Origin of the sequence: Bacillus sp. JUb11 (genome assembly GCF_024807925.1) — a bacterium.
GTDB lineage: Bacteria > Bacillota > Bacilli > Bacillales > Bacillaceae > Bacillus > Bacillus altitudinis.
In genome coordinates, this window is the sequence record NZ_JANUEZ010000002.1 from 1 (window position 1) to 53797 (window position 53797).

Consider the following 53797-nt stretch of genomic DNA (forward strand, 5'->3'; position numbering starts at 1 on the left):
AGGAACTATCCGGTATTAGCTCCGGTTTCCCGGAGTTATCCCAGTCTTACAGGCAGGTTACCCACGTGTTACTCACCCGTCCGCCGCTAACATCCAGGAGCAAGCTCCCTTCTGTCCGCTCGACTTGCATGTATTAGGCACGCCGCCAGCGTTCGTCCTGAGCCAGGATCAAACTCTCCGAGGTATGCAGGATGCATATCACACATGCGTTGCTACACGATGTAGCGAACTTAGCATGTGATCATTTCCTCCCTCGCCAGTTTGACTGACTACCTATGATGTATCATAGGATTTTTTTATAAAAACTCGAATTAACAGGTACGTTTTGTCTTGTTTAGTTTTCAAAGATCATTTTCGTTATCGCTCAGAAGCGACTTTATTAATATAACATTCTATCAAGATGAAGTCAACAACTTTTTTCTTGAATGTTATTTCTCAACCGCGCTGTTTCAGCGGCGAATACAAATATAACACCTTTTAAAAGAAGAAACAAGTATTTTTTCTAAATAATTTATTTTTCCTGATCTCTTCCTATATATTCGTACAAAAAGGGCTTAACTCCGTAATTCACTATTGTTGATCCTGTAGGTCTTTAGTATATTTATAATAGATTGAAATTTAATAACCGCAGGGGGAGCCTCGTGCTGAGAGTGAACAATTCGTTGTTCTGACCCTTTGAACCTGTCAGTTAATACTGAAGTAGGAATGTGGAATCACTTGCACACATGCATGTATGCAAGCCGATATGTTTTTCTATGAATCACATACTCATCCTGACATGGTCTCTCCTTGCACAATTCGTGAAAAGGGGATTTTTTTATGCAGCAATCAAATCAATTAGTACGACTGATGGAGATCGCCATCATGACTTCTCTTGCACTTGTTTTAGATTATTTATCAGGTCTCTTTTTAAGAATGCCAAACGGCGGGTCAATTGCACTGATCATGATTCCTGTCATTCTCATGTCCATTAGATGGGGCTTGTCTGCTGGATTTATCATCGGTGTGTTAATCGCAGGACTACAGCTGATGAACAATCCTATTATTGCTACACCTGTACAAGGATTTCTCGATTACTTTGTCGCATCTGTTGTGATTTGTTTAAGCGGGCTATTCTCAGGATCAATTAAAAAAGCCATTCAGGATAAAAAGCGAAAGAAACAATTCTTCTATATTATCCTAGCTGTATTTGTCGCCAGTTTCTTCAGACTTTTGACGTTCTTTATTTCAGGTGTAGTTTTCTTTTCTCATTATGCACCAAAAGGAACACCAGGATGGGTGTATTCATTAGTTTATAACAGCACATATATGATTCCTTCATTTATCATTTGTAGTATTGTTCTTTGTTTACTCATCCCTAGTGCGTCTCGTTTGGTTTTTCCTCGACAAAAATAACCCAGCTGTTTCAGCGGGTTATTTTTTATGCATAATTTGCTGCTCTATTGAATCTATTAATAGTAGAAGATTTCATGCTGGAGGTACGACAATGAATCCTTACTCCATTATGCTGTGCTGTTACATCCTCAGTATCGCCTACTTTTTGGCAAGTTTCTATGAGGCATTAAAAATAGCAGGTGTGAAAGGAAAAGTAGAGGCTTCTCCTTTTATATCTTATATTTTACTCGCCACCCTTTTTACTTTTTTCTCTCATTATTACTGGAAGCTGACGATATAATTTGTTGAACATGATCGCTTAGGACAGACAGTTCCCATCCATACCCTATTTCTTCATGGTTCTCACCAGCCAGCTCGAACTGGCTGGTGACGGCAAAACTAGGTTGAAGTTTTTGATAAAATTGCTTCGCTGAATTTTGCTCAAATACCCAGAGCAGCATATTCTGATAGCCTTTCTCTATTAAATAATCCACACCTTTTGCAATCAAAGCCATCCCCGCTCCTGATTTCTGTTTTCTCTGCAACAAATAGATGGCATAAAGCTCACCATCATATATTGAATATCTCTCATCACGCTGTTTTCCGAAGGAAGCAAAACCAAATACTCCGTCAGCATCCTCTGCGACAAACGTGCCTTCAAGCGACCTGCTTCTCCAGCTCTCTTCCCGCTCCTCTACATTTAAAGCATCTAAATACTCTTGTGAAATAATGCCGTGATAAGTCGTTTGCCAGCTCTTCACATGAATTTCGGCAATTTTAGGAATATCATTATGTACTGCATGTCTAACCTTCATCTGCACACCCCTTTTAGCCATTTCTTACTCTATGTTTCATATGATAAGTTGCTATTTTATAAAATTCAATCCTTAATGGATATTCGTTGACATTTTGTCAACACCCCTATATATTGGGTACGACTTCTTCTATTGAAGAGTTGAACTTTATGAAAAGGGGGAAGAAAGAGATGGAATTTAAAACAACTGAGCTTCGGCAGTTTTTAAAAGAACAACTGCAAATACGTTCTCTTTCATTAAGAGAACTCAGTACACAAACAGAAATTGATAAAGCCACACTGTCTAGAATCATGAACGGAAAAAGAAAACCGACTTTGAACCATTTACAGCGGCTTTCAGATGCTCTACACATTTCTTTAGATCATCTATTGGCCACGGCTGGATTTTCAATTAAAAACGAAAGAGTTCACGGTAATACGTTCATTCAAGCAGTAGAAGAGATTGAGCGAACGCTGAAAGATCATGATGTCTATGACGGGAAATTCAGCGAGAATGAACTGAAACAGAAGCTAAATGAATATGAGACCTATAGTCAATCAGACGAGGGAAAAGAAACGATCTCAGCAAAGTTTGAAAAAAAGATAGATACGATAAGTGGTGTTGGGCCATTTCTTGATCAATTGAAAAGCATGTACTGCTCGTTCATGAGCGGACGGGGGACTTCTCGAGAATTGATGTTGATGGGAGGCGCATTACTTTACTTCATTATGCCCGTTGATTTAATACCAGATTATATTTTTCCGATCGGCTATATTGATGACGCTGCAGCGGTGCAGGTCGTATTAAACCAGCTGACAAATAGGTCATAGCAGGTGACAGAGACATGAAAAAACAGAACAGCATTGACTTCGCATTATTATTCACTGTCATTTGCTTCTTTGTGATCAGCCTACTGGCTGTGTATAGCGGATCGGGACAGTATGAAACGCAAGATATGTTTTATTTCGTCAAAAGACAAGTTTTCTGGTATATCGTCGGCTTTGGCCTTATGGCGGCAGTTGCTTACTTTGATTATGAACTGCTTGAGCGGTTATCTTTTCGATTATTTGCAGCTGGTCTCTTCCTCATCATTCTCGTTCATTTTTTTGGCACGAATCAAAATGGCTCCCAAAGATGGATCAGCTTGGGGCCCATGAAAGTGCAACCATCAGAATTTATGAAAATTTTTGTCATTCTTCTGTTAGCGGCTATTTTAAATCGATACAAACATCAGCGCTTTTCGTTTAAAGAAAGCATGATTCCTACAATGAACATCATATGCTGGACCGCTGTTCCTTTTTTCCTGATTTTAATTCAGCCAGATTTGGGGACGGCACTTGTGATCTTGTCTATTGCTTTTACACTGATGCTTGTGTCAGGCATTTCAAGTAAGATGATCGCTGCATTAATCGCTTCTTTTCTCGCGCTTCTTGCATTTTTGACCTACTTGCACAATGAACATTTTGAGCACTTTACAAAAGTGATTAAACCTCATCAGCTTGATCGCATTTATGGATGGCTCTCTCCTGATAAATTTGATTCGACATATGGGTATCAACTGAAACAAGCAATGCTTGGCATTGGGTCAGGGCAATTATCAGGAAGCGGGTATACAAAAGGAAATCAAGTACAAGGGGGAAATATCCCTGAAGCCCATACAGATTTTATATTTGCAGTCATTGGCGAGGAATTTGGTTTTATCGGCGCCTCCCTATTGATCTGTTTATATCTTATGATGGTCTATCGAATGATTCATGTGGCTATGCATGCGAATACCCTTTATGGGCTTTATATATGTGCTGGGGTGGTTGGGCTGATCGTCTTTCAAGTCTTCCAAAACGTTGGGATGACAGTAGGGCTAATGCCTGTGACTGGTCTTGCCCTTCCTTTTATCAGCTATGGGGGCAGTGCGCTTTTAACCAATATGATCGCCATTGGCCTTGTGTTTAGTGTCAATCTGAGGTCCTCATCCTACATGTTTGGACGTAACTGGGATTGAAGGTGATGTCATTGATTCTTTCTCACCTAAAAAAAATCGACCACATTCTTGCTGGGACGATTGTTTGTCTTTGTTTCTTTGGATTACTGATGGTGTACAGTGCGAGTTATCCTTTAGGCGAAATAAAATATGGACAGGGTAGCTACTTCTTCATGAAACAGTGGCAATGGCTTTTGATTGGGTTCTTCTTTTTCATCGCTGCGGCCCTTGTTCCATATCAAGCTTACCGTAAATGGATTCGGTGGCTTGTGATGCTGTCATTGTTATGTCTTCTCCTTGTCCTGCTTCCTGGAATCGGTGTTGTCAAAAATAATTCACAACGATGGATTCAATTGGGCTCTCTGATCATCCAACCGTCTGAGGCTGTGAAATTAGTGGTGATCATCTATTTTGCCTATGTATATGCAAGGAAACAAGCGTACATTACATCCTTTAAAAAAGGAGTACTACCTCCACTTCTTCTTTTAAGTCTAGCTTTTTTATTGATTTTAAAACAGCCAGATTTAGGTACAGCAGTTTCTATTTTATTGAGCTGCGGTATCGTCTTATTATGTGCTGGACTTAAAACACGCCACCTCATTCTACTAGGTTCGGCGGCTGCGGCAGGGATCACTTTTTTTGCTGTGACCGCTACTTATCGTTTGAAACGGATCACTTCTTTTCGTGATCCTTTCATGTATGAAGATGGAGATGGTTATCAGCTGATCCATTCCTATCTCGCCATGGATTCAGGAGGACTGACCGGGAATGGTTTAGGCGGAAGCATACAAAAACTAGGATTTCTTCCTGAAGCCCATACAGATTTTATTATGGCCATCATTAGTGAAGAGCTGGGAATCATGGGGCTGTTGTTTGTGATGGGTGCCTACCTACTCATCATGTATCGCGCCGTTCGAATCGTTCAAGGTTTACAAGATCCATTTGGAAAGCTATTAACGATCGGGCTTACTTTTCAAATTATGATTCAAGCAGCCTTTAATCTAGGAGCTGTCTTTGGGCTTCTCCCCATTACAGGCATTCCTCTTCCCTTTATTAGCTACGGCGGATCTTCATTGGTGTTCATGATGATATCTGCAGGCATTCTTGTGAATCTCTCTTCATCTATCAAAAGACACCGGCATGTGCCCCAAGTAAAATAGACACCCTCTATCAGAAGGTGTCTTTTGATTTTTATTCTTCTATTTGACGATCAGCGATTTCTTTTTTTCTTGGCTGTTTGATTTCATTCGTCAGTTCTTGGATGCTTTGTTTCACATTGCCTTTGCCAGAGAAATTCTCAATAATTTCTTTAACATCAATTCCAGAGGAAGCTTTCAGACTTTCTTGAAGACTGGACATAAGGTTTGTCGCATAGCTGGTCACTTTGTTGGCGCCGCTGCCTTCCCCGTTACCACCTGTATCAACAACTGTAATTTTATCAATGTTAGAAAGTGGAGCAGATACTTGTTTCGCATATTCAGGTAGCATTTTCACAATCATATCAAGAATCGCCGCTTGACCATACTGTTCGAATGCTTCTGCAATTTTCTCTTTCGCTTCTGCTTCCGCAAGTCCTTTCAACCTAATGACTTCTGCTTCTGTTTCCCCTTTTGCACGATCGGCTTCCGCTTTGGCAAGCCCGTCAATCCGAACTTTCTCTGCTTCTGCTTTTGCCATTGCTTCAATGCTGTATTTCTTCGCATCTGCTTCTGCAAGACGCTTCGCTTTTTCCGCCGCAGCCGACTGCTCAACAGCATAACGGTCCGCATCTGCTTTCTTTTTCACTTCAGAATCGTATTGACGCTCACGACGCTGGATCTCTTTTTCTTCTAATTCAATTTGCTTCTGACGTTCAATGATTTTGACTTGCATTTCTTGTTCAGTTACGTGCTGACGATTACGAGCTGTTTCAAGATCGTACGCTTGGTCAGCGCTTGCTTTTGCTGTATCTTGTTCACGTCTGAATTCTGCTCTTTTCAGCTCATTGATTTTTTCTGCTTCAGCGATTTCAGTGGCACGCTCAAGCTCAGATTTCTTCGCATCTTTATCTGCTTCTGCACGTTTGATACGTGTTTCTTTATCTGCTTCTGCTGTCGCAATATCTGCATCGCGTTTCACTTGAGCAATTCTAGGTTTACCTAGTGATTCTAAATAGCCATTTTTATCACGGACATCTTTGATTGTAAACGATACAATGACAAGACCCATTTTCGCTAGATCTTGAGAAGCGACACGCTGTACTTCTTGAGAAAATTTCTCTCTGTTTTTATAAATCTCTTCAACTGTCATTGACCCTAAAATGGAGCGAAGGTGTCCTTCTAGTACTTCTCTTGCTTCATTTTCACGATCTTCTTTTGTTTTCCCTAAAAACTGCTCTGCAGCAGTGGCGATTTCTTCAATTGATCCGCCAATTTTAATGATGGCCGTTCCATCCGCCATGACCGGTACACCCTGTTCAGTATAGACTTCAGGCGTTGAAACATCTAGCTTGCTAGATAGTAAGCTGAGCGGCTCTGCTTGTTGAAAAACAGGGAGTACAAAGGTACCTCCACCTCTTACAATCTTAATCTTGTTTCCACCTTCATCCACGTGAACATTTTTACTTCCGAGGTAACTTCCTGTGACGATTAATGCTTCATCTGGACCAGCAGTCCGGTATTTCGAAACAAATACACCAATAAGTGCAATGAGAATCACAAGCACAATTCCAATAATAATTAATATGGTTGTTCCTGGCATAGCATTCCCTCCTAGATTTCTTCATTTGGTATAACAGATAACACGCCTTTGTTCACTTCGACGACCAGCACCCGGGTTCCATATGGAATCTCCTCTTCGTCGAAACTGACGGCAGGCTTTGAGATTTTTCCGCTGTTACTAATTAACAGCACTTCTCCAAACCCATCTTTTGGTACAGATACAATGATCTCCCCAGTTCTTCCTTTTAGGTCGGCCTCCGTATATGAAAGAGATTCTTCAGCAGAGGAAAGCGGGACTAAGACAAATACATGTAAACAAGTAACGAGAACCACTGCGAGGATGGCAGATAATACGGCGCCAAGTCCACTTCCTACAATTGCTGTTTTTTCAGAGATAAATCCTCCAGCCGAGAAAAAGGTAAGAAATGCGAGGATCAATGTTGGTTGAAGGAACGGGACAGGAATCGCTTCAAACAATCCATCAAATACATCGCCAAAAAAGACGAAAACAAGCGTCAGGATTCCTGATACCATCAATATGTATAAGTACAGCGTCTGAAGAGGCAGCCCAAACACATCCATCTTCCTCACCCTTTCTTTATGAAATGAGCAGCTTTTCATTCATTTAGACCATGCTCACATCCAAGTGTATTCCTTCTAACAGGTAATACGAACCACTTTTGTAAAGGTTTCATTTTTCATCACAATTCATTAAAGGGTTTCTCGGATAGCTAAAGAATGATTGTCTTGTACCAGTATGATAAAATTTGATCTTGAGGTGAGAGAAATGAGTTTATTACATGAAGCAAGACAAGAATTGTGGCAAGAGCTGCAAGGATTGAGCGAAGAACAATTAAATCAAAAATTATCTGATGATACTTGGAGTATTCAAGAAGTTGCAGATCATTTAAAGAAGATGGACCTAGTTGCAGCAAAACATCTAGCTGCCGAGGGGAAAAAAGCACCGATTAAAGAATATGAGCCAAAGCCGGTGGAAATGGCAGAGGATCGTTCAAAAAAAGCCACCGCGCCTAGTATTGTTGAGCCAGAGCGGAAGCATGTGACACCTACACATTTAAAAGATGAGCTTGATACAGCTCGTGAAAAATTAAATCAAATTTTATCAACGTTTACAGAGGAAGATTTCAAACGCGTGATTGCACATCCGGTGTTTGAAGAACTTTCATTAAAGCAATACCTTGATTTTATCGGCGCACATGAAAAGCGCCATATTCATCAAATTAAAGAAATTAAAGAACAGCTATAAGATGTAAAAAAGACTCCCTTTTGGGAGCCTTTTTTCATTGTTACACTGTTTTAGGTGTTAAATCAAAGCAGCGAGCGTAAATCCAGTTGTATGCTTTTTCGTTCAGGTCTCTTGGGTTTCCAACTGTTTGCGGATCTTTCATTGCTTCTTTAGATAAACGGTCGATCATATCTTTTGGTACACCTTGTTCTTCTAATGAAGGAACTTCTAGGTCTTCCACTAAATCATACATCCAATTCACTGCTGCTTTTGCAGCTTCCTCTGTTGTCATTCTGCTTGTATCAATCCCGAATGCTTGCGCAATTCGAGCGAATTTCTCTGGGTACCCTTTCCAGTTATATTCCATGACAGGTCCCATCATTGCCGCTACACATTGACCATGTGCGACTGGAATAATGCCCCCAAGCGTTTGGCTCATCGCATGGGCTGCGCCAGCTGATTCACTGCCATAGGAAAGTCCGGCAAGCATCGCAGCTTGTGCCATACCATATCTTGCTTCCAAATCCTCTCCATCGGCAAAGGCACGGCGAATATAATGAGCAGCATATTCAATGGCCATGAGCGCTACCGCATCTGTAATTGGCTGAGCAAACTTCATCGTATAGCATTCGATCGCGTGAGCAAGCGCATCGATACCCGTCATTGCCGTCACATGCGGCGGCATAGATACATGAAGCTCAGGATCAATCACTGTTAGGTGAGCTGCAATGAGCGGTCCACCTGTGTTGAATTTGAATTCTCTTTCTTCGTCAGTGATCACTGCCCACTGCGTGACCTCTGAACCTGTACCAGCCGTTGTCGGAATTGTGGTTAACGGAGGGATTCTATTTTCAAGCGGTTTTTTCCCCTCAGCCGCTTCGTAATCAAGAACTGATCCTTCATGAGTCGCTTCCACACCGATAGCCTTCGCTGTATCCATTGAGCTTCCGCCGCCTACTGCGACTAAACCATTACAACCTTCTTTTTCATATAACGCAGATCCTTCATTCACTAAACGGACTGGCGGGTTTGGTTCTACTTTATTAAATAGAACCACATCAACTTGCGCTTCTTTTAATGAAGCAATCACTGGATCTACAACACCTGCTTGATAAATACCAGGATCTGTCACAAGCAATACCTTTGAAACGCCGTATGTTTTCACTTCTTCCCCAACATGTTTCACTGCCCCAATGCCATGCTTGATGACAGTCGGAATTTCAAACGTATGGAATTTTTGCATGCTTTCAATTTTCATATTTAACGTCATATAGAATCTCCTCCAGATAAGTGATATTTATTTAAACCAATGAACCGCTTCTGGTTTTGAATTTCGATATAAATGTTTTAGTTCCGTATATTCTTCAAGGCCCGTACGTCCTAATTCACGCCCAAGACCTGATTGTTTATACCCACCCCACGGTGCTTGGGCAAAATAAGGGTGGAAGTCGTTGATCCATACCGTGCCTAATCTTAATTGACGAGCCACTCGTTCGGCTTTGCCGATATCAGAAGACCACACCGCTCCTGCTAAACCATAAATCGTGTCATTTGCCAGCTCGATGACTTCTTCCTCTGATCGGAAGGATTCGACAGTGAGGACTGGTCCAAACACTTCTTCCTGTACAATTCGCATCTCTGATGTACAGCCTGAGAAAATCGTCGGCAAGTAGAAGAATCCTTTTTGAAGCTCCTCTGCATCAGGTCGTTTCCCACCTGTTTCTAATGTTGCACCTTCGTCTAAACCGATGCTGACGTATTTTTCTACTTTTTCTCGATGCTCAGCTGAGATAAGCGGTCCGCTCTGGGTTCCTTCATCAAAGCCGTTGCCTAGCTTGATTTTTTTCGTACGCTTCACCAGTTCTTCTAAAAATTCATCGTGAATGGATTCTTCCACTAACAAGCGTGAACCTGCTGAACACACTTGCCCTGCATGGAAAAACACAGCATTCATTGCCTGGTCAACCGCTACGTCTAAATCAGCATCTTGAAAGACGATATTCGGGTTTTTCCCGCCGAGCTCAAGGGCGATTTTCTTCACATTCCCGCTGGCTCCCTGCATGATTTTCTTACCTGTTTCAATACCGCCTGTGAATGAAATTAAATCGACTTGGTCATTGACAGCCAGCTCATCTCCAACAGTTGCTCCAGGTCCAAGCACTAAGTTGGCAACGCCTGCTGGAACACCCGCTTCTTCCATAAGTTTGAAAACTTTGATCGTGGTTAATGGTGTAATTTCACTTGGCTTTAGTACGATTGTATTTCCAGCTGCAAGGGCAGGAGCGATTTTCCAGCTCGCTTGAAGCAATGGATAGTTCCAAGGAGTGATTTGACCGCATACACCGACAGGTTCTCGGACTAATTCGCTTTTTGAGTTTGGAATAGGCGATGCAATGATTTCCCCGCCATCCTTATCAGCAAGCCCCGCATAATATTGGAACACGTTCGCAATATCGTCCATATCTGCTTTGCTTTCTTCTAATGTTTTGCCCGTATCAAGTGATTCTAATTTGGCTAATTCATCTAGGTCTCGCCTAATCAATTCCGCAATTTTGAACACAATATTTCCTCTTTCAAGTCCAGGCATGTTTGCCCAATCACCTTGATCGAAGGTTTTTCTTGCTGCCTTAATGGCTAACTGCGCGTCATTTCTTGATCCTTCACTGACTGTCGCGATCACTTCTTGATTAAATGGATTGATGATATCTCTTGTGTCGCCACTCTTAGCGCCAACCCATTGTCCATCGATAAATAGTGTTTGACTCATAGAAGGAACCTCCTCTGATTCTCTTTGGTAAGTTTGTTAAATAAAAATTTAACGTTTTGAACATAATTAACTTAACATGTTCAAATTTTTCTGTCAAAGGGTGGATATGCTTCTTTTATTTTGACATTTTGCATTCTTTCGTTAACATATAGTCCATAAAGATTTTTTTGAACGTATTGAATTCACTTAATAGAAAGCAGGGACAAGATGAAAAAGCAGGAACAGCCACAAGCAGAGGAACGCATTTTAGCTGCTAAAGATCTCGTCATTGATTCCATCGCTGAAACAATGGATCTCTATGGCATTACTAGAAGTGCGGGTATTCTATATGGGACGATGTATTTAAATGAGGAAATGACGCTGGATGAAATGCGTGAAGAGCTGCAAATGAGTAAGCCTAGTATGAGTACGGGTGTGAAAAAACTGCAAGACATGAATATTGTCAAAAAGACCTTTCACCGTGGCCGAAGAAAACACAGCTTTGTTGCTGAGAAAGACTTTTTTAAGTTTTTCATGAACTTCTTCCCGCAAAAATGGGAACGAGAGGTTGAGGTCAATCTAGCAGCGATTGAAGAAGCGCAAGAACGCCTTCAAGATGTAGCTCGTGATGAGCAGGCGGCGGAACATGAAAGAGAGGAAGCGAAACAGCTCATTGAACAGCTTGAAAGCTCAAAAGCCTATTATGATTGGCTTAGACGATTAGCCCACTCGGTTCATTCGGGAGAAATCTTTGACTATATTCCGATTGATCAGAAAGAAAAATAGCCGGGGTGTTTGTGTTTTACAGCTTGAATTTTACAGGAGGATTGATTATAATAAGTTATGTAGTAATACTTCGGGGCATTAGCTCAGCTGGGAGAGCGCTACGCTGGCAGGGTGAACGACATAACCCGAAGCAAACAGACGTTCTCTGATAAAGACTGATTTAATAAGGTTCTATGATGAGCCTTTCTGAATAAATATTTTCATTTCTGAACAAAACTGAAAGGGTTGGTCCCCAATCCGTCCCCATAAAAAAACAGACCATGCAGGGTCTGTTTTAATTTTGCCTATACGTTTTGAGAAGTTGTGTTTCGATCGATCATCGTCGTGTTTCGATCGATTTTTTGTATTTCTATTGATGTCGTGTTTCGATCAGTTGCAATAGTGTACACTCCTGCAGCTGCAATCACAGTAAGAGCAATCATCGTAAAACCCTTCTTAAAACTCATACAAACAATCCCCTCTCTGAATTTTGAGTTGTGTTTCTAATACCTTTTGATAAGCAGCTGTTGCTTCTTCAAATTGACCTTGTTTCCCATACTCATCTGCATACACTATATAGCATGCCTCAGCGTAAGCGAAAAGCTGTTTCTGTTCTAGATACTGAAACACTTCGGCCAGCTGCTCCTCATTTATATTATTAACATAAACCGCTTCTAAGAAGGTAAATAGATTTTCATAAAGCTTATTAGGGGCATCCTCAAGTATATTAGTTCCTTGTTTTAAAGATGCTTCTCCTTCTTTAAGTCTTCCTGCTTTAAATTGCGTACAGCTAATCGCAAAATACAATTTGGTAAGAAGCTCCGAATCATCATCTGCCTTTTGAATAGCCTTCTCAAAATAATTGATAGCTTCATCCCATTGACCGTCTCTATCAAATGTATGGCCAATGTTCAAAAATGCTTTAGTTAGGATTTTTTGATCTCCAATTTTCTCTGCAATTTTAATTGCATTCTTTAGATGAGGAATTGATTTATCGTGTCGAGCCAAATCATCATAATTTCCTGCAATTACAAATAAGCATTGAATTTTTCTAATCTTGTATAACTCATACTGATCGTAAATTTCAAGCGCCTTAATGATATGATGCATGGAAACATGAGTTTGTTTCATAATATAGTAGGCTTCAGCCACCTTGAAGTGAAACTCGGCTTGCTCAATATCATCTATAACTAGCGTAAGTTGTTTCTCGGCTATTTTATAGTATTGGATGGCCTGTACATATTCTTTTATACTAAACTCATACATTCCGCGAAAAAACGCATTGTAATACTGCAGCATGCCCGACAATTTATGATTGGAGTTTTCTATTTTATCAACTAAGTCTGCAATGGATAAAGAGCGTTGATCTGAGGGTTTAATATAATCAAGCATAAGCTGATGACGAAAGCACATCAATTGATAGTAAATCAGTAAATCCTGGTCTTCTTCCATTCGTTCAATTTCTTGTTCTACCTCAGCTTTCAAAATCTCTGCATCCGGTACACTAAATTGACGAATCATTTTATACCATTCATTTATTTTCACACCAACATGTGAAGAAAGAACCTTCTCCATCCCCTTACTCCCCTTCCACAAAATTCCCTTATATTACATATATTATTACATACAGGAATTTACAAAGCACCGAAAAGAAACCGCAAATAGAACAAAAAAAGAGCTCCTGTAAAGGAGCCATGTGAGTAATACATGAGTAATAGTGGTTTGATAAAGAAGTAAGTAAATCATTGAAATATACGAATTTTTTATCCCGTTTCCGCGGGTAAACCGTATATAAATTTATTATAACTCAAACTTAGACACAGAACAAACATTCGGTTATAATTTCTTTTGAGGTGGACTAAATGTGGAATACAGAAAAGGATCAAAACCGTTGGAAGATGAAGTTTATATTGCCTGAGCATAACGAAGCACTAAGGCAACTTCATCTTGCAAAACATAAGATTGAGCGGCCAACATTAAGCCCAGAACAGATTGAAGAATTTGAATATACAATAGCGACTGCTATGAGCGAAGACTCGACTCTGAATTTCGAGCTATTTGATGATGGGTTTGTTCGAGAGGTATCGGGACAAGTTGTATACGTGGACCATATAAAGAAACTGTTTCATGTAAAAGATAGCCGTTCTGATACAAATTTAATAAAATTTGCAGATATACTTAATGTAAAAACACTTTAAACAAAAAAGCCCCCATCCATTAAGGACAGGGGCTAATTTCTTTTCCTGTAGTCATATCTATAGATTTTTATTTTAATAGTTTTTCGAGAGCGGCTTTTGTCTTCGGTCCGTATATGCCATCAGGTGTTAAGCCATTCATGAGCTGGAATCGCTTGACTGCATTCGCAGTCTTGGGTCCATAGTAGCCATCAATACCGTTGTTTTTTGCCTTTTTATCCGGGTAGTAGTAAACAGCCGCTAGGGCTTCTTGTACGGCTTTTACTGCTGATCCCTTTGTAAGAGGATTCGTGACTTTTAAAATGCCGGTAGGCAGGTTGTATGACTTTTTAGCAGGCTTGGAAACTGCTGTTTTGGATGGTACTGCTGTTGTTGGTTTAACAGTCGGCTTTTTATTTGTGTGAGCAACGGCGATCCCAGCTTTGAAGCTGTCCCAACGATTAAGCAGCTTTCGCGGACAATTTTTGCCGCTCCATCTCTTATGTGGCACAACGTTGGCCAATGGAATGCCTTGCTCGGTCATCAGCTGACGAATTAGCCATTGGGCGTTCTCAACTGCCTTTTCAAAGTCCCCATCAGCATTCTCACAAATTTCGATACCAATTGATTTCATATTGCCGGTTCCCCGACCATCTCCCGCATGCCAACCGTTTTCGTTTAGCGGCAAATGCTGATAGATACAATTTTCATCCACAGTAAAGTGCCAGCTTACCCCCGTGCTAGATCGCTTAACAAAACTAGCGTGATTAGCTGCGTCTGCTCCTTTTTTAGTATTAGCAGTATTGTGGACCGTAATATATAAAGGCTTCATGTAGTTGCCAGGACGGTTCTTGTTGCTTTTCGGAATATAATCTTTAATGATTTTTACCACGTTCATCGTCTCCTTTTTGGTCTATTAAATATAAAAAGAGCCACCTCATGGCAGCTCCTTACTTCGTTAATCCTTTTTGTTGCAGCGCTTCTTTTTGCAGCTTTCCTTTCTCAGTCACATAGTTGTTTTTGAACCATGCGACAAGGGTTGTTACTAACGTAAAGACCATTGAGAAGGCAAGGTACAATGTCTCAGCCAACGAAGTGACTTGGTCCTCACTGATTGGCAAGATTGGCTTGCCAAATACGATAAGCGCCTGGTTGATTAGTGCCATAAAAAGAAGCACTGTACGGATCACAGTGCCTTTGTCGAAGTTTTTCATAATTGTTTCCTCCTACTATTTTAAATTCCGTTCAATTTTATCGAGTTTATCGATCACCACGTCATACTTCTCACTAAACTTTGCTAAGACTTCATTTTGTGCCTCAATTTGCTCATTGAGCTTGTTTTCTCTTTCTTTTGTCGTGTTGAGAACATAAAACAGAACCCAACAAAAAAGAACCGCAAATGGTCCTTGTGTCATCAAATATTGAGCCAAATCCATTTCCACCATACTCACCTACTCCCTCACTTGATCACCCCCTTAAAGAAGGCAAAATAAAAAGCCCCTCTAGGCTTCGTACTGTTCTCCCGTTATTTCTTGATAGTCTTCTTTGTTAATCCAACCGATTTCTACATAAAAGGCAATGTCTTCAGGACCGTAACACTTCCACTCCCAAAACTGCTTTATATCTGCAACTGTTGGATATATCATGATTTTTCACCACCCTTCAACTCCTGAATCTCAGTCATGAGTTGGGCCAATTGTTTCGCCATTTGTGCTTCGCGCAGTTTGGCTGCAGCTGCTTCCTTTGACAGTTCAGTCAATTGTTTAGTTAAGACCGCATTTTGCTGCTTTAGTAACTCAATATCATACGGCGGTTGCTCTGTTTGTAAGCTATCAATGTATTCTTGGGTTGCCGACTCACTCCATGTCTTACTTGAAGGATTGTATTTTGCGATGTACAACCCTTCTTGCGGTTGAACATCTGTAAAACCCTCTGGAATTTCAGCATCATCGGGTATTTCTTTATCTCCACCAGGTATATACTTAAATTTCTCATCGTACGCGTATATTGGCTTCATATGGTTTATCCCTCCTTTGCCTTAAACATACAATTCACGACAATAAACTCAGTATTGCTGCTTGTGCTTTGTATGCAAAAACGGCCATCAGTTGCGATATATTGTCTACTATATTGAGGTCCTTTAAAACCACCGGTACTTGAAGCGACTCCAAGATTATAGAATGGAGCAACTGGTTCACATCCTTCTGGTAACGTAAAGGCAGGTACATCACCTAATGTTCCTCCGGCAATTGCTCCCTTAACAGTAACAGTTCCAAGCGCATCCTTTGCAACACGTACCCGATAATCATTATTGACCTCAGATTGATATGTTTTCCAACCGTTGCCGATTGTAGGGTACTTCCAATTGAGTTTTGCATCTGCGTCAGTAATAACACGTTTCCAACCTGTGAAATTCCCCTCTGTATGGACTGTTCCGAACCAATGTAAATTATCAAAGCTTCGACAGACATGAATGTCTTTTCTTGTTACAGCAGTATCAACATCGATATTAAACCAACCTGAATCATTGGTTGTCGGCATGTTTGTAAGATATTGACCAGCTGCATAATAACGGCCAGGAGGCAATGATAAGACATCTGTTCCGTTTAATACTTTGGGGAGCGGTTTTCGTTCACCCGAATCTTGAGTCAATTTATAGAGTTGGCCATTGTTCCATTTATCTTTTTCAACTACTGTCGGCAGCTGCGTCCAAGTGATAGATATATGGTTAGAATTATAGTAAAAGTAATACGCATTACCTGACGTGTCTACCGCAAAGCCAGTGCCAATCTTATCTTGGCCAACTGTCTGTATTCCTCTTAAATAAGCATTGCTAGGTGCAGGGGAATCTTCTACCCCTGGGGATGCAATGAAAGTACAGGTCCCCTTGTCTTTTATCGCATCATAAATATTTTTGTCAGCTGGAACAGAGATCAAGTATTTGCCGTCATCAGCTGTGATTTTATATAGCTGCGATTCATTCCATTTCTTCTTCTCTGCTGCAGATGCATGCGGCTTGGTGTCATCAATATGGCCAATGATCTGATCTAACAATCCAGAGTCATTCTCAATCAACACTTTAACCATGTCATTGAACAGATCCGCATGAGCCTTGTCACTTGTTTCAAACACTTTAGGAGATTTAATGTCCATCGATGAGCACTCCTTTCCTAGTAAATATCATCAATCTCAAAGATGAATTCAATGTCACCATCTTTTTGCTTGTCTGTCATAGTGCGGATGGCGGTGAATTTACCGTCTTCGTCGACAAGTGCTATTTCGTTGATCACTTCTCCTGCCAGTTCTCCTTCAGCGATGGTGCACGTGTATCGGATCTTCGCCGGCTCCATGAATTTATAGGAATCAATGTCCTTTTGAACAAGTTCATTTTTGAGTTCTTGTTCTGTTCCATCCAGAGAGATTGGCTTTCCGTCCTTAGTTCCACCATTCCCAAAAGCCATCTTGACCACTTTTGTGAGCTTCGTTCCCTCCGCTCTAGCCTTCGCCATTTGTTGGCGAGCATAAAGCGTTGTAACGGTTAATTGATCAGCCATAATGATCCTCCTTTATAAATCTATTTGTTTGGACGTGGCAGCTAGATATTTTGAACCGTCGAGCGGTACCGATCCATCAAGCGTCCAATATTTCTGCTTAATGATTACACTTCCGCTTTGCTCATTTGATACATGAGCAGCCATGCGGAATGTCATTTTCTTTTTTTCTTTCCTAACATGATTGAAGCGTGATCGAAGCGTAAGAGCAGCTTGTTGATCCGTTTCGTGTTTGGCTCCTACCATGACATATCTTGTACGTCCAAGAACTTTCATTTCTTTTTTGAGCTTCATGGCCAGCTTTAAAGATTGCCGGAAGCGCACTGGAATATCTGTTGAATTGCGCGATCCGCTCAAATAAAAAGTGCCATTAAGTAAAAACTCTCCATTCAGCAAGATTGGGATGTGATCAAAAAAGCCCACTCTGCTACGCAGTGTGATCCTGTTACGATAGTCTTTGATTTCATGAACATCCGTATGATGAACGCTTGTGAATTTGTAAGCCAAGTGTGCAGGCTTTAAGTTTTCAAGCGTCTCTACAATGTATCTGGTGTTCTGCAGGTCATCCAAATTAACACGAAGGGAGAAATGATAGCGGCCTGTCGTTAGACGAACCACTGCGCTAGGGTTCTTCAAGAACCGGTTCACTGCTCTTTCTAGTGATGCATACGTGATCGGTGGAATGTTTGACATGAGATTCAATACACGTGCCCTTCTCAATTCAATCGAGTCACCTGACTCACGCTGCACCTTCAGCATTCTTTCCCATCGATCCAATCCCCATGTTGCTGTGATCGGAAAAAGCTGATCAGTCATATCAAAAATAGAATCGTCTAGCCTTTCCATTTCAGGGGCTTCGGATTTCATTAATTCATCAAATTCAGTGATCTCCGTTAGATAGGAAGGTAAATAGGCCTTCATATCATCATACTTGCTCATTGACGATCACCTGCCCTAGACGCGGAATCTCAATGTCCTGAAGCGGCAAGTTTTTGGCTTCACCGTTGATCAAGACATCCGCATAATCAGAGACACTATCCGCATGATACAAAATATCATTGATCGCTGACATTCTGATCACGTTCTCCTCAAAAGCAAGTGATTTCAGGAGAGACTTGATCTTCTCTTCTATCTCTTGTTGAGCATCTTCAAGTGAATAGTCCATTTTAAGCTCCACTGATAGGGACACCTCAACATCTTTCCACTTAGCACTCTCGATGGTTGCGGTGGCTCCAATCGGTGCTTGGCCTTCCCCTTCGCCCGGAACCGGATCAATGTACTCCCGCACCTTATTGACAAGCAAATCTGTCGCAACGTCAAAATTCCCGTCAGTGATGACAACTTTTACTGTGCCTTCACCATTCCAAAGTGGAAACACCTTCGCCCTGCCAACTCCTTCTACTTCTTCAGCCCACTTTTTATAATGAGCTTTGTTGGCACTAACAGCCTCCCGCCTTGCCCTCATCAAGTACCGCTCATAAAGAGCTTCATCGTCTTCTTCCTCTTGCCCTGGTATCTTCAATTCTTCAAAGATGACAGACTCTAATCCTGGTATGTTATCGAGTGATAAGAGCGGCAGCTCTGCAAAATTCCCATTGCCTACAGCACCAGTCGTTTCACATTTCAAAGTTCCATCAGATTCAAACTGAAAATATAGACTATCAATGTAGAACCTTGATCCCGTTGGTATTCTTATACCTTCGGGCGAGACTTCAACGGACCATACAGCACTTGTGGCCGCTTTACGAGTGATTCCAACTTCAGCAGCTCGTCTATCTAAAAATTCTCCCTGCGCTGTATCCGCAAAGACAAGATCGAATACCTGATCAAGCCATATATAAGATTGAGCAAGTTCCGCAGCTGCAGGAGCCAACGCATTCCATATGACGCTGTTTTCACGTTTATCAATATCATCGGGTATACGTTCCAACATGCGTTCCATGATGGCTTCATAAGACTGTTCTTCAAACATCTTCGCCAATCACCTCCTCGATCTCCAAGGTTCCCTCATCTGTCACAACATTAAAGACCACCTTAAAAGTTGCCCCTTCTTTAGTGATCTCAAAATCTTGCACACTTTCAATTCTTTCATCAACAAGAAGTGCTTCTTCTATTAGACGCGGGATCTCCATCTCCTTGTATTCATCAGTTGCTTCTTCATCAGATACCGATTCCTGCACCTCACAACCAACATCATGGCTGTAGATAGGATGTGCATACCGCTCTGTCCTAAGTGTGATGTAAACGAATTGGCGAATGGCATCGAGACCATTAATCTTTTCATTGGTTAGACGGCCAGTTTCAAAGTCGATTCGGTAGGTAGTCGAAGGTTCAACAATATCATCTTCATCTTCCTCAAAATCTTCAATTTCCTCTTCTGGAGAGAGTGCCATCATGAACCACCTCCTACTACTTTATCTAAGATGTAAAACATCTGACCGCCTGTCATCGCAAGGACCATGACACTATCGCCTTCTTCTAGCTCATCATCTTCCCCCTCATCTAATCGGGTTGGCCAGATAAAGAGTTCTTCAGGAATGATGAGTTTGTCATTTTCGTTGAGCCTAACACTAAGAGGAGAAACAGACACCACATCACCGAGTATCAATTCCATTGGTGATTGTGCATCAACAGCATCGACAGCCAATCGCTTAATTGCCTCGCTTAGTTTCATGTCTGGTTCCCCGTTGGGATCGTATTCTTTTCAACGACATCAATCGTCATGGTGTGTTTGGTTCCTTTAAATTCATGGCTGTCTTGATCGATCCAGTACGTTTTTTTGATACCGATATCAGGAATGATGATGCGTATTGGCATGCCGCTTTGCAGTTCAGGGATTCCGAGTGCTTGGATACTTTTGAGTTCTTTTTTCACGCCCTTTTTCTGTGAGAGACGAACATCAGCCCTCTTTTGCAGCTGTGCCTGATTGATTTCCCCTGACACTCTTTCGACGTGCTGCAGGATGCCGTATTTACTTCTAGCAGCACTATCATTCGCCACAGCCAGCATCTCAATCTCTTTCTTTTGCGTAACAGTTTTCGGCTTCGTAGGTTTGGTCGTTTTCTTATCTTTTTCTTTATCTTTGTCAGTAGTCTTAGATTTCTTTTTTTCCTTCTTCAGCACCTTAATTTTTTCCACATGTGTTGCTCTCATCTTCACACGTGTGGCTGTTTCCTCAATCGAGGTGCTGTACTGATAATCAATGAGATTCACGCCTGATTCAATGACCCATACTTCGGACGGATCAGGCCATGCTCTAAGCCCCATCTTTCCTTTAGCAGAATAGATTTGATAGTTACGTCCTGTTTGCTTTTTTGTTTCCCTGAGAGCTTGCAAGATGATGTCATATAGGCTTGTATCGTTTTTGAATACAAGTGATTTAATGACATGGCCAGTGTTAGCGATCGACGTCATCGGGATCTGAAAATCTTGACCAAGCCGCTTCATTATCTGATCAGCTCTCTTATTGGAAAAGACATAGACATCCTGGTTCTTCACCAAATACTGAAGCATGTCATAAGCAGTAAAAGTGAGCTTTTCATCTTTGGGCGTTCTTGCAAAGACTGTACCTCGAAAGAGTTCTTTTCCTTTCCACTTGAAAAGAACAGTGTCACCCTCTGTGATGCTGTAATACTTTTGAGAACCCTGTTTTATCACGATCGTTGCTTGTATTGAGCGGGGGGCCTGATACCTTTGCCCCCGAAGTGTCACACTCTCTGTCACAAGCTCATACATGGTGCCGCTTCTGATGGCAAAAAGCTCAATCAATGTCAGCCCCCCTATTGTGGTATTTTTAATTTTTGACCAGGGAAAATCCAATGCCCTGGTTGTCTAATATTGCGTCTACTTCGTTTGATCATCGCGGCTTTATTCGCATTCCAAATGCGCCGCCATTTTGTGCTGTCACCATAGAAGCGACCAGAAATATCCCACAATGTATCACCCTTTTTAACGGTGTACACCTTTGGTGCGCCTTTTGAGCTGCGTTTTTTGCTGCTCTTTTTGGCTTTTCGTTTGATTTTTCTAGGTGATGCGGTTTTGTATTCCTTCAGCTGCAGCGTAAATTCACGATCGCCCACATCATAAGTACCTTCGCTATGGTTAAAACTCTCTATGCTGCATTGCATATTGATTTTGGTCCCTGTGACAATAAAGCGTACAGGCTTCTTTGAACGCATCATTCGTTCAATTTTGGCTATTGCATTCTCTGGTGATGGAATGCTTTTATATTCAGCGATCGGTGTATACTTCTTCGGAAAAAAGGCTGTAAATGAAATTTGACGAGCTCCTGGTACATCCAAGAATGTGAGCTCGCCAAATTTTGATACTTTGATAGATTCAATTTGTACGTTGTTATTGAGTTCTAATTTCTCAGGAAGAACAGGGAATCGCAGTTTGTCCTTCCCTTGCGAAATCCATAATTGATATTTTGATTTAGCCATCGATCACGACTCCCTTCGTTCCTGTGTTGATCTCGACTTCTAGTTCTTCAGCTATTGATCGTTTGATCTTTTCAACAAGTGAATCTTCATCTTGGCCGTTATGGAAGTGCTGATCACCATTAAAGTTAATGATGACCTGTTTTGATCCGCTGGAAGCAGACGGTGCATTTGCTGTGCCAGCTGTTACTGTTTGCACCTGCCCTTGTGAAAGCTCAGATGATGCAGCAGTGGCCGGATCGTATACGTCCATTCCTAAAGCCTGTGCAGCTTGAGCCAACAAGTAGCGACCACGTATGCCACGCTCTTCAGGAATAATCCATTCACGCTTGTTTCCTTCACCGACTCTGGCGATTTGCTCTTGCGTGATTAGACCACCGTTTGCATAACCCTTATATGGTCCGCCATTTCTGATACTTCTTAATCCAGGCGTATTATAGACACTTCCATATCTGCCTTTGATGTAGTTGATAGCAGCTGCAGCATTATGGATTGGGTTCCAGATGTCGTTCATGCCGTTGACTTTATTAGAGTTAAAGGTCGGATCAATGGTCTGCATCAATCCTTTAGACGGCGTTCCTCTCTTCGCATTAGAATCCCATAGGTTGATCGCTTTCGGGTTTCCACGTGACTCATTCTGCGCAATCGTCATCAAACCAGGTAGCCAGCTCATAGATGTGCCGGTTGCCATTAGAGCAGCCATGAGCCATTGTTGAACACTCAGATTAGATGCACCCATACCACTAAATGCAGCGATTAAGGAACCAGCTTGATTCTCTGCGAATTTCTTCACGTCAACTGAATCAAGACCTTTGACGACTCCGATCGATGCGAATTTTCCAAGACTCATCATGACACGTGAAGGAGAATGAATGTCTAGCTCTTCCCTAAACGCCTGTTCTACCTTCTTGGCCATGTCCTTAGCCGCTTGTGTCACTTCACTTCCTTTTGACCTCATACCGCTATTAAATGCGTCAATCATTCCTGCTCCCCAGGTAGGTGACTCTTGGCGAGCGGATAAGAAAGGTTGTCTTACATTTTGATCTAAGAATTGACCTGTGCCAGTTGGTGTCATGTTTTGACCTGCAGCAAAGCCGGTGACAGTTTGCGCTCCATACTGCGGAGTCGATGTCTGAATTTGAGTAAATGGTTGCTTGATATTGGCTTGTTTCCACTGTTCAAGCGAAACGCCTTTGCTGTTTAACCCTTTTTCAAAATCAGTGCTAAACTGTTCCCCGTATTTTGATGCGTTGCCCGCGTCTCCAATTGATACTGAGCCACTTGCAGAAGTGGAAACTGATGAAGCAGCTGCCGGTCTCATTGGAGAAGATGAGCTTGCTGGAGATGTTGGTGAAGCACCGCTCGGCACTACGGACATTCCAAGATGTGAAGCAGCCTGAGCAAGCAACATCTTCCCTCGTCCTCGGTTGTTTTCAGTCGGGATGACAAACTCTTTCCCAGCCTCGCCGATCCATGAAAGTGTTGGCTTTGTGATATAACCACCGGTGGCTCTCTGATCTGGCTTTTTCCCCTTAGTAGGGACTTTTTTCATACCTGTTTTTTCTTCACCTATTCCTTCAAAGAATTTAAATCCTTTTCCAGTAATCTCTTTTGCTTTACCAACCACTTTACCAACTAAACCGAAAAACCCATTCCATATTTCTGTGAGTTTTTCAGCATGACCCTTCAACGGTTTAAATACTTTCTCTTCAAACCATCCACTCACTGTTTTCCAAATACCCTTGATAATTCTCCAGGCATCTTGGAATTTCTCCCAAACGAAGGAGATTGCCGGCTCTGCATATTTCTTATATGGCTGCCAAACGTACTCATCAAACCATTTGGCAAGTATAATCCAAGTGGTTTTAATCCAATTCCACGTATTTTTAAACAAAATCCATATAAAGATAATGGCTGGCAAAGCGTAAGTTTTAAACGGCTGCCACACATACTCATCAAACCAAGCTGCAAGTATCACCCATGTTGTTTTAATCCAGTTCCATGTACCTTTGAATAGATTCCAGATAAACATGATAGCTGGAATGCCATATGTCTTAAATGGTGTCCACACATATTCATTAAACCACTCAGACAATACTCCCCATGTCTCTTTGATCCAATTCCATGTATCAACAAGTTTATTCCATACCCATCCAATGGCTTCTACTGCATATTGACCATATGGTTTCCATACCTTTTCCATGAACCAAGTTGATGCAACACCCCATATGGTTTTAATAATGTTCCAAGCAACGGTGAAAACACCAACCACAAAGTTGATGATTGGTACAACAAAGTTATAGATAGGTATGAATACTTTTTCCATGAACCAGTTAGAGACTTTCTCCCAAGTGGTTTTAATTTTTGTCCATGCTTTTTCAAAAAAACCACCAATTGGTTCAGCAACGTTGTCATTGAACCAAGTAGAAATATCTTTCCATGTATCTTTAATCCACTTGATTGCATCCTCTGACCATTTGACGATCTCGTCCCATTTCTTCTTGATGGTTCCATTGTCGAACATCTTTCCAATCCATTTGCCAAGATCACCGCCAAAGATGCTCCCTAAGATTCCACCGATAACGGTTCCGATACCAGGTGCGATCATTGTTCCGATTGCAGCTCCACCGATACCGCCTCCTAGATTTCCTGTGAATCCACCGATCTTTTCACCTTTATTATCATTGTTGATGCCGATCAGTTCTGTGGCCGCAATCAGTGTACCGAGAATAGGAATACGTTTTCCGATGCTCTTTGCGCCTTTACCAATATTCCCTAAGAATCCACCGCCACGCCCTTGGTTTGGAGTTGTTGGACGTACCGGCTCACCTCTATTGATCCAAGGCTGGCGATATTCAGGAGGTCTTGGGTTCCTTGGCGGTCGCCCTGCTCCTCCAGCTCCTCCGATTACACCACCGCTTGTTCCTGCTCCCATTCCTCCTCTTAAACCTTTTCCCCATTTGTAGGCAGCAAAAGCGCCAGAAAGAATGGATTTGAGCGGCTTTAATAACGTGGCCACTTTTCCGAGGAATGCGAGTGCAAATGCATTAGCAATCAAAGCACCAGCAATTGATCCTTCTCCTGTTAGGGCATTCCAGTTGATCTCGCCAATTTTCTTGGCGATCCGAATACCTAATTGCACAGGATCAAGAGCTTCAAGAAACGATTCAATGAATATCTTTCCTGCCTTTGCTCCTGCATCAGTGAAACTGTCCTCGGATGATTTGTCATCAATACCAAGTAGACCATTGATCACACCGTTTATGATGCCACCGTAAGTCTTCCCGACATTCTCGGCCATTTTGAAAAGACCAGGTTTCCCCGTCTTCTCCCACCATTGGCCAAATACGTCTTTCGTATTATCAAGGACAAGCTTCCACCGAGTTTCAAAGTCCATTTTTCTGTATTTTTCTAGCTGTTCAAAGTGCTTCTTCAACTTAGGATTGTCTTTAAATTTGACCTTCAGTTCTTGTGTCTGCTTCTTGGAGAGTTTTTCTCCTGGGAACAAAATTTTGAACTGATCACCAATAAATCCGAATACGCTTTTGGTGGGATTTAAAAAGCTCTTCGCAAAGGCTTTACCAGCCTTTTCAGCTTTGTTTGATAGATCAGTCAGCACAAAGGAATATTCCCCACGCCACGTTCTAAATGCTTCGAGAGCGGGCTGAAACGCAGCTGCTAGTCCCTTACCCCACGGCATCAAAATAGAGTTGTTGATGAATGATTTAACACCCAAGAACAAGTTGGCTAGGTTGTCCGACATTTTGATCATCATGTCGTTGTATTTGCCAAATTCCTTCGTGACTTCTGGCCACGTTTTGGAGATGTCTTTTCCGCTCTTGGCAAGTTTTTCGAGCTTACCCCTGGCATCACCAGAGATCGCCCCCATTTCTTGCAAAGCTGCCGTTGCGTCACCGATAGGACGCCCCGATTTAATGCCGTCATATAAACGCCCCATCCATAACGCAACTTCGGAAAATGGCCGTTGAACACCTGCAGCAACGTCCCCGACTAGCTTCATGCCTTCTGTAGTCGATAGAGCGTTCCCTGTGAATACTTGAAGGACACGACTTGACTCGAAAATCTCATCACGAGTAAATGGCGTTTGCCCGGCAAAGGCTGTCAGCTCGTCCAGACGTGCATCTGCTTTTCCTCTGCTGCCGAGCAGTGTTTCAAAAGCCGTGGTCATGTTCTGTCGATCCGCTACCATTTTGAGCGGCACGACAATACCACCTGTTGCACCGGCACCCACTCCAAGCAAACCAAGTGTGCTGGTGACAGCTGACACGATCCCTCTCAATGGCTTTGTGATAAGATCAAGGACCTTGATTGTGGTTGTGTAAGTCCGTCCCAAATGGGTATTTGCAAATGAGACAGCTCCACGTACTGGAGCGGTGAAACGGTCGATCGCATTGATCGCCACCCTGTATTCAGTCCCTAACGTGTTCCGTGTATAAGACGCTATACGACTGACTGTTCGTCGAACCATATCAACGGCTCTAATGGTATAGCTGTAGCCCCGGCCAAGCTGACGCGCTGCATATGAAGCAATACGTCTGATCCCTGCGGTTGCACGATCATGAACCGTTATGGCAAACCGTTCTACTTTACCAAATTTCCGATCGATGTAACGACGCAACCGAACAAGTCCTGGTGTTGCCTGATCTTTAATGCGCATCAGCACACTATGAGTACGCGGCATCTTGCGTTGTAAGAAGCCATTGAACTTTCGTAGTGCTTTTGTGGCCAGATCATTTACATCAAGCGTCAGCTGATAAGTTCGCGCAAGATCGCGCAATACAAACCGCTGCACACGTCTTAATGCAATTGTGGCATTGTCCCTGATTCTTAAAGTGATTGGCCGCTCTGATCTGCGGCGCAATCTATCAAGTCGTTCTAGGTCCCCTCTGATCAAACGCAATTTACGCGTGATGCGGTCTTGTAAATCAAACCGAGCTGTCAAACGAGCCATGTCTTATCCCCCTTTCTTCGATTCTTTTTCTAACACTTCAAGTTTGTGGGCTATCAACCCAAACAAAAAGGCCTTGAATTGCCTTGGCGCTTCATAGACCTCTAAGAGTTCAGACGGGGAGTAATGAAGCTCATGCATGCAGTAATAGAGATACACAGCCTCTTTGTTCCCGTCTTTTATTAGTTTTTTGCTTCAGTTTCTAAGTCTTCAATTTCATCTTCAAACCCGTTGACCTCAATGGCTTTGTTTAACCAGTTCGCATATTCACCGCCGACAGACAGGACACGCTTTGCCACTTCGACTGGATCTTGTGTGCTGTATGCTTCGCGCAGTTCTTTTGATTTGAAATCAGGGTAAATAGTTGATTCAACCGCAATACGTGCATAGAAGCGTTGAGAATCCAAGTCTTTTACACGTCCACGACCTTTAACATTTTTGAAAGTCGTGTTTTCTTTCTCCAGTTCATCGATGCGCTCTGTTGTGATCGCTTTGAATACGAATGGAATCACTTTACCTTCTTTATCAACGAAACGCTTTGAAATGATTGATTTGACCTCTTCCGCTTCTGTTGTTTGTCCTGGCATAAAGAATGAAAGATCATATGTGTTGTTTGTTTGTTTTTCGCTCATGTTTAAAAACTCCCTTTGATTTGTTTTTTTGAATACAAAAAAGCACATCCATTTTTTGAATGTGCTTTCCAATGTTTTCATGTATAATATAAATCGTACAATTGAACGGCTTACTCAAGGGTGGTCTGGCTCATCCCCGTAAGAAAGGGGGTGATGCTTATGTCAACGTTTCAAGCGATTTCGCTCATGCTTTTATTTGGGATGTTTATCCTTGCCCTGTTGACGTATATAAACAAAAAATAGGCCTCCCTTGAGCCTGGTAAGTTCGTAGGGATTGCCTATCCTTGTTGCTTCACCTGATTTAAGCCAGCCCCTTGAAGGGCCTCATTGTACATTGCCGGGATGTTGACGCATCCTGGCTTCTTTTTATTTTATGCAAATTGCTTTGCATGTAAACAAATTTTTTCTCAAAATGAAAAGGGAGGGTTCACTATTATCCCTTTTATCCCATGTATCCCATTTATCAAAAGTATATCATATTTGTACAAAAAAAGTGAAAATACTTTATTTAAAAACATTCACTAGTCAGTTCTTTTGTTACATTTTCTATAGTGATTAAATTTTAAAAGGAATCCTTCAGCTTCTCAGGAAGATCAAAGTCCTCAAACGTGAAAGGAACCTCTTCTTCCAGTGCTTCTGAATCCACATCAAGCCCCGCGATCTTTGCAGAATCGAAGTTCACATCAAATAATGTGACACGCTCTGTGCCGCGGCCGGATGATTTGTCATCCAGTACAGCTTGAATAGTGAAGTATGGGTCTTCCCCTTTCTTCACATAGTTGAGCATGAGCTGAACGAAACGTGATGTGACTTTATAGAATGTCGCCGTTCCTGTTCCATTTGCCCCCGTTGTTTTATGACCAGTCATTCGGCGGCCCATGACATTGACCTCTGATTTATTCTTCTCCACGTTCGCCTCAAACGTTTTAATGAACGCCATTTCCTCACCATCGAGGAATAAGCGTCCTTCCTTACCTGAAATGGTATTCTGCGCTTTAAAAGCCATCTTATCTCACCTCTACATTGAAATAGAATTTTTCAGCTGCATCAACTGGTTGAACAGCTAGATCAATCAAGAAACCGTCACGATCTTCATTTAAAGCGATCATGATGTCAGTCTCAGAGTCAAAGCCAGTGATTCCAGATCCATCTTGGAGCTGCGTGAGATATTGCGTGATGAGTGTTTTCACCAGCTGCAGCCCATCATCAGATGCCGGAATGTCATTTCCGTTGGCTTTACGTAATTTAATCAGATTCTTCAATTCGCGAGTGAGATCGTTGTTGATCGCATCGAGCACACGAATGATTTTGTTTTTCCCGAATGTCTTGTTTTTCTCCGTTGTATAGCTTGTCAGAGAGTTGATGTCCTTCTCAACGCTTACTGTGCGATCACGAGCATCAAACGTGAACAAGAATTCGCCTTGCGACAAGCGGTATTCCACTTGATCATTATCAAGACGTTCTAACGTATCAACAGCCCCTTCATATTCAACAAAGGTTAACGACTGATTGAAGTTTGCTCCTGCAGACGCACCGGCAACCCATGCAGTTGCTTTGGCTGGCGTGATCTCTGTGCCATCTTCTAGCAGCACACCACTTGTGACATTGATAATTCCTTCATGATCCGCTGCATAGTTCGGTAAAACACCTTGCACCTTACGCCCTTGATCATCACGCAAACGTTTGACGAAGGCCACAAATGTTGCTTTTAGTTGCTCGCTAGTGTTATTAGGCAGCGCGATCACGTCAAAGTATTCTGTTTCAGCTGCTTCTAAGAAAGCTGTATAATCTGCCACGCTTGGCACACCATTTTTCCCGCCGCTTAGTGTTACACCAGCGGTGATCGTCACTTCACCTTCACCGGAGAATGAAACATATTTGTTTTGCTTCAGCTCTTTGACATCAGTGACAACCTGCTTATCAACAATGTCTGTACCAACGTAAGTCACCACATCACGCTTGGAGCTATCCAATACGTTTTCAGTGACTTGGATCGTGACCTCATTCCCTTTCTGTCCACCATAATTAGCAAGAACGTTGAAATTCTCTCTGATCTGAGCCTTTGCTGGCTCACCTTCATTCAGACGGTAAAGCAAGACCGTTTGTGCTTTTTTCTTCGCTTCTCGGAAAAGAAGCAGTGACTTGTCATCGATATTTAATCCGACTTTTTTATTTAAGTCCTCGATGCCTGAGATAGAGATGAACGACTTAGGCTCTCCCCAGCTCATTGTGATTGGAAGTGCAACGGTTCCGCGATCACCTAAAGTGATACGTTGCTGTGCTGTGGTTTTGAAATTGAAGTAGATACCAGGGCGCTTCTTTTCTGTACCTGGTGTAAAAGTACCTCCATTCATGCTTAAACCTCCTTAGACAAAAAAGCATCAATCTGCTTCTTTGCTTCTGTTTTTGTAATTGGTTGATCTTTGATATAAAAAAGAGCACCTTCAAGAATTTCTGGCTTTACGCCAAACAATTCCTTGCTGTGCTCTTTCAAGGCTTCAAATGAAAATGCTGCTTCTTTAGGAAGAACTGGAGCGACTTTCTCTTCTTTCACCTGTGATTCATTTTTATTCTTGGCCACTTTTTATCACCCCATCTGAAAAATTTATGTCGTCTAGGCTCGGTTGCTCTTCTCGGTTGTACCAATAGGCGCTATCCCATGTGAGGACAATCGTTGCCACGCCTTGATCACCATTCCTAGTTTCTGCCCTCTTAATGCGAACATATTGATCGAGCGGTTCACCTTCTTCACTGACCATCGGAATAATATTCCGATCAGCTGACAAGGCATCTACAATCGATTCAGCTGCATCATGAGCCTGTCCAGAATCTTTGTGAAACACTTTAATATGCAGCGTGTAGGTTTTAAGAAACGTTGAAACAGTATCGTTTTTTGTATTTGTCCATGCTGCAGGAAAGTACATCGATGGGACCTGAAACTGTTCAGGAATCTCTTTTTCATATACTTTCACCGGAAACTGCTTGTAACAATAATTCATGATGGCGCCGACTTCTTGATTCATTTAATCACCGCCAAATTGTTCATCGATCCATTGCTGCAGTTTGCGGTCTAATGATTGTTCAAACATCTGTTCAAAAATTGAAAGTGCATTATCCCAATAGCCGCTCCCCTCAACCCATTGAAATTTCAGGAGCATCCCTGTTTCAGCATTTGGGTCATATTCAAAACGAGCACCAACCCATCTACCAGGAACCCATCGTCTATCCTGATTCTTGGAGGGATCAATGGTAAAATGACCATCATTTGTGTACGACGCGTATTCTAGGTTTGTCCCTACATCCAACGTCAGACCGCCACTGCTCATCGAAAAGACGTTTTCTTGGTCGCCTTTTTGGAATGAGTTGAGCAAACGACGAGCATCCACCGTTTTTGTACGGATAACTTCATCTTGAACGATGTCTAGGAACTCATAACCCATCGCTTCCAACCATTCTTCATATTCAGCTTGCAAGCCGCCATTAACAGCGGCATTCAAGTCCTCAATGAATTGATCAAGACCATCTATCCTCATAGGCTTTCACTCCTCATCGCTACCACCTCAATGTGGTGATTTTTGATCCGTCTGGGCTTTTGGAGTTTCAAAGTAATACCTTCCCATACCACTTTATCGTTCAGGCGGACATCAGCAGTAATAGGAAAATGAACAAGGTACGATTGATGAATGGTTGCGTTTGGCTCCTGCTGTGTGATGGATTGGTTTTTCTCCGAAAAATAACATGGCTGCGCAACTTGATCAGGCTCATCAGGATATGAAAAGATTGGCTGCGCATCCTGAACCGGCACACCAAAACGATCTTTTGACAGCTGCTCATTCTTTAAGTGGAAAATATCGCATCGATCCGTTAATAATGATTGATAGCTCATAATGATCTCAACCTCAATTTGACGTTGCCTGGATCTTCTGGCGGTTCCCCCGGCTCAAAGAAATCTATCAACAGGTTATACACATCTGGCTTTGAAACAGCGTTACCATCTGCCAAGGTGTATGAATAGTCACCAATTTTTTCAGACTTGTACCCTTTGATAATTGATTCATCGCCGTTGATCAATGCGAAAAACTGTGCCATTTTAATCAATGCGATCTTTGCTTTTTCAGGAAGCGGCTGATATTTTCCACTTGTGAAATCATGACCTGCGATCTTAAATACCTCAGCTTCAGCCTCAATGATGTCACTTTTCAATAGTTCATCCGAGCGGTTTTTCACGCTCTCGAATACGGTATACGCCCTAACTTCTTCAGGAGAGATCAGCATCGGCCTTACTCTCCTGTTTTTTCTTGTTGCTCTTGGCGCTCAAGGATGAAGGCAATTCTCTCACTCTTATCTTTGAGCTGAGTCGGATCGCCGCCAAGATCAATAACAATGGCTTCTTGTTCAGTTTTGTTCATGCCCTTCAGTTCTGATTCAGTGTAGATTTTTTGTTCTTGTTGGGGTTCTTCTTCCTCTTTCGCAGGCTCTTCATCTTCTTTTGGTTCATCATCCGTTTTTGAATCATCAGCAGGAGCTTTCACTTTCTTACAAGCGAAAAAGTCATTGCCATCGAGATATTGAAAAACCTTTTTCTCAATCTCTTTCTCCTGATTTAAATGAAAGACATGCCCCATCACAGAGTATGTCTTTCCTTTGATCAATTCAGCTGTATACATATTGATCACTCCTTGACCTTGATGATCTTAGCAACAGCATCCTCTTCCTCAAATTTGCTGTCTAGCTTCGCTGTCAGAACAATAATAAATTTACGTCTGCGGATATCCTTTTCAACCTCAATGCGAATATTGCGTGAGAAGCCAAGGATAATGTTTTTCGGATGAGTAAGTAAGATGTCCGAAACATCTGTGCCGTCCTCTCCCATTCCATATGGTTGCATGTTTGCAATACCTTTGACTGGAACACCGAATGCGGAGGAAAGTCCACCTTGTACAGCTGCATCCCCTAGATTCGTTTGACGATCTGCTACTTTGTCTTTCCATTCGACCTCTTGTCCTGGGGAAGTGTAGAAACGGAATTCTTGTGGAACTCGCAAGTATTTTGGCGGAACAGCTTTGTATCCTTGTTTGAATACTTGGCGTGTAAGTGGTTCGCCAGCTACATCTACGATATGGGATGTTGCTTGCTTACGAATACCATCAAGTTGCGCTAGATATGCATCACTAGATTTCGTATCACCATTCAAAATCAATTCTTCAATATCAACGGCTGCACGCTCAGCGAGCATTTGCATGATGGTGTTCTGTAAATTATCACCCTCGATGTTGTTTTCAAGTGTGTCATATGTGATATTTACTTCAGCGATGACTTCTTTTGCATTCAGCTCCACAGTGCTTGTTGTTGGCGCAGACTTTTGTTCATTAGTTAAACCTACACCTTCCTGACCAGCACGTAGAATGCGCTGACCAAAACCAATTTTCTCGATTTTTTGTGCATCGCTATCCATTGGAATGACACGTGCATCTTGTAGCAGTGTTGGTGCATTTTGCACCATACGAATAAATGTGCTAGATTGGGTTGGATTCATTAGACCGCCTGTTTTTAACGTCCCAAGCGTCACTTCCGCTTTGTTAATTACCTCTTGATTTCTCACTCTAGTTCCTCCTTTTTCTTGGCTTAAAGCAAGCCGCCCCATACAGTTTCAGATTTTTGTAAGTCTTGTTGTTGTGCATCCTCTACACCATTACCTTGCGGACGTGCTTTTTCAAGTGCTTCGACTCTTTCAACTACTGGAGCCAATGCCTTTTCTACAGCTGCGGCCATTTCTTTTGCGACCTCTTCATCAATTTGTTTTTCTTGCGGATCAGGTTGCTGCTCGCCTTCGCCTTTTTCAAGGTCTTCCAGTCGTTTTACGACTGGTGCAATTGTTTCATCTAGCATCTTTTGCAGATCTTCTTTGTTCACTTCTTCTTCCTCCTTCTCTTCCGCTTGACTCAACAGATTGTCGATAGCGGCTCTTGCATTTTTCAATTCAGTTAAGTTAGCAGCTGAAAACTTTTTACCTGCTTTTGCGACTTCTTTAGGTGGATCAGTTTGGATACCAGCCAAGTCATCAGTAAGCAAAATCTCTTGTGTGATTTCCACAAAATCTTGCAGTGCTGCCCTCACCTTTTCAGGATCAGTCTCCAAGTCTTCATCGTCGTAAGAATCCCATTTATACAAAACGGAATTCAGCGCCTCTTGTGCCGCCCAAAACTCACGACGCATGCGGCCTTTGTCGTATCTGTTCTTTACTTCTCCTTTTGATAAAAAGAAGTTTTTGAGCAAAGAAAAAAGCCCCTTCTCTTCAGAAGCTGGCTCACGCTCTTGTTTTCCTATGTCTGCTGTTCCGGCCATTGAATATCCGGTGATCTCACCCTTTTGAATCTGTTCCCAAATTTCATCGGAAGCCTTCGTCACAAGGACCCACGATCCTTTCTTGATCATCTCATCTCCCATTTCAAAGTCAGACGGAGCGATATAAGATTCAACGACTTCCCCGACACCGCCTTGGAAATCATGCTGCTTGTCGATCTCACGTGCATCCTTCAGGAACCCATGAGCCGCTTTCTCAATTTCTTCTGGTGTCATAAAGTCTCCATGTGCATCAGCTACGTTTGGTTCGTATACAATTCCATACACAAGACGTTGCACATCATCAGCCTTCGCAATGACTTTGATCTCTTTTTGAAAGTCTGGCTGTTTTTCTGACTTCATAAAAAAGAACTGCTTTTGATTAGCAGCCTTGTCCACGTATGAAACGTGTGTGATCTTTGCATTTATTAATTCCCTTGGCATATGTTCACCCCCTTTCAAAAGAAAAAACTGTCTTTTAATCAGACAGTTTTTCACCACTCATATAATAATCGCCAGTAATTTTTTGCAGCTGTTTAATTAACTTAATTACTGATGAACAGTATCTCATAGCTTCCTTATAATCAAGAAACACTGCATGTGGGTTTTTAACAATATCATTTCTTAGACTCCATAAGCCCAAAATGTTATTAGCCATATTCTGAGAAATATGTTCTTTGTACAGAAGATCTCTCACTATTTCAGGTATATCTCTTAAGTTATTCTCGCTTAATCTAACTACTACATACCTTAATTCTGCCTCAAGCTCCAGCCAAGCTGTATAAACAGCTTCCTCAGGAGACTTTTTTGCCAAACGCTCATAATGTTTTACATATCCAACATCCAGTCCGTTTGTTTCAGCATTATTATGACTATTTTTATTGGGGGCACTTTCATGTTGCTCATCTTCTTTTACATCTTCATTTTGCTCAATTTCATCTAAAGTTTTTGCAAAATCAAGATGAAGAATATCTTTATATTTAAAACTCAACAAATTACCAACTCTACTAAGAATTACTGTTATAGGTTGTTTTAAAATCAAAACCACTATAATAGTTGCTAACGAACCTGAAGTAAGTATTGAAGAAAAGAACTCAAGCCAACTCATATTTCCCCTCATTCCCAAAGTAATGAGGATATTATACTATTTCATTCCATGTTTTGTAAGACTCTTCTTCTAATCTCTTCTTTTTCCTCAGCTGACAATCCTAGTATTACAGGGTCAACCACAGGACCAACCGCACAATGGCAGTTAACCCGCTCTTTTGGCGTGAGTTGTGTATCTCTCGGAAACATGCACCGCTCTCCGCTGCCTGGTATCTCGAATTCCTCATCCAAAGGAATGATCGTGCCATCCAGCTGCACATGACTTTCTCTGGACTGATTCTTTTTCCCGCCGCTGTGTTTCCACTTCTTCCCCGTTACCGCCGGGGATTGGACATAGGATTCATGTTGTGCTACGGAAGAAGCGGTCAACACTTCAGTTACAGCTGTCACACGTGCGCGCTTGCGGCTGAATTCAGGAAGGTCCTTCAGCTCCAGTTCAATTTCTTGTATAGAGCGCCCCTCTTTGATGCCCTCTTTCAGCGTTTGCTCTATGGCTGTATGAGTATTCAGCTGCATCAGCTGCGCCAATTCCTGTGACCATGATTCAATCCACTGTTCAGTTTTCTCAGAAAGCACCTTGAATGGAATATCTGCATCGATGGAATGCATGATCTTCTCAGCCAACTGTGTGACGGTGAGTGTTAGAAAGACAGCCGTTTCTTTTCCAAACAGCTCCGTAAATTCATCAGCTGCAAACAAGTCATTTTGAAAGAACGCTAGAATTGATTCTAACGTCTCCGAATCGTCCTTGGATATAAAACCATTCAGTTCATTCAAAAACGTCCTGCGTTGCAATCTGAGAAGTTTTGCGGTGGTTTTCTCATACTCTTCCACCAAAGAGGGAACGTCCTTCAGTTCAGGGAAATCAGCTACAGCTGCTTCTAGTTCTTCAACCTCATCCGATTCCGCTTTTTGCACAAAGGTATTGATGTTTTTTATCAGTTGATCAATCTTGCTCATTTGTGGATCTCCTCTAGTTCATCCCTAACATCTTTTAAGAGATGGATCAGATCTTCCTGGGAACCCGCAGATTTTTGAAGAACCGTATCAAGCAAGCTAGTTGATACCTTTGGCTTAGCCTCAATTGGTCGGTGATATTCTTCCTCTGGCCATTCTTCAAGTGTCTTACCAAGAATACGCCCAGCCAGATCACGCAGGTCGTTTGGCGAAACCGCTCCTGCTTGAATAAACGGCGTAAGAACCTTTGCGATTTCGAGCGGATCACGAAAGTCAGGACCATTCAAAATGAGCCGCACATGCCAGAGATCAAGATCAGGAAGAAAGAGTGTATTGAGCTTGCCTGTGATGATCATTCTTTCTGGCTGAAATACCTGTTCCTCTGTCGTCTTTCGAGCGGTGTCAGCTGTCGCCTTGTTATAATCCTGTGATTCGCCTGTGTAGATCGGCGGCAGACGGAAAGAAGAACGTATCTTGTTTCTCGTCTTCTCGTCGTATTCAAGGAACAGCGCATCCTCCTGAAGAATCTCGGCCAGTGATTTTATATTCACCTTCACATTAGCCGGCTCTTCATCGTTCGATAGCTCATCCTTCTTCGGAATCCCTTCCACTTCGAGCAACAGGAATTTATGTGCATTGTCTGATCCTTCGATGCCGTTCATGTATTCCTGCAGCTGTTCATATGACGATTCAGAAAGCATCCCATTTTCCACTGTGATGGCTGCCGGCACATGCCGCCCTTGTTTAAAGTACAGATAGTTCAGCTCTTCAGCTTTTCGCGCTCCGTACATATTGACGATGTTACCAATCCAACGGGGAACACCATATGTACCGCTACCAATCTTGAAGTGAATGACTTCGCTTGCTACAAGTTCAGGGGGAGTTTTTTCGCTATATTCTCCCGTAGCAGCGTTCATTGTCCTTGGATCGCCGTACTCCTTAAAGAAAACTTTTTTAGTGTTGACCTGTTGCACATACTTCCTGAATCTTTTCTTCCGTTGCAATGACTTCACTTGTCCGCTTTCTGTGTATCGGAATTCGACATCAACAGGATCACTCAGCTTACAAACTCGTAAGTATTGTGCATCCAGATATTCAATACCTGCAGGTTTCCCTGTACCTTCTCGCAGCACTTCGACAAATCCATTACCTGTTTTCTCTCGGTCTTCTATCACATAACCAAGGACCACTTCGGCTGACTCATCATAGTTCATATATCTGGCAAACTCTTCAAGCCTTGTCCATTCCTTCTCGGCTGTCTTCTTTTTGACCGGTTTTACATCTTCCGCATTAAAATCAAAGGCGTATTCTACCCCAAAGCCAAAGCCTAGAATATTTGTTTTATATGCATCTATACATTGTTGAAGAATGGTAGAATACTCGGCCATTTGTTTGAGCTCTTTGATATTGTATGGCGGCTCGATCACATCATCAGCATCGTAATTAAATCCATCATCATAAATCTGCTTAGTGGTTTCAGACACATTGGCCTTCATCACTGTTGCTCTGACCGTTTTCATCAGCGTGACCTCCTTTCTCTGTTCGGGCGTGTCCGCTCTTTTGGTTTCTCTTTCAGGTCCGTTACCTCATAGTCATCAAGCGCATACCAGATGGCCGACAACGTATGGGGATCAATCTTAAACTCGTCTTCTATGATGTTACCGTTTTTATCAGTCTTGTAAGTAAGCGGCTGAAGCTCATAGATTGTGTTTTTGCATGCATCTGAACAGATGATCTTCTTGAACCGCTTGATCTTCTTGGTGTACTGCAAGCGTGATCCTTGAAACTTATGAGCGGCCACCATGTTGTATCCCATCTTCCTGAAGTATGCGATTGTTTTCGGTTCAGCTGCATCTGCTTTGATCAGCTCTTTTGTTTTGGCAAATTCGATGAGCTCTTGTACAGTTTCATCATCGGTTGTGCCCTTTTGATAATACTCCCAATAGATGTATAGATATTTCTTCTCGTGATCGACAGCCAGTCGAATCAAAGCGTTATATGACTCTACGAAACCAAAGTCCATGCCCGCTCTAAGTAAAGGCCGATTTATATTTGAGATGGCCAGCATCACATCTTCATGCGGCTGCACCTCGAATTGTGGCAGCACACGAATTCCATTTATGCCAAAATGACCTTTTCTCGCAATTCGATAAAGGTCGGGATCATATTCTTTCAGTTCATCCAGCTGCTTAATATAGCTGACCGGAAGGAATAAGTTGTCTTCAGCTGTAGAATGATGATAGTACGTATCGTTGATAGCGATCGTTCGCTCTTTATATAACCTTTCATCATCCAGGATAAATCGGTTGTTTTGATCATCCTTAAAGAAATGTCTGTACGTCCAATTATCCTGACCGACAGGGTTCGTTGATAAGATCATGTGCAGCTGCAACGTTGGATGACGCAAACGACCAAGCAGCTCCTTGAATCCCTCGTACTTAACCTCAGAACACTCTTCAATCCAAATGATTGAGATGTTGTTGATCGACTTCAATTTGGTTGGCTTGTCAAGACCTTTGAAAATGATCCGGCTCCCGTTATGGAATTTAAGCATGAGCGGTGAAGTCCGGCATTGAATGACATGATCAAGTCCAAGATCATTCACGATCTCTTCAAACAGCGAAAAGGTTGAATCCCTGTGTGTGTCATAGACTTCACGAATCACAAGAGCGGTTCGCTTTTCATCTAGTAACTTCAGAATGAGCTTCAGGGCAATGTGATAACTCTTAGATGATCCATAACCGCCCACCAAGAATTGAAACTTCTGATCCCAATCAAAGAGAAAATCTTCAAAGTGTGGATTGACTTCCTTCTCCATCATTTGAACCATCAGCCATCACCTTTTTTCTTTGCTCTCTTTATAGTAATTTGAACCGAATCATCGACAGGTCGAGCGGTGATCCGCTCCAGCTCTGCCTCTCTCGTTCTGTTTGCAAGATCAAGACCTCTGAGTCTCAATTCATGCTCTGACATAGTTTTCATAATTTCGTGTTTCTGCCTAATGGCTTTAAGACGTTTGTCTGTTACTCGCGTCAATGCTTCCTCTATTTCAAGGATGCGGTCAATCACAGGTAATTGAGTTTCTTCCACCTCAGTGACTACAAGACGTTCATTGATGATTGGAACGTATTTGACAACACCATTCTCACTTGTCGAAGGTGCGACATCTTTTGTTTTTCTAAGTTGCTGAAGAACACGTCGCTGATTATCGGTTAAACCATTTTCATACTTCATGATTCTATGCATCATACGCCGCTCTCGAATACTAAGCTCACGTATGGTCAATTCAATTTGATAGAGCGGATCGGTCTCAATCTGCTCAAAGAGCTCTTTTTCTGTGTCGTCCATATAATCGAACATGATAGATTCATATTCACCTGTCCGCACAGAATTTCTGTTCCCTTTTGGAGCACCACCAGTATTCCCTTTTGCATTTTGGTTACCTGGTGGCGCTTTACCACCTTTATTCCCTTTGGCGTTTTTACTCCCTTTGGGAGCCCCAGGGCGTTTAGTAACGTTACCATTGGTTTTCTCTTTGGGTTTAGTAACTTTACCATTCAATTTCTCATCCCAAGAGTCTTGGTTCTTCCATTTGCGGATGAGCGATTGTGAACACTCTAATTCTTCAGCAATGTCTTTCAGCAAACGGGTTCCGTTGCTTTCTTTCCACAATTGGAACGCCTGATCTCTTTTGGGATTTCGCGGTCTAGCCATTACATATCACCCACCTCCGAACTGCTTAATTAAGTTTGAGTTGTTTTCAAATTTCATCGTTCTTGAGTAAATACATTTCTAACTCAATGAGTTTTTTCAGATCTTCCACAGTAGTCAATTTGATGTTTCCTGCTTTGAAATCTCTGACCCATTGTGCAATACCTGCCTGCGTGATCTTTCTTAAATTCGCAGTGGCTTTCTCTATATCCTCAGCTTGTTCAGCCTGTAATAAAAGCAGCATTTCTTCTCTTTCTTCATCATAATGAGAACAAATGTTCTTATTTTCTCTTGTCATACTCCCTGTCCTCCATTACAATATGGTTTGAGAGCGTGATATTTTCCCACAAACGCGGCCGCGTCTTGATCACGCTCTTAGGCAGGGAGCTTCTTTCTGTCTTTGAAGGGAGGGTGTTGTCAGCACCCTCTTTTTTTATTTACAACGAGTCAACAAGCTCTGGAGTGATACCTGTGAATTCCGTGAATCGCTTTTTAATAACGTCACAGAAGTACGGATCAAGCTCTAATAAAAAAGCTTCTCTATCTGTTTGCTCACATGTCATAAGAGTTGACCCGCTTCCCCCAAAGAAATCCACCACTTTATCACCTTTTTTACTGCTATTACTCAATGGGATATTTATTAGCTCAAGTGGTTTTTGAGTTGGGTGTACATACTTTGATGTGTCACCACGCGAAACCTCCCACACAGTTGCAGGACCAGTTTCTTCTGTCAAATCCGTTCTCCAAACTGTAGTTTGTTTTCTATCCCCGTACCAATTAGGGGAATAACCTCTTTTAAATGCGTAGAAAACAGGTTCATGCATATATCGGTATTGTGCCCAACCAAATGTCGGTGAATTTTTCACCCAAACGCATTGTGATCTTATATCAATAGCAGCATTACGCATTTCATTTTCAAAAGCACGTTGATATGATGCAGCATGAAAAATATAGATAGCCGCCTTATCATCCATGATCCTTGAATAATTAAGAAAAATCTCTCTTAAAAATGAATCAAATTGATCATCATTCATCGAATCATTTAAGATCGATGCATGGCCATCATCTTTCAACTTCTTGCTATCACTTTTAACAGCCACATTATAAGGTGGATCAGTAATAACTAGATCGGCTTTATATCCCGACATTAGACGATCAACGTCAGCCGCTTTTGTGGCATCACCGCATACTAAGGTGTGGCGGCCAAGCCGCCACACATCTCCATACTTTGTTTCAGGCTCACTGATTTGTGATAGAGCTTCAGAAACATCAAAGTCATCATCTTCTACAACTGTATTTCCGTTGTCTACAGACAGGTTTTCTAGCAGCTCCTCATATTCTTCTTGAGAATACCCAATGATGTTTGTATCAAAATTGTTTTCCTTCAGCTCTGATAAAAGAGCCTCCAGTTTTTCCTCATCCCAATCGCCTTCAATTTTGTTTAATGCAATATTGAGCGCCTTTTCTTCTTTTTCGTTCAAAGAAACCACAGACACTTTGATTTCAGTTGGGTTCGATTCTAATAAAATTTTGAACCTTTGATGTCCACCTACTAAATTACCTGTCTTCTCGTTCCAGATAAGCGGATCAATATATCCGAAATGCTCTATCGACGCTTTCAATTCTTCGTATGCTTTGTCACCTGGTTTCAGATCAACACGTGGATGATAGGCAGCGGGATTTATTTGGCTGACGGGTATATCTTTTATGATCAATTGAAACACCTCTTGTATGATTTCATGTTGTTTACTTAAACCATTGCAAATGTATCTGTTCTGCGATCCGTTTCATCATTACTGGAGGAACGCTCATACCGCATACATACTGCGTTGATGCATCCATAAAGTCATAATCCAACGGAAAAGATTGCATCAAAATAATATCCCTTTTTGAGATGTAATATGGTTCGTCATATCTAATAAAGACAGAACCGCTCGCTAGTGTTGGCGGAACTAAACTGTTTTTAACTAATACTGTATTGAAATTCCGCTCTTTACCTTCTGTTCGTTTAGTTATGTCTCCAATGTTGCCGTCAGATGGCTGCCGCTTAATCCATCTTTTATACGTTTTACTCGATTCATTCAGCCTTGACCCATGTCCACTTCTAAACTCTCCATATGTGATTGGTGGTTCATTGAAAGCCAATTTCAGTGGTGGTAAGTTCAAGTCCTTTCGGCGGCCAATGAAAAAGACCCGCTCTCTTCTCTGCGGGACTCCCATTGTGGCAGCGTTCAGCAAGAACAGCTGAACGTCATACCCTATTTCTTTTGCACGCTCTATGACAAGTTTCACATACCCTTTAGCTTTTCCTTTGATCATGCCGCTTACGTTCTCAGCTACAAAGGTTTTAGGTTTCAAACGTTCCACAGCATCTAGGTAATGAAAGAACAAATCGTCTAGTTTTTGGACAGCTTGGCCCTCTCTGAACGCCTTTTCTCTTCCCCAATCCTCTTCTCTTTTTCCGGCTGTTGAAAACACGCTGCATGGCGGCGATCCGTCAAACACATCAAGATTCATGAGTTCTTCAGGAAGATCGGAGAGCGGGATCTGATTAAACTCTCTAATGTCCATGAGATAAGGATATTTCGGCTTGTGATTCTTTTTATAGATTTTCATCATTTGCGGATCGATCTCGCAGTTTCCCAGCAACTCAAACCCTGCTAATTTGTAGCCCATAGATGAGCCACCACCGCATGAGAATGTACTGAACACTTTCAACCCATTGGAAGGGATGTTTTTAAGATCACTCAATTTCCATCTATAGTTCATGTCGTCACCTACTCATTGTATGCAAAACCGCATTTAGGACACGTATGTTCAAATTGATCGTCTCCAAAGTCATCTAAATCAATTTCTTTACTTTCAGATACAGTTCCACCTTGCCCTGTATGCTCCAGTTGCTGCAATATGTCCTCTAGTTCTGTATCACTGAATCCTGTTGCACTTAAATCATATCCTGATTTCTCTAGTTCCTTAATTAGCTCAGTGAGTTTGTATTCATCCCAATCACCATCTATCTTATTAAGGGCAATATTCAAAGCTTTTTCGTCTTGTTCATTAAGCGATACAACTGATACAAGAATTTCACTTGGATTGTCCTCCATCAATACCTTGAAACGTTGATGACCTCCTACAAGATGGCCAGTCCGTTCATTCCATACTAAGGGATCAATGTATCCAAATTTTTTTATTGAGTTTTTCAGAGAGTCGTATTCAGGATCTCCTGGTTGCAGATCAATTCGGGGGTTATATGGTGATGGGTTAATTTTATGTACGGGAATTGTTTTGATGTTCATCGCTGTTTCCTCCTATAAAAACAAATGATGCCGCCCTGAAGGCGGCATCAACTGCTTACTTGATGTAAAATTCGCTAGTGTGGAATGTTCCAAGGGTTGCAACATGATTGCCCTTTTTGTCATAGCGTTCTACGTCCACTCTGAATCGATAAGTGCCTTTCTTGTTACCGAATGATTCTTTGATGTCAAATTGGTCATAAAGTTTTTCACCTGGGTTAAGCGGGTTCGGGGAATTTGTTTTAATTGTCTCCCACTTCCCATTAACCTTTCTTTGTGGAATAAGGTTGGGACCAGCACTAAAGTCGTTGTGGTTTTGCACCGCAATTCGTACGACCTTATCCTCTCCAATTTTGTGATTAGCTTTTGTCGGGTTCGCCGACACTCCAAATCCTGATGCCATGCTCATCATCTCCCTTTTTTATTTTTGCGCTCCTATCCCTCACCAAAGCACGTGCAGCCATACACCCAAAAGACGACTGTTCCCATTAGGTTATCGTTTCCTCCGGATACGGCCCCCTTGTCTTTGATACGTTTCGCGTCTCGTTCCCATGATTTCTTCCCAATCTCGCTTTGTTATCGGATCAGCATCGCTCTTCTTACTATTAGAACCAGGAGCAATGCTTTTAAATTGCTTTAATGTCTCTTTAGAAACAGAATCCCTGATCTTCATTTCACTCGCTCCTTGCCGAATAAGCACCACCTTACGCTATTCGCTTAAATAGATTTTGATTTTGCAATGATGACTACACTCCGAGAGGATGCCAAGTACAGTCAATCATCAATTAAAATGAAAAACTGTCCTCGATACGGCTGCCGCAGACCAGCTGCTATCCAGGCTCAGAATGTCCCTCTCGTATGGCCACATTCCTCAACACCTTTGTTCCGTATCCAGATACGCCATTGATAAGGGAAAGGCGCGTCTCCCAATAAAAAAAGCGGACACCAATCAAGGCACTTAGAGTGCTCAATGATCAGCGTCCGCAGGTTCTTCCTTCTGGACAAAATATTCACGTTCGTTTTGCTTGTCTCTATCATACGATGATCCACTTAGGAAAAAAGGTCCCCTTTTTATCCCCCTTTTTGTCGGTTTTTTCAAAAGATATTTAAGTACCAAAAAGCCCTTACATATTTCTCCTTATCTAATATTATGTCATGATTACAATTTTTTTAGGAGTGTGTTCAAATGAGCTATAGGCGATGTTGTCGTTGTGGAGAATGGTTAGATGTTTGTTGTTGTATAAAGACAGTTTGTGTTCCTGGAAGGCGTGGTCCTGCAGGAATACCTGGTAGACGAGGTGCTACTGGCCCTGCGGGTCCCCCTGGTCCTACTGGTGCTACTGGAGCTGCAGGGGCTCCTGGTGCTACTGGTGCCACTGGTCCTACTGGCCCTTCAGGGGCTACTGGCGCCACCGGTCCTACTGGTCCTTCAGGGGCTACTGGCGCTACCGGTCCTACTGGTCCTTCAGGGGCTACTGGCGCTACCGGTCCTACTGGTCCTTCAGGGGCTACTGGCGCTACTGGGGCTACTGGTCCTTCAGGGGCTACTGGCGCTACCGGTCCTACTGGTCCTTCAGGGGCTACTGGCGCTACTGGGGCTACTGGCGCCACCGGTCCTACTGGTCCTTCAGGGGCTACTGGCGCCACCGGTCCTACTGGTCCTTCAGGGGCTACTGGCGCCACTGGGCCTACTGGCGCTACAGGGGCTACGGGTGCTACCGGTCCTACTGGCGCTACAGGGGCAACAGGTGTTACTGGCCCTACTGGAGAAGCCTGCTGTCCATGTACAAATCTATTAGCTAACCCTGGATTTGATTTATCAGCTACTGGGGCACCACCCGCATCATGGACATCCGCTACAGCTACTGTAGTTGATTTCCCAGATGCTCATAGTGGTCGTTTTGTTGGAAGTCCTACAACTCCAACCATACAATCGGTTAGTATTCTAGGTTTAGACCCTAACCCTCCTGTTGGAACAGTAGCAACTCCTGGCTTTATCAACCAAATTGTTCCTGTTTCAGAAGGTTGCTGCTTTACTCTTACGTTTGCAGGTGATGTGCGAGCAGGAGGAGTATTAGTTGCATCGGTTTCCTTCCCACCTCAAACATGCCCACCATTAATCACTAATACGGGTACTGCTGAAGGAACAGTGACAACTAACCCAATATTTACAGAGGATATTCCGCATATTATAGCGGTATCTAACCAACCTCAAAGTGTCTTTCAAAATTATTCATTAACAGTTTGTGCACCACCAGGAGCGACTACGGCTTGTATCACTTTCCAAAATATAGGTAACCCTGCTCCAGGGAGTCAAGCTTTAGTCGACAATGTCGTCTTTAAAAATGCAGGTGGCCCATGCGATACGTGTGTTCAAAACTTTTAATATTAAAGAATTGGCAAAGGCATGTGAGTAAATATGGCTAGAAACTGCGGATGCGGAAGAAGAGTTTATAAAGAAGGAGATTTCATTGTTAAAACGAGCTGCCCTGAAATCACTTTAGAAATTATCCAAAAGGAAGATTTGTGTTTTCAAGTTAAAGGAAAAGTATCATGCAATACACTTCCTTTACAACATGTGAATGTAAATTTATCAAGTTCATCTGAAAGTATTTTAAAACCTCAAATATCTACTACTGATAAAGATGGAGGATTTTCATCAGAATTAAATTTATTAGAGAATTCAGCCAAGGAAGTTGAAGTTACAGCAACTGTGATATCTAATAAATCACCTGTAAAAAAGTCAATAACAATCAACTTTTAGTTTTAAAACTTTTTCTAAAGATTAATAAAAGATACACTAAGATTTCTTACAAAGAGAGGGGTTAATTTCACACTACCCCTACTCTTTTTCTTAAAGACTTTACTCTTGCAGTAATTAAATGATTCCAAGCGCTGTCGAAAGGTTAAACGTCGCTTGCTTTTTCAATTTGTAATACCGGTCCTTCTTCAGCCCCAACTCTTCACATACCTCTAAATCTTTTACGAATCGTGATGAGAGATACTTCATGCGGATGATGTCTTGCTCAATTTCATCTAGGCTGTTTTCTAGCGCTCTTTCTATCTGTCGAACCTTCAGTTCATTTAAAACTTCCTGGTTCCTGAGAGAAGGAAAAAGGCCTGTTGCGCCGTTTGCCTGCTGTTCCTTTCTGTTTTCCTCCTTCACCTTAAGGGCCCTATAGACCTTCAGCTCCTTGATTAGAGCATTTCTTACTTGTTTCTCATCGATACCTGGCAGTAGACACAATTGTTCAGCTCCCATGTTTCTCACCCTCCTTCTATAAACAATGAAAGACATAGACCAAGGCAATTTTGCACCGATCTATGTCGTATGATTTATTCTTCTAATTGCTGAAAAGCTGATTCAATCTTTTCAAGAATCCCTTTTTCGATTTCAGTTAGCTTATGGCCGTGCATTTTTGTGTGTAGAATGTTGTCCTTGATAGCAACAAGTTCTGATCTATCAAATTTGAAAAATCCTTTAAAGCAGTCAGGAAGAATATCTATTTCCACTTCGTCTCCAAAAACGTCTTCATGCAAGAAGAGAAACCATGTATCTTCGTGATGATGCTCCCCTCGTTCCAAAATGTCTTCTTTTGTTTCCGCGACTGTTTGGAGCAGAAAGCCGCTCTCGTTGATTAGTTTAGTTTCATCTGATAGGTTTGATAATTTAATTGTCATTTCCGCACCTCGAATGACGGCGTATAGATATGGCCTTTGACGCCTGTCCAATTTTTATATTTATAGATGGTCATCTTGATACGATGCGTACCGGATGTGTGATTGACTATATAAAATTCTTTTGCAGGTGTGGCGTTCTTAAATGATCCAACCAAGCTGAACCGCTGATCTTTCCATTTGCCACCTACTCGTTTTTGCAAAGTGAAACGATAATATACCGTTTCAGAACCCGTTTTACTTGCTGTGACATCAATACTCTTGGCTCGCGGCGTATATGAATTGGCATCCGTTGATACGCTGACTGTATGTCCTCCAATTGTTTTATATCCGCTCGTTACTGCCGCAGCAGACGGCGCACAAAGCACCGAAGCAACAATAATAGATAGTGTGATTAGTAGTTTCTTCATTGTTTACTCTCCCTTTTCAATTCGCCAATTTTAGAATATATAGCTGCCATCACTATGCCTGTTTTAGTGATTTCAGGATCATTAGCAATTAACTTGTTTTGATTTAACCTTACTAATTGCTGTCTGGTGATGAGTTGCAAATTGTCTAGTTTTACATTGAGCTTATTCCCGTCTAAAAAAATTAAACAATGGCCACTTGGGATCGGTCCGTTTTCTTCTTCCCAAAGCACCTTATGCTTATGTTTCCATCGTTCTTGCGAAGGCCCATCATCAGACACCTTGATCAATATATAACCGTCTCGATCAACTCTTTCATAACCTACAGGCTTGTAATTTGAAGGCCTGTGTCCTGGTTTGAAAGATGTTTTATTTCCGCCAACATTATAAATGCCTTTTGTACCTTTATTGAGCGGTGCATGCCCTTTGGGGAAATAACCGCTTAAACCGCTAGAGATTTTACGATTATGCTTCCAGGTCTTCACTTGTTGTCTAGTAACATTTAAACCAAATTTCTGGTTGATCAAATCTGCTAGTTCTTGATTGAGTAAACCTGCAGCATGTGAACGGATGAAAGATTCTTGTTCTTCAGTGAATAACCTCACCTTTATCCCTCCAGCATTTTCGGTTTCTCAAGATCTTTTGATTTGTACTCTGTATGAAATTTTTGCGCTTGTAATACTAGTGCTCCATTAGAAATTATGCGATTGGCCACATCAGTAACAGCTTTGGAACGTTCAATTTCTTCTTGAAGTTCCTCACCTTTTAAGTCTTCGTCACTCAACCGCTCCAGCTGCGCAAATAAATGGTTGTTCAAGTCTCCTAATGTATTTCTCATCTTCATTCATCCTCCTCATGTCTTGCCTTGATCCTTTCAAATTCTTCGGTTGTATAATCTACATGAACAGGATCGTAACAGTTAGTGAGATCATTAATATCAAGAGGAGCATTGTGTTGAGACACTAGGTTGTAAAAATCGGTTAAATCTTGATCACTTGGCTTCTCACGATCTTTTCTAATGAGACACAACGCATCTATAATTTCTTTTACATCTCCATTAGGATCAGTTAAATCCATAAAATCAGGTCCATAGCTTAGATAGCGTTCAGTTCGTTTGTTTTTAAATACAATCGCTGGCACAGTTTTCATATCAGAAGCCCTCCTGCAAATCTTGTATATCGCCTTGATAAAACGTCTGTTGCTTAATTACTACAAATGTAATAGGGGTACTTCCTAACTGTGTGTAGGACCCGAATTGTTTAAGTAGAGCTTGTTTCGTTTCTTCCGCCGTTGGGTAGTGATCCCACTTCCCACAAGTGAATCTATCTAACACTTTAAGAACAAAAATATTCTTTAATTCCACAATAATCTCCCTCTCTTTTTTCACTCTGCTCGCTTGGCCTGTTCATTAAATCGGCGCAGCAGCTCATCTTTAATTGTTTCAGCTTTTGTTCTTTGTCCTTTGATGTAAGGGCTATTGATGCGATCACCAGACAGCACCGCATCCCCTATTCGTCGTTTGATGTCTTTCAGAGCCATCCAAAGCCCTTCATATGACATGTTTTCAGGTGGTTTAAACTCCATATGATCCTCCCTCAGAACAGTGTCAGCTGTTCCTGGTGTTGTTCTTTTTGCTTTATTAAAAAATGCCTGGCTTCAAATGCTCCATAGTGTGAGCCAGGACTATCAAATTTTGATACATAATAATGAGCGGAACCGAGAGGAAAGAGAAAGTACTCTACGCCCTTATCTAGCGGTGTAAACTCATTAGTGAGACATATTCCCTTCAAGGTCATGCCACGATTTCCCATGGCAACCGTTCAACCCTTTTCATACTTCCAGCACAGCCGACTTTACCAAGATTCCGACGTGCTGCTGGATAGGATTGATATGTGTCATACTCGCTCCATTTTGCATCTGTTAAGAGATCAGAACGCCAATAGGCAACGTATCCGCTCGCTGTATTGACAATACAAAATTCAGCAAATGGTGATTTTGAATACCAGATTTCTTTCATTTTGACTGCCTCCCTGCAGGAGGAAGCTCCTGCTATTTTATTTTGTGTGAACTGCTGTAATTCAAATTGGTGAATTGGCCGTCACGTGTAGTGATTTCCGTTTTCCCGTAAATGGGTGCTTCGGCCAAAAATGCTTGATTGGAATGGCCATCTAGGATAATGACTTTCACTTCTCCTTTGGTCATAAAGTTATCAATGGAGATGGTTGAGTCTGTAAGTTTGTAAGGATTCTTCATGCGCACAAGGCCTCCCATGTTATAATGAATTGTCGAGATTCATTAGAGCCGGAGCCTTGTGCTTTGGTTCTTTTTATTTGTCCAGAAAAGCTTGCAGATCACGTACGCACATTCTAAAGAGATGTTCATCATTTAAGTCTAAGGACAAATCGATCAGAGCCTTTAATTCATCTTTAGTGATCGTTACATCCAAGTTTTTAGCCCAATGTTTAGGAACAGCCGTAGACTTTCCTTTAGGCGGCTTCACTAAAAGTTCATATTCAGAGATTTTCACGACGTAACCAGATATATGAAACATTCTGCGATTAACTTCACCCAAAGCTTCCACCCAATCGCCTTCTACAATCTTTCTCATTTCCTGAAGCTCCTTCCACACTTCGAGCAGTAAGGACCATTGAAAACCCGCGTGCTAAATTCCAACCAATAACCACGCTGCACCGAAACTATATTTCTACATTTGAAGCAAAAGAAGTGCTTGTGTTTGAAGAAGAATTTGATTTTATTAATCATCTGACTATCCTCCATCCTTTCCTAATCCGACTGTGCAGTTCATATTTTTTAAGTGGTTCATAGAGGTGGACGCGCTGTCCATCCTCTTCGCGATAAAGCAAGAACCACCGTTTTGAGCGTTTGCGTGCCACCTTATGCAGCCCCGTCTTCCTCATCTTTTTGATCATCTTTAGGAAGATCGTATTCATCTGGAACGCTATCCTCTGAACCCTTTTCGTCTTCAGCTGCTTCTTCATTCTTGGTTTGCATCGGTTCAGCTTCGTTGGCTTGATCCTGCTTCCAGTCCCACCATGTTTCAGCGAGCGGAGCAACTGCTGCTCGGTAGTCATTGATCAGATCAACGATTGCACCGGAGGACATCTCAAGCTCTGTGGCCAACTTGCGGTATGATTCACCCTCAATTCGCCGTTTCGCAATGTCAGCCATATTCTCTGGGAAACCTTCCTGTTCTGGAGCCATGCCTTCAATGATGAATTGATCCACCACTTCACGCTTAATCTCCATCGGTTTTTCTTCAATTTTTGGTTTTTCTTCAGGCAAACCAAGTTCAGCCTCTAACTGTTCCGGCTCAGGATCAGCTATGTGAACCACGCCGCTCTGATCCACTTGATAATTTACAATTGGTCGTTCAGTGTTTGCGTTAATCTGCACGTTATAGCGGACAATATCGCTCTCAATTTCAACACGCACATCGTTATCAATCATTTCAGCAAGGTTTTGAATGCCGTTTCCCAGCTCCTTCGTTGAAATTTCAAGAACCAATTCAGTGACGCCTTTAGGCTTGTGATTCACTTTTTTAACGAAACCATCAAAATTTATAAAAGACATATTTTGTTCCTCCTAGTAATTAAGAAATTTTTTTCAAAGCTTCTTGTTGATATTTTGTTAAATCTACTTTTGTTTTTAATGAACGTGCTATTTGAGCCAAGACGAATGCGTCTATCACGTTGTCACTTTTATGTTCAAATCCCCAACGTTTATAAACAGGTACAGGTATTTGATCTTTTTTAACGTTTCCTTTTCCTGTTGCGAACTTTTTCAAAGTGGTTGGAGGAACGTCAACATAATCTATTTTTTTGTTTATAAGCCTCGCCCTTATTAACCAACCAATGCCGTATTGAGTGTCTACTGACGATCCTTTAGAACCGTAAGAAAACCCTTCAATACATACAAAGTCAGTTGGTTCTATTAAATTTATTATTTGGCTGGCCAAGTCCATAAAGCGTTGCGGATCTTCTTCTACAACTGAGGTGATTTCTTTGGTAAGAATTACATTTCCCATTGCATCTTGAATCACGAGCCCTGTTTTCGTTGAAGGATCAATGCCGACAAATCTCATTGTTCTTTTCCTCCTAAAACATAACGACTTTTCGCATGGTACAAGTACCCCTCTTCATCTTCATGATCCCAACCGTTTTTCATATCAGCAGGCATGATTTTCACCTTTGTTTCACAGTTGTCACATGCGGTGTATCTAAAGCCCTTATAAACCTGCTTGTCCTCTTTCAATCCACACTCAGGGCATTGAAATTTAGTCTTCCATTTCATGCGGTCAGGTTCCGGATTTTCCTTTTGAACCAGGGCTATGCTTTTGACTTGATCCATCACGCTCACGTGTTCTCCGATGCTCGCATTCAAAGTCCGTTCATTATTCAAAAGAGCAGTTGATCTTGGTCTCGTTCTCTTTGGTTCTGTTGATTTCGTGGGAGCAGGAATAGTTTTCTTCTCATCGTTTGACTTAGACATGGATTGATCTTGATGAAATGGCTTGCTATGATTGGTCGCTTTGTCAGTATGAGTTGGTTCTATCGCTCTGTTAACTGATGATGGTGCAACTGCTGAAGCCCTTTGTCTTCCGTTTGGATTTAAAGAACCTCTATGCATATACATGTCTAGTTTAGTGATCAACTGACCGACTTCTTCAGCAGTGTAATTATCCGCTTCAAAGTTCACTTCTTTACCATTTGAAAAGTCTTGGATTTGTAGTTTAATCATTCTGCTTCCTCCTCAATCGCCATCCTGGCATTGTAAGTTTCAATATCGTTCCCTCGCTCACATTTGGCTGTAATGACTAGCATTTCGAGCTCATAGAGCGGTTTTGTTGCGAGACTTTCAATCTCATTTTGTTTATATCCAAGACGCTTCAGTTCTTTGTGCAAGAACTGTTTGCGTTGCTCGCTATTGATTGTCATGTTCATTCCTCATTTCACATTGCGGCTTCCATTTGCCGCGATAAATTTACAAACTTCCCGTACTCTTTCGCAAATGCTAAATTTACTGTTCCAGTCGCACCATTACGATGTTTAGCAAAAATGATTTCAATAATATTTTTAGATTCGCTTTGCTTGTCATAATAGTCGTCACGATAGAGGAACGTAACAATATCAGCATCCTGCTCGATGCTTCCAGAATCACGTAGATCGGACAACATCGGACGCTTATCTTGTCGCTGCTCTACTCCACGTGAAAGCTGAGATAACAGAACAATTGGAACCTCAAAATGCCTGGCCATAAGCTTTAATTCTCGTGTTATTTCCGCAACTTCATGGTTTTTACTTTCTGGTTTCCCAATAGGAGTGATCAACTGTAAATAGTCAATGATCACTAAATGATCTTGATCAGGGTGTTCGTTCTTGGTTTTTCTAATTCTAGAACGAATATCAGCAACGGTTTGAGATGGCTTATCATGAATATGAATATCCAGGTTTTCATATACGCCCATTGCTTTAAAGGAGTTCTCATGATCATCCTCACTAAAGAATTTTTTTGGATTTCTCCACTTAGTGTTCTCGATTCTTCCGATGTTGCTTAACATCCGATGTGTCAATTGTGTATCAGACATCTCAAGGGAAAAAATATCAGTTACACCTTTTTTATAAGCATTGTTAATAGCTAGATTTAGTGCAAAAGCGGTTTTCCCCACTGATGGTCGCGCAGCCACAATGATCAAATCACTTTTTTGCAGACCGCCTGTCATAGCATTAAGGTCTGCTAGACCAGTGTCTACTCCAGTGACATCACCTTTTTCTTCTTCCAAACTCATGAAGATTTCTGTCAAAACATCTGTTTTCGTTCGGGTTGTAGTTACACCCACTTCCTGCACTTCAATGGTCTTTTTATAAAGATCTGTGATGCCTTCATCGCATGGGGAGTTAGCAAAAGCTAAAGCCGCACTTTGTAAATCTCTAAGTCTAAAAGCATCGTAGATTAGAGTTTCATAAGTTCCAAAAGAATGTATTGAGGGAACAGAACTTGCTAAGTTAGTTAAGTATTCGAATCCCCCAACAGCCGCTAAGGCTTCACCCAAGGAAGCTGATATATTTGCTAGTTCAACCTGTCTGCCTAGCTTGTCCACTTCCCTCATCGCTTTAAAAATCTGTTTATGTCGTTCCTCAGCAAAATGTTTGGGCTCAAGTGTAGTTTCTTTGATAAGGTCGCCCTCAATGATGATACAACCCAATAAAAACTGTTCAGCCTCTACGTTTCGCAAATTTTGCATTTCTTACCCACTCTTCCTGCTTCTCTAGAAATTCATTTTTCTCTGGTTGGTTGACCTGTATCTCAGCAATGACAGGTGGGAATCGTTTTTCAGCGATATGTTGATTGATCTTTTTTAAAACAGGTTCATATGGCAGTGCAGTTAAATGCTCTAGCCAAAGCCTGATTCTTTCTTTTCCGATCGCATCTGTAGAAAGTTCAAATCTAGGGTAGGCAGCAGCTATCCTTGTTAAGATAGCCATCGCTTGGTCCTTTGTCATGCTAATCATCCTCCTCCAAATTTAATGCCATTTTCTTTTGCATAAGCCTCTAATACTGATAGGTTGTCTTGTTGTCTCTTTGGTTTAAATTCAGATATGTTGCTAGGTGGATTTTGTTTAGCATGCCATCTATCAAGGATGCCCTTCTCCAGGTAAGAAAACGATTTGATGCCGTCCGCTCTATGTCTTGGTCGGTATTGATCGAATATCTCGTCGATCCACACCAATATGTCTTCAAGGGGTATCTGCTCCTGAATGATCCTCTCAATGGCCTGTGCATCATTAGGAGTGATCATCAATCCTCCACCTCTTCGTGATAGATACTTGTCTTCGATTTGTTGGAAAGGAGAATCATTTCCTACTGGCGATCTCTCTTCTTCCTCTTCTTTATATTCTTTAATTCTTGAATTCTTT

The 53797-nt window shown here is 41.9% G+C and carries 71 protein-coding genes, 1 rRNA gene and 1 riboswitch (1 of these 73 cut by a window edge); of the genes, 10 read left to right on the forward strand and 62 right to left on the reverse strand.

The features are described from left to right. A 16S ribosomal RNA gene (locus M2369_RS03055) occupies positions 1-184 on the reverse strand; the annotation flags it as partial. Positions 185-620: 436 nt separating this feature from the next. Then, a riboswitch (TPP riboswitch) is annotated at positions 621-723 on the forward strand. Positions 724-819: 96 nt separating this feature from the next. On the opposite strand from M2369_RS03055, the gene thiT reads away from it, so the two are divergent. Continuing rightward, the gene (gene thiT / locus M2369_RS03060; protein ID WP_259253387.1) at positions 820-1395 is read left to right on the forward strand and encodes an energy-coupled thiamine transporter ThiT; all 576 of its coding nucleotides are present in this window, start codon (positions 820-822) and stop codon (positions 1393-1395) included. Positions 1396-1634: 239 nt separating this feature from the next. Here thiT and M2369_RS03065 read toward each other — a convergent pair whose 3' ends face one another. Beyond that, positions 1635-2189 carry a GNAT family N-acetyltransferase gene (locus tag M2369_RS03065; protein WP_024719667.1) on the reverse strand — a complete coding sequence of 185 codons (555 nt, stop codon included), beginning with the start codon at positions 2187-2189 and terminating at the stop codon, positions 1635-1637. Positions 2190-2359: 170 nt separating this feature from the next. Here M2369_RS03065 and M2369_RS03070 point away from each other — a divergent pair, with 170 nt between their 5' ends. The 3 genes from M2369_RS03070 to ftsW are packed head-to-tail and all read left to right on the forward strand — an operon-like array spanning position 2360 to position 5306. Next, on the forward strand, positions 2360-2998 hold the full coding sequence (locus M2369_RS03070; RefSeq protein ID WP_041507659.1) for a DUF1232 domain-containing protein: 639 nt from the start codon (positions 2360-2362) through the stop codon (positions 2996-2998). A gap of 14 nt (positions 2999-3012) precedes the next feature. Beyond that, positions 3013-4167 carry a rod shape-determining protein RodA gene (gene rodA, locus M2369_RS03075; protein ID WP_259253388.1) on the forward strand — a complete coding sequence of 385 codons (1155 nt, stop codon included), beginning with the start codon at positions 3013-3015 and terminating at the stop codon, positions 4165-4167. A gap of 5 nt (positions 4168-4172) precedes the next feature. After that, positions 4173-5306 (forward strand): putative lipid II flippase FtsW, encoded by a 1134-nt coding sequence (ftsW, locus tag M2369_RS03080; protein WP_396126103.1) that lies wholly within the window; start codon positions 4173-4175, stop codon positions 5304-5306. 31 nt (positions 5307-5337) lie between these two features. On the opposite strand, the gene M2369_RS03085 is transcribed toward ftsW, so the two are convergent. After that, the gene (locus M2369_RS03085) at positions 5338-6885 is read right to left on the reverse strand and encodes a flotillin lipid rafts scaffold protein FloT (protein ID WP_007500611.1); all 1548 of its coding nucleotides are present in this window, start codon (positions 6883-6885) and stop codon (positions 5338-5340) included. 11 nt (positions 6886-6896) lie between these two features. Beyond that, positions 6897-7427, reverse strand: coding sequence for an NfeD family membrane protein (locus tag M2369_RS03090; protein WP_017367919.1), 531 nt, complete (start codon positions 7425-7427; stop codon positions 6897-6899). A 205-nt stretch (positions 7428-7632) separates the two neighbouring features. On the opposite strand from M2369_RS03090, the gene M2369_RS03095 reads away from it, so the two are divergent. Next, positions 7633-8112: a DinB family protein gene (locus M2369_RS03095; RefSeq protein ID WP_045035273.1), complete on the forward strand. Its 480-nt coding sequence runs from the start codon at positions 7633-7635 to the stop codon at positions 8110-8112. 40 nt (positions 8113-8152) lie between these two features. On the opposite strand, the gene gbsB is transcribed toward M2369_RS03095, so the two are convergent. Together gbsB and betB are read right to left on the reverse strand one after the other, a co-directional pair. Continuing rightward, positions 8153-9361 carry a choline dehydrogenase gene (gbsB, locus tag M2369_RS03100; RefSeq protein WP_061420009.1) on the reverse strand — a complete coding sequence of 403 codons (1209 nt, stop codon included), beginning with the start codon at positions 9359-9361 and terminating at the stop codon, positions 8153-8155. 27 nt (positions 9362-9388) lie between these two features. Further along, entirely contained in the window at positions 9389-10858 is a 1470-nt protein-coding gene (betB, locus tag M2369_RS03105; RefSeq protein ID WP_058336836.1) for a betaine-aldehyde dehydrogenase, read from the reverse strand. A gap of 207 nt (positions 10859-11065) precedes the next feature. On the opposite strand from betB, the gene cudC reads away from it, so the two are divergent. After that, a complete protein-coding gene (gene cudC, locus M2369_RS03110) occupies positions 11066-11623 on the forward strand; it encodes a transcriptional regulator GbsR (protein WP_024719673.1) in 558 nt (185 codons plus the stop codon). Between the two features lie 284 nt (positions 11624-11907). Here cudC and M2369_RS03115 read toward each other — a convergent pair whose 3' ends face one another. Together M2369_RS03115 and M2369_RS03120 are read right to left on the reverse strand one after the other, a co-directional pair. Beyond that, positions 11908-12069 carry a RapH phosphatase inhibitor gene (locus tag M2369_RS03115; protein ID WP_117616612.1) on the reverse strand — a complete coding sequence of 54 codons (162 nt, stop codon included), beginning with the start codon at positions 12067-12069 and terminating at the stop codon, positions 11908-11910. After that, positions 12059-13177 (reverse strand): response regulator aspartate phosphatase, encoded by a 1119-nt coding sequence (locus tag M2369_RS03120; RefSeq protein ID WP_056702386.1) that lies wholly within the window; start codon positions 13175-13177, stop codon positions 12059-12061. Before M2369_RS03120 ends, M2369_RS03115 begins: the two co-directional genes overlap by 11 nt. Positions 13178-13464: 287 nt before the next feature. Here M2369_RS03120 and M2369_RS03125 point away from each other — a divergent pair, with 287 nt between their 5' ends. Further along, positions 13465-13800: a YolD-like family protein gene (locus M2369_RS03125; protein WP_056702387.1), complete on the forward strand. Its 336-nt coding sequence runs from the start codon at positions 13465-13467 to the stop codon at positions 13798-13800. 67 nt (positions 13801-13867) lie between these two features. Here M2369_RS03125 and M2369_RS03130 read toward each other — a convergent pair whose 3' ends face one another. From M2369_RS03130 to M2369_RS03205, 16 genes are read right to left on the reverse strand one after another with little or no spacing between them, the layout of a single operon-like run. After that, positions 13868-14668: a peptidoglycan recognition protein family protein gene (locus tag M2369_RS03130; protein WP_056702388.1), complete on the reverse strand. Its 801-nt coding sequence runs from the start codon at positions 14666-14668 to the stop codon at positions 13868-13870. Between the two features lie 58 nt (positions 14669-14726). Further along, positions 14727-14990 (reverse strand): phage holin, encoded by a 264-nt coding sequence (locus tag M2369_RS03135; RefSeq protein ID WP_056702389.1) that lies wholly within the window; start codon positions 14988-14990, stop codon positions 14727-14729. A gap of 15 nt (positions 14991-15005) precedes the next feature. Continuing rightward, positions 15006-15218 (reverse strand): BhlA/UviB family holin-like peptide, encoded by a 213-nt coding sequence (locus tag M2369_RS03140; protein WP_025092921.1) that lies wholly within the window; start codon positions 15216-15218, stop codon positions 15006-15008. A 60-nt stretch (positions 15219-15278) separates the two neighbouring features. Further along, the gene (locus M2369_RS03145; RefSeq protein ID WP_041506910.1) at positions 15279-15422 is read right to left on the reverse strand and encodes an XkdX family protein; all 144 of its coding nucleotides are present in this window, start codon (positions 15420-15422) and stop codon (positions 15279-15281) included. Further along, positions 15419-15793: a hypothetical protein gene (locus tag M2369_RS03150; RefSeq protein WP_041506909.1), complete on the reverse strand. Its 375-nt coding sequence runs from the start codon at positions 15791-15793 to the stop codon at positions 15419-15421. Before M2369_RS03150 ends, M2369_RS03145 begins: the two co-directional genes overlap by 4 nt. A 5-nt stretch (positions 15794-15798) precedes the next feature. Further along, positions 15799-16929, reverse strand: coding sequence for a hypothetical protein (locus M2369_RS03155; protein WP_056702391.1), 1131 nt, complete (start codon positions 16927-16929; stop codon positions 15799-15801). A gap of 17 nt (positions 16930-16946) precedes the next feature. Beyond that, complete coding sequence (locus M2369_RS03160; RefSeq protein ID WP_056702394.1) at positions 16947-17330, reverse strand: phage tail-collar fiber domain-containing protein; 384 nt, start codon at positions 17328-17330, stop codon at positions 16947-16949. 12 nt (positions 17331-17342) lie between these two features. After that, positions 17343-18266, reverse strand: coding sequence for a YmfQ family protein (locus M2369_RS19405; protein WP_056702397.1), 924 nt, complete (start codon positions 18264-18266; stop codon positions 17343-17345). Further along, positions 18253-19299, reverse strand: coding sequence for a baseplate J/gp47 family protein (locus tag M2369_RS03170; protein WP_056702411.1), 1047 nt, complete (start codon positions 19297-19299; stop codon positions 18253-18255). Before M2369_RS03170 ends, M2369_RS19405 begins: the two co-directional genes overlap by 14 nt. Continuing rightward, positions 19292-19720 (reverse strand): DUF2634 domain-containing protein, encoded by a 429-nt coding sequence (locus M2369_RS03175; RefSeq protein ID WP_047946132.1) that lies wholly within the window; start codon positions 19718-19720, stop codon positions 19292-19294. Before M2369_RS03175 ends, M2369_RS03170 begins: the two co-directional genes overlap by 8 nt. Next, entirely contained in the window at positions 19720-20001 is a 282-nt protein-coding gene (locus M2369_RS03180; protein WP_056702414.1) for a DUF2577 family protein, read from the reverse strand. Before M2369_RS03180 ends, M2369_RS03175 begins: the two co-directional genes overlap by 1 nt. Further along, the gene (locus M2369_RS03185) at positions 19998-21095 is read right to left on the reverse strand and encodes an XkdQ/YqbQ family protein (RefSeq protein ID WP_056702417.1); all 1098 of its coding nucleotides are present in this window, start codon (positions 21093-21095) and stop codon (positions 19998-20000) included. Before M2369_RS03185 ends, M2369_RS03180 begins: the two co-directional genes overlap by 4 nt. 11 nt (positions 21096-21106) lie before the next feature. Then, positions 21107-21769, reverse strand: coding sequence for a LysM peptidoglycan-binding domain-containing protein (locus M2369_RS03190; protein WP_056702419.1), 663 nt, complete (start codon positions 21767-21769; stop codon positions 21107-21109). Beyond that, entirely contained in the window at positions 21762-26738 is a 4977-nt protein-coding gene (locus M2369_RS03195) for a transglycosylase SLT domain-containing protein (RefSeq protein ID WP_056702422.1), read from the reverse strand. The genes M2369_RS03190 and M2369_RS03195 overlap by 8 nt, the downstream gene beginning before the upstream one ends. A gap of 3 nt (positions 26739-26741) precedes the next feature. Beyond that, positions 26742-26894 carry a hypothetical protein gene (locus M2369_RS03200; protein ID WP_226650603.1) on the reverse strand — a complete coding sequence of 51 codons (153 nt, stop codon included), beginning with the start codon at positions 26892-26894 and terminating at the stop codon, positions 26742-26744. Between the two features lie 23 nt (positions 26895-26917). Continuing rightward, the gene (locus tag M2369_RS03205) at positions 26918-27367 is read right to left on the reverse strand and encodes a phage tail assembly chaperone (protein WP_056702424.1); all 450 of its coding nucleotides are present in this window, start codon (positions 27365-27367) and stop codon (positions 26918-26920) included. 186 nt (positions 27368-27553) lie between these two features. On the opposite strand from M2369_RS03205, the gene M2369_RS03210 reads away from it, so the two are divergent. Next, the gene (locus tag M2369_RS03210; protein ID WP_229200408.1) at positions 27554-27610 is read left to right on the forward strand and encodes a putative holin-like toxin; all 57 of its coding nucleotides are present in this window, start codon (positions 27554-27556) and stop codon (positions 27608-27610) included. 319 nt (positions 27611-27929) lie between these two features. Here M2369_RS03210 and M2369_RS03215 read toward each other — a convergent pair whose 3' ends face one another. From M2369_RS03215 to M2369_RS03315, 21 genes are all read right to left on the reverse strand, one after another. Continuing rightward, positions 27930-28373 (reverse strand): phage tail tube protein, encoded by a 444-nt coding sequence (locus M2369_RS03215; RefSeq protein ID WP_056702426.1) that lies wholly within the window; start codon positions 28371-28373, stop codon positions 27930-27932. Position 28374: 1 nt separating this feature from the next. Beyond that, a complete protein-coding gene (locus M2369_RS03220; RefSeq protein WP_056702427.1) occupies positions 28375-29721 on the reverse strand; it encodes a phage tail sheath family protein in 1347 nt (448 codons plus the stop codon). A 2-nt stretch (positions 29722-29723) separates the two neighbouring features. Next, the gene (locus tag M2369_RS03225) at positions 29724-29921 is read right to left on the reverse strand and encodes a YqzN/YkzM domain-containing protein (RefSeq protein WP_056702955.1); all 198 of its coding nucleotides are present in this window, start codon (positions 29919-29921) and stop codon (positions 29724-29726) included. A gap of 13 nt (positions 29922-29934) precedes the next feature. Then, complete coding sequence (locus M2369_RS03230) at positions 29935-30390, reverse strand: phage tail terminator family protein (protein ID WP_056702428.1); 456 nt, start codon at positions 30388-30390, stop codon at positions 29935-29937. Beyond that, complete coding sequence (locus M2369_RS03235) at positions 30391-30900, reverse strand: HK97 gp10 family phage protein (protein ID WP_056702429.1); 510 nt, start codon at positions 30898-30900, stop codon at positions 30391-30393. Then, positions 30897-31253 carry a DUF3599 family protein gene (locus M2369_RS03240; RefSeq protein ID WP_056702436.1) on the reverse strand — a complete coding sequence of 119 codons (357 nt, stop codon included), beginning with the start codon at positions 31251-31253 and terminating at the stop codon, positions 30897-30899. The genes M2369_RS03235 and M2369_RS03240 overlap by 4 nt, the downstream gene beginning before the upstream one ends. Continuing rightward, positions 31250-31642: a protein YqbG gene (gene yqbG / locus M2369_RS03245; protein ID WP_056702438.1), complete on the reverse strand. Its 393-nt coding sequence runs from the start codon at positions 31640-31642 to the stop codon at positions 31250-31252. Before yqbG ends, M2369_RS03240 begins: the two co-directional genes overlap by 4 nt. A 5-nt stretch (positions 31643-31647) precedes the next feature. Next, a complete protein-coding gene (locus tag M2369_RS03250; RefSeq protein ID WP_056702440.1) occupies positions 31648-32034 on the reverse strand; it encodes a YqbF domain-containing protein in 387 nt (128 codons plus the stop codon). 5 nt (positions 32035-32039) lie between these two features. Further along, on the reverse strand, positions 32040-32969 hold the full coding sequence (locus M2369_RS03255; RefSeq protein WP_056702442.1) for a phage major capsid protein: 930 nt from the start codon (positions 32967-32969) through the stop codon (positions 32040-32042). A gap of 23 nt (positions 32970-32992) precedes the next feature. Further along, positions 32993-34153 carry an XkdF-like putative serine protease domain-containing protein gene (locus tag M2369_RS03260; RefSeq protein ID WP_056702445.1) on the reverse strand — a complete coding sequence of 387 codons (1161 nt, stop codon included), beginning with the start codon at positions 34151-34153 and terminating at the stop codon, positions 32993-32995. 34 nt (positions 34154-34187) lie between these two features. Further along, entirely contained in the window at positions 34188-34817 is a 630-nt protein-coding gene (locus M2369_RS03265) for a hypothetical protein (protein WP_034623542.1), read from the reverse strand. Between the two features lie 41 nt (positions 34818-34858). Next, complete coding sequence (locus M2369_RS03270) at positions 34859-35776, reverse strand: phage minor head protein (RefSeq protein WP_056702448.1); 918 nt, start codon at positions 35774-35776, stop codon at positions 34859-34861. Then, a complete protein-coding gene (locus M2369_RS03275) occupies positions 35773-37293 on the reverse strand; it encodes a phage portal protein (RefSeq protein ID WP_056702451.1) in 1521 nt (506 codons plus the stop codon). The genes M2369_RS03270 and M2369_RS03275 overlap by 4 nt, the downstream gene beginning before the upstream one ends. Further along, positions 37293-38591, reverse strand: a complete 1299-nt coding sequence (locus M2369_RS03280) for a PBSX family phage terminase large subunit (RefSeq protein ID WP_162242775.1) — start codon at positions 38589-38591, stop codon at positions 37293-37295. The genes M2369_RS03275 and M2369_RS03280 overlap by 1 nt, the downstream gene beginning before the upstream one ends. 11 nt (positions 38592-38602) lie before the next feature. After that, the gene (terS, locus tag M2369_RS03285) at positions 38603-39487 is read right to left on the reverse strand and encodes a phage terminase small subunit (protein WP_056702456.1); all 885 of its coding nucleotides are present in this window, start codon (positions 39485-39487) and stop codon (positions 38603-38605) included. A gap of 46 nt (positions 39488-39533) precedes the next feature. After that, a complete protein-coding gene (locus tag M2369_RS03290; protein WP_259253390.1) occupies positions 39534-39782 on the reverse strand; it encodes a hypothetical protein in 249 nt (82 codons plus the stop codon). Positions 39783-39921: 139 nt separating this feature from the next. Continuing rightward, complete coding sequence (locus tag M2369_RS03295) at positions 39922-41199, reverse strand: site-specific DNA-methyltransferase (RefSeq protein ID WP_056702460.1); 1278 nt, start codon at positions 41197-41199, stop codon at positions 39922-39924. Positions 41200-41230: 31 nt separating this feature from the next. Beyond that, positions 41231-42253 (reverse strand): DNA cytosine methyltransferase, encoded by a 1023-nt coding sequence (locus M2369_RS03300; RefSeq protein WP_056702461.1) that lies wholly within the window; start codon positions 42251-42253, stop codon positions 41231-41233. A gap of 8 nt (positions 42254-42261) precedes the next feature. Then, entirely contained in the window at positions 42262-42780 is a 519-nt protein-coding gene (locus M2369_RS03305) for a ParB N-terminal domain-containing protein (RefSeq protein WP_056702464.1), read from the reverse strand. A gap of 55 nt (positions 42781-42835) precedes the next feature. Next, positions 42836-43180, reverse strand: coding sequence for a hypothetical protein (locus tag M2369_RS03310; protein WP_056702466.1), 345 nt, complete (start codon positions 43178-43180; stop codon positions 42836-42838). A gap of 90 nt (positions 43181-43270) precedes the next feature. Continuing rightward, positions 43271-43450, reverse strand: coding sequence for a hypothetical protein (locus tag M2369_RS03315; protein ID WP_056702470.1), 180 nt, complete (start codon positions 43448-43450; stop codon positions 43271-43273). A gap of 513 nt (positions 43451-43963) precedes the next feature. Between M2369_RS03315 and M2369_RS03320 the strand changes: the two genes are divergently transcribed. Both M2369_RS03320 and M2369_RS03325 read left to right on the forward strand, forming a co-directional pair. Further along, a complete protein-coding gene (locus tag M2369_RS03320) occupies positions 43964-45163 on the forward strand; it encodes a collagen-like domain-containing protein (RefSeq protein ID WP_259253391.1) in 1200 nt (399 codons plus the stop codon). Positions 45164-45196: 33 nt separating this feature from the next. After that, entirely contained in the window at positions 45197-45541 is a 345-nt protein-coding gene (locus M2369_RS03325; RefSeq protein WP_056702476.1) for a hypothetical protein, read from the forward strand. 114 nt (positions 45542-45655) lie between these two features. On the opposite strand, the gene M2369_RS03330 is transcribed toward M2369_RS03325, so the two are convergent. The 17 genes from M2369_RS03330 to M2369_RS03410 form a co-directional block, all read right to left on the reverse strand. Further along, complete coding sequence (locus tag M2369_RS03330; RefSeq protein WP_056702479.1) at positions 45656-46039, reverse strand: ArpU family phage packaging/lysis transcriptional regulator; 384 nt, start codon at positions 46037-46039, stop codon at positions 45656-45658. Between the two features lie 74 nt (positions 46040-46113). Continuing rightward, the gene (locus tag M2369_RS03335; RefSeq protein ID WP_056702482.1) at positions 46114-46458 is read right to left on the reverse strand and encodes a hypothetical protein; all 345 of its coding nucleotides are present in this window, start codon (positions 46456-46458) and stop codon (positions 46114-46116) included. Beyond that, entirely contained in the window at positions 46455-46865 is a 411-nt protein-coding gene (locus tag M2369_RS03340; RefSeq protein WP_056702485.1) for a hypothetical protein, read from the reverse strand. Before M2369_RS03340 ends, M2369_RS03335 begins: the two co-directional genes overlap by 4 nt. Next, the gene (locus M2369_RS03345) at positions 46862-47467 is read right to left on the reverse strand and encodes an HNH endonuclease signature motif containing protein (RefSeq protein ID WP_226650602.1); all 606 of its coding nucleotides are present in this window, start codon (positions 47465-47467) and stop codon (positions 46862-46864) included. Before M2369_RS03345 ends, M2369_RS03340 begins: the two co-directional genes overlap by 4 nt. 2 nt (positions 47468-47469) lie before the next feature. Further along, positions 47470-47700 carry a hypothetical protein gene (locus tag M2369_RS03350; RefSeq protein ID WP_008360821.1) on the reverse strand — a complete coding sequence of 77 codons (231 nt, stop codon included), beginning with the start codon at positions 47698-47700 and terminating at the stop codon, positions 47470-47472. A gap of 2 nt (positions 47701-47702) precedes the next feature. Further along, entirely contained in the window at positions 47703-48011 is a 309-nt protein-coding gene (locus tag M2369_RS03355; protein ID WP_056702490.1) for a hypothetical protein, read from the reverse strand. Between the two features lie 234 nt (positions 48012-48245). After that, the gene (locus tag M2369_RS03360; RefSeq protein ID WP_056702496.1) at positions 48246-48446 is read right to left on the reverse strand and encodes a DUF6877 family protein; all 201 of its coding nucleotides are present in this window, start codon (positions 48444-48446) and stop codon (positions 48246-48248) included. Between the two features lie 208 nt (positions 48447-48654). Further along, positions 48655-48879, reverse strand: coding sequence for a hypothetical protein (locus tag M2369_RS03365; RefSeq protein WP_047946039.1), 225 nt, complete (start codon positions 48877-48879; stop codon positions 48655-48657). A 32-nt stretch (positions 48880-48911) separates the two neighbouring features. Further along, the gene (locus M2369_RS03370; RefSeq protein ID WP_056702503.1) at positions 48912-49115 is read right to left on the reverse strand and encodes an XtrA/YqaO family protein; all 204 of its coding nucleotides are present in this window, start codon (positions 49113-49115) and stop codon (positions 48912-48914) included. Between the two features lie 73 nt (positions 49116-49188). Further along, positions 49189-49470 carry a hypothetical protein gene (locus tag M2369_RS03375; protein ID WP_056702507.1) on the reverse strand — a complete coding sequence of 94 codons (282 nt, stop codon included), beginning with the start codon at positions 49468-49470 and terminating at the stop codon, positions 49189-49191. 287 nt (positions 49471-49757) lie between these two features. Continuing rightward, on the reverse strand, positions 49758-50453 hold the full coding sequence (locus M2369_RS03380; RefSeq protein ID WP_056702510.1) for a hypothetical protein: 696 nt from the start codon (positions 50451-50453) through the stop codon (positions 49758-49760). Positions 50454-50472: 19 nt separating this feature from the next. Then, positions 50473-50964 carry a hypothetical protein gene (locus tag M2369_RS03385; RefSeq protein WP_056702513.1) on the reverse strand — a complete coding sequence of 164 codons (492 nt, stop codon included), beginning with the start codon at positions 50962-50964 and terminating at the stop codon, positions 50473-50475. Further along, a complete protein-coding gene (locus M2369_RS03390; protein WP_056702516.1) occupies positions 50961-51620 on the reverse strand; it encodes a hypothetical protein in 660 nt (219 codons plus the stop codon). The genes M2369_RS03385 and M2369_RS03390 overlap by 4 nt, the downstream gene beginning before the upstream one ends. Then, positions 51617-51817, reverse strand: coding sequence for a hypothetical protein (locus M2369_RS03395; protein ID WP_056702519.1), 201 nt, complete (start codon positions 51815-51817; stop codon positions 51617-51619). Before M2369_RS03395 ends, M2369_RS03390 begins: the two co-directional genes overlap by 4 nt. Before the next feature lie 14 nt (positions 51818-51831). After that, a complete protein-coding gene (gene dnaB, locus M2369_RS03400) occupies positions 51832-53124 on the reverse strand; it encodes a replicative DNA helicase (RefSeq protein ID WP_056702522.1) in 1293 nt (430 codons plus the stop codon). Continuing rightward, positions 53096-53383: a replicative helicase loader/inhibitor gene (locus tag M2369_RS03405; RefSeq protein ID WP_056702525.1), complete on the reverse strand. Its 288-nt coding sequence runs from the start codon at positions 53381-53383 to the stop codon at positions 53096-53098. The genes dnaB and M2369_RS03405 overlap by 29 nt, the downstream gene beginning before the upstream one ends. Positions 53384-53388: 5 nt before the next feature. Continuing rightward, positions 53389-53797, reverse strand: partial view of a hypothetical protein gene (locus M2369_RS03410; RefSeq protein WP_056702528.1) — the end only. 440 nt of this gene lie beyond the right edge of the window; only the last 409 of its 849 coding nucleotides appear in the window; its start codon lies off the right edge, out of view; it ends in the stop codon at positions 53389-53391.

What these genes read in the sequence shown, in the direction of transcription:
- thiT (WP_259253387.1), top strand. Translation starts at nt 820, where the DNA reads ATGCAGCAATCAAATCAATTAGTACGACTGATGGAGATCGCCATCATG.
- M2369_RS03065 (WP_024719667.1), bottom strand. Translation starts at nt 2,189, where the DNA reads ATGAAGGTTAGACATGCAGTACATAATGATATTCCTAAAATTGCCGAA.
- M2369_RS03070 (WP_041507659.1), top strand. Translation starts at nt 2,360, where the DNA reads ATGGAATTTAAAACAACTGAGCTTCGGCAGTTTTTAAAAGAACAACTG.
- rodA (WP_259253388.1), top strand. Translation starts at nt 3,013, where the DNA reads ATGAAAAAACAGAACAGCATTGACTTCGCATTATTATTCACTGTCATT.
- ftsW (WP_396126103.1), top strand. Translation starts at nt 4,173, where the DNA reads ATGTCATTGATTCTTTCTCACCTAAAAAAAATCGACCACATTCTTGCT.
- M2369_RS03085 (WP_007500611.1), bottom strand. Translation starts at nt 6,885, where the DNA reads ATGCCAGGAACAACCATATTAATTATTATTGGAATTGTGCTTGTGATT.
- M2369_RS03090 (WP_017367919.1), bottom strand. Translation starts at nt 7,427, where the DNA reads ATGGATGTGTTTGGGCTGCCTCTTCAGACGCTGTACTTATACATATTG.
- M2369_RS03095 (WP_045035273.1), top strand. Translation starts at nt 7,633, where the DNA reads ATGAGTTTATTACATGAAGCAAGACAAGAATTGTGGCAAGAGCTGCAA.
- gbsB (WP_061420009.1), bottom strand. Translation starts at nt 9,361, where the DNA reads ATGACGTTAAATATGAAAATTGAAAGCATGCAAAAATTCCATACGTTT.
- betB (WP_058336836.1), bottom strand. Translation starts at nt 10,858, where the DNA reads ATGAGTCAAACACTATTTATCGATGGACAATGGGTTGGCGCTAAGAGT.
- cudC (WP_024719673.1), top strand. Translation starts at nt 11,066, where the DNA reads ATGAAAAAGCAGGAACAGCCACAAGCAGAGGAACGCATTTTAGCTGCT.
- M2369_RS03115 (WP_117616612.1), bottom strand. Translation starts at nt 12,069, where the DNA reads ATGAGTTTTAAGAAGGGTTTTACGATGATTGCTCTTACTGTGATTGCA.
- M2369_RS03120 (WP_056702386.1), bottom strand. Translation starts at nt 13,177, where the DNA reads ATGGAGAAGGTTCTTTCTTCACATGTTGGTGTGAAAATAAATGAATGG.
- M2369_RS03125 (WP_056702387.1), top strand. Translation starts at nt 13,465, where the DNA reads ATGTGGAATACAGAAAAGGATCAAAACCGTTGGAAGATGAAGTTTATA.
- M2369_RS03135 (WP_056702389.1), bottom strand. Translation starts at nt 14,990, where the DNA reads ATGAAAAACTTCGACAAAGGCACTGTGATCCGTACAGTGCTTCTTTTT.
- M2369_RS03145 (WP_041506910.1), bottom strand. Translation starts at nt 15,422, where the DNA reads ATGATATATCCAACAGTTGCAGATATAAAGCAGTTTTGGGAGTGGAAG.
- M2369_RS03150 (WP_041506909.1), bottom strand. Translation starts at nt 15,793, where the DNA reads ATGAAGCCAATATACGCGTACGATGAGAAATTTAAGTATATACCTGGT.
- M2369_RS03155 (WP_056702391.1), bottom strand. Translation starts at nt 16,929, where the DNA reads ATGGACATTAAATCTCCTAAAGTGTTTGAAACAAGTGACAAGGCTCAT.
- M2369_RS03160 (WP_056702394.1), bottom strand. Translation starts at nt 17,330, where the DNA reads ATGGCTGATCAATTAACCGTTACAACGCTTTATGCTCGCCAACAAATG.
- M2369_RS19405 (WP_056702397.1), bottom strand. Translation starts at nt 18,266, where the DNA reads ATGAGCAAGTATGATGATATGAAGGCCTATTTACCTTCCTATCTAACG.
- M2369_RS03170 (WP_056702411.1), bottom strand. Translation starts at nt 19,299, where the DNA reads ATGTTTGAAGAACAGTCTTATGAAGCCATCATGGAACGCATGTTGGAA.
- M2369_RS03175 (WP_047946132.1), bottom strand. Translation starts at nt 19,720, where the DNA reads ATGGCACTCTCTCCAGAAGAGGAAATTGAAGATTTTGAGGAAGATGAA.
- M2369_RS03180 (WP_056702414.1), bottom strand. Translation starts at nt 20,001, where the DNA reads ATGAAACTAAGCGAGGCAATTAAGCGATTGGCTGTCGATGCTGTTGAT.
- M2369_RS03190 (WP_056702419.1), bottom strand. Translation starts at nt 21,769, where the DNA reads ATGGCTAAATCAAAATATCAATTATGGATTTCGCAAGGGAAGGACAAA.
- M2369_RS03195 (WP_056702422.1), bottom strand. Translation starts at nt 26,738, where the DNA reads ATGGCTCGTTTGACAGCTCGGTTTGATTTACAAGACCGCATCACGCGT.
- M2369_RS03205 (WP_056702424.1), bottom strand. Translation starts at nt 27,367, where the DNA reads ATGAGCGAAAAACAAACAAACAACACATATGATCTTTCATTCTTTATG.
- M2369_RS03215 (WP_056702426.1), bottom strand. Translation starts at nt 28,373, where the DNA reads ATGGCTTTTAAAGCGCAGAATACCATTTCAGGTAAGGAAGGACGCTTA.
- M2369_RS03220 (WP_056702427.1), bottom strand. Translation starts at nt 29,721, where the DNA reads ATGAATGGAGGTACTTTTACACCAGGTACAGAAAAGAAGCGCCCTGGT.
- M2369_RS03230 (WP_056702428.1), bottom strand. Translation starts at nt 30,390, where the DNA reads ATGAATCAAGAAGTCGGCGCCATCATGAATTATTGTTACAAGCAGTTT.
- M2369_RS03235 (WP_056702429.1), bottom strand. Translation starts at nt 30,900, where the DNA reads ATGAGGATAGATGGTCTTGATCAATTCATTGAGGACTTGAATGCCGCT.
- M2369_RS03240 (WP_056702436.1), bottom strand. Translation starts at nt 31,253, where the DNA reads ATGAGCTATCAATCATTATTAACGGATCGATGCGATATTTTCCACTTA.
- yqbG (WP_056702438.1), bottom strand. Translation starts at nt 31,642, where the DNA reads ATGCTGATCTCTCCTGAAGAAGTTAGGGCGTATACCGTATTCGAGAGC.
- M2369_RS03250 (WP_056702440.1), bottom strand. Translation starts at nt 32,034, where the DNA reads ATGTATACAGCTGAATTGATCAAAGGAAAGACATACTCTGTGATGGGG.
- M2369_RS03260 (WP_056702445.1), bottom strand. Translation starts at nt 34,153, where the DNA reads ATGCCAAGGGAATTAATAAATGCAAAGATCACACACGTTTCATACGTG.
- M2369_RS03265 (WP_034623542.1), bottom strand. Translation starts at nt 34,817, where the DNA reads ATGAGTTGGCTTGAGTTCTTTTCTTCAATACTTACTTCAGGTTCGTTA.
- M2369_RS03270 (WP_056702448.1), bottom strand. Translation starts at nt 35,776, where the DNA reads ATGAGCAAGATTGATCAACTGATAAAAAACATCAATACCTTTGTGCAA.
- M2369_RS03275 (WP_056702451.1), bottom strand. Translation starts at nt 37,293, where the DNA reads ATGAAAACGGTCAGAGCAACAGTGATGAAGGCCAATGTGTCTGAAACC.
- M2369_RS03280 (WP_162242775.1), bottom strand. Translation starts at nt 38,591, where the DNA reads ATGGAGAAGGAAGTCAATCCACACTTTGAAGATTTTCTCTTTGATTGG.
- terS (WP_056702456.1), bottom strand. Translation starts at nt 39,487, where the DNA reads ATGGCTAGACCGCGAAATCCCAAAAGAGATCAGGCGTTCCAATTGTGG.
- M2369_RS03290 (WP_259253390.1), bottom strand. Translation starts at nt 39,782, where the DNA reads ATGACAAGAGAAAATAAGAACATTTGTTCTCATTATGATGAAGAAAGA.
- M2369_RS03300 (WP_056702461.1), bottom strand. Translation starts at nt 42,253, where the DNA reads ATGAACTATAGATGGAAATTGAGTGATCTTAAAAACATCCCTTCCAAT.
- M2369_RS03305 (WP_056702464.1), bottom strand. Translation starts at nt 42,780, where the DNA reads ATGAACATCAAAACAATTCCCGTACATAAAATTAACCCATCACCATAT.
- M2369_RS03310 (WP_056702466.1), bottom strand. Translation starts at nt 43,180, where the DNA reads ATGGCATCAGGATTTGGAGTGTCGGCGAACCCGACAAAAGCTAATCAC.
- M2369_RS03315 (WP_056702470.1), bottom strand. Translation starts at nt 43,450, where the DNA reads ATGAAGATCAGGGATTCTGTTTCTAAAGAGACATTAAAGCAATTTAAA.
- M2369_RS03320 (WP_259253391.1), top strand. Translation starts at nt 43,964, where the DNA reads ATGAGCTATAGGCGATGTTGTCGTTGTGGAGAATGGTTAGATGTTTGT.
- M2369_RS03325 (WP_056702476.1), top strand. Translation starts at nt 45,197, where the DNA reads ATGGCTAGAAACTGCGGATGCGGAAGAAGAGTTTATAAAGAAGGAGAT.
- M2369_RS03330 (WP_056702479.1), bottom strand. Translation starts at nt 46,039, where the DNA reads ATGGGAGCTGAACAATTGTGTCTACTGCCAGGTATCGATGAGAAACAA.
- M2369_RS03335 (WP_056702482.1), bottom strand. Translation starts at nt 46,458, where the DNA reads ATGACAATTAAATTATCAAACCTATCAGATGAAACTAAACTAATCAAC.
- M2369_RS03340 (WP_056702485.1), bottom strand. Translation starts at nt 46,865, where the DNA reads ATGAAGAAACTACTAATCACACTATCTATTATTGTTGCTTCGGTGCTT.
- M2369_RS03350 (WP_008360821.1), bottom strand. Translation starts at nt 47,700, where the DNA reads ATGAGAAATACATTAGGAGACTTGAACAACCATTTATTTGCGCAGCTG.
- M2369_RS03355 (WP_056702490.1), bottom strand. Translation starts at nt 48,011, where the DNA reads ATGAAAACTGTGCCAGCGATTGTATTTAAAAACAAACGAACTGAACGC.
- M2369_RS03360 (WP_056702496.1), bottom strand. Translation starts at nt 48,446, where the DNA reads ATGGAGTTTAAACCACCTGAAAACATGTCATATGAAGGGCTTTGGATG.
- M2369_RS03365 (WP_047946039.1), bottom strand. Translation starts at nt 48,879, where the DNA reads ATGAAAGAAATCTGGTATTCAAAATCACCATTTGCTGAATTTTGTATT.
- M2369_RS03370 (WP_056702503.1), bottom strand. Translation starts at nt 49,115, where the DNA reads ATGAAGAATCCTTACAAACTTACAGACTCAACCATCTCCATTGATAAC.
- M2369_RS03375 (WP_056702507.1), bottom strand. Translation starts at nt 49,470, where the DNA reads ATGAGAAAGATTGTAGAAGGCGATTGGGTGGAAGCTTTGGGTGAAGTT.
- M2369_RS03380 (WP_056702510.1), bottom strand. Translation starts at nt 50,453, where the DNA reads ATGTCTTTTATAAATTTTGATGGTTTCGTTAAAAAAGTGAATCACAAG.
- M2369_RS03385 (WP_056702513.1), bottom strand. Translation starts at nt 50,964, where the DNA reads ATGAGATTTGTCGGCATTGATCCTTCAACGAAAACAGGGCTCGTGATT.
- M2369_RS03390 (WP_056702516.1), bottom strand. Translation starts at nt 51,620, where the DNA reads ATGATTAAACTACAAATCCAAGACTTTTCAAATGGTAAAGAAGTGAAC.
- M2369_RS03395 (WP_056702519.1), bottom strand. Translation starts at nt 51,817, where the DNA reads ATGACAATCAATAGCGAGCAACGCAAACAGTTCTTGCACAAAGAACTG.
- dnaB (WP_056702522.1), bottom strand. Translation starts at nt 53,124, where the DNA reads ATGCAAAATTTGCGAAACGTAGAGGCTGAACAGTTTTTATTGGGTTGT.
- M2369_RS03405 (WP_056702525.1), bottom strand. Translation starts at nt 53,383, where the DNA reads ATGACAAAGGACCAAGCGATGGCTATCTTAACAAGGATAGCTGCTGCC.